Source organism: Streptococcus oriscaviae (assembly GCF_018137985.1).
Taxonomy (GTDB): Bacteria; Bacillota; Bacilli; order Lactobacillales; family Streptococcaceae; genus Streptococcus; species Streptococcus oriscaviae.
Genome location: NZ_CP073084.1, coordinates 1,038,089 through 1,095,759, shown reverse-complemented (window position 1 = coordinate 1,095,759; position 57,671 = coordinate 1,038,089). Strand labels below are relative to the sequence as shown.

At 44.5% G+C, this 57,671-nt stretch carries 51 protein-coding genes, 11 tRNA genes and 3 rRNA genes (1 of these 65 cut by a window edge); 52 read left to right on the top strand and 13 right to left on the bottom strand.

The genetic code is table 11. The features are described 5' to 3' along the window. The first annotated feature begins 523 nt into the window (after nucleotides 1-523). The 9 genes from INT76_RS05550 (at nucleotide 524) to INT76_RS05510 (ending at nucleotide 8,816) form a co-directional block, all read left to right on the top strand. The gene (locus INT76_RS05550) at nucleotides 524-712 is read left to right on the top strand and encodes a helix-turn-helix domain-containing protein (protein ID WP_024416724.1); all 189 of its coding nucleotides are present in this window, start codon (nucleotides 524-526) and stop codon (nucleotides 710-712) included. 11 nt (nucleotides 713-723) lie between these two features. Next, nucleotides 724-1,710 carry a YdcF family protein gene (locus INT76_RS05545; RefSeq protein ID WP_212572976.1) on the top strand — a complete coding sequence of 329 codons (987 nt, stop codon included), beginning with the start codon at nucleotides 724-726 and terminating at the stop codon, nucleotides 1,708-1,710. 19 nt (nucleotides 1,711-1,729) lie between these two features. Then, a complete protein-coding gene (locus INT76_RS05540; RefSeq protein WP_212572975.1) occupies nucleotides 1,730-2,428 on the top strand; it encodes a response regulator transcription factor in 699 nt (232 codons plus the stop codon). Continuing rightward, nucleotides 2,418-3,437 carry a sensor histidine kinase gene (locus INT76_RS05535; RefSeq protein ID WP_212572974.1) on the top strand — a complete coding sequence of 340 codons (1,020 nt, stop codon included), beginning with the start codon at nucleotides 2,418-2,420 and terminating at the stop codon, nucleotides 3,435-3,437. Before INT76_RS05540 ends, INT76_RS05535 begins: the two co-directional genes overlap by 11 nt. A gap of 113 nt (nucleotides 3,438-3,550) precedes the next feature. Next, nucleotides 3,551-4,303, top strand: a complete 753-nt coding sequence (locus INT76_RS05530) for an ABC transporter ATP-binding protein (protein WP_346267622.1) — start codon at nucleotides 3,551-3,553, stop codon at nucleotides 4,301-4,303. Continuing rightward, nucleotides 4,290-6,194, top strand: coding sequence for an FtsX-like permease family protein (locus INT76_RS05525; protein WP_212572972.1), 1,905 nt, complete (start codon nucleotides 4,290-4,292; stop codon nucleotides 6,192-6,194). Before INT76_RS05530 ends, INT76_RS05525 begins: the two co-directional genes overlap by 14 nt. Before the next feature lie 4 nt (nucleotides 6,195-6,198). Next, the gene (locus tag INT76_RS05520) at nucleotides 6,199-6,570 is read left to right on the top strand and encodes a hypothetical protein (RefSeq protein ID WP_024390393.1); all 372 of its coding nucleotides are present in this window, start codon (nucleotides 6,199-6,201) and stop codon (nucleotides 6,568-6,570) included. A 1,326-nt stretch (nucleotides 6,571-7,896) separates the two neighbouring features. After that, entirely contained in the window at nucleotides 7,897-8,352 is a 456-nt protein-coding gene (locus tag INT76_RS05515; RefSeq protein ID WP_212572971.1) for a pyridoxamine 5'-phosphate oxidase family protein, read from the top strand. Nucleotides 8,353-8,474: 122 nt separating this feature from the next. Further along, complete coding sequence (locus tag INT76_RS05510; protein ID WP_212572970.1) at nucleotides 8,475-8,816, top strand: metal-sulfur cluster assembly factor; 342 nt, start codon at nucleotides 8,475-8,477, stop codon at nucleotides 8,814-8,816. Between the two features lie 22 nt (nucleotides 8,817-8,838). Here INT76_RS05510 and INT76_RS05505 read toward each other — a convergent pair whose 3' ends face one another. From INT76_RS05505 to INT76_RS05480, 6 genes are all read right to left on the bottom strand, one after another. Continuing rightward, nucleotides 8,839-9,225, bottom strand: coding sequence for a DUF6176 family protein (locus INT76_RS05505; protein ID WP_212572969.1), 387 nt, complete (start codon nucleotides 9,223-9,225; stop codon nucleotides 8,839-8,841). 55 nt (nucleotides 9,226-9,280) lie between these two features. Next, on the bottom strand, nucleotides 9,281-10,996 hold the full coding sequence (ilvD, locus tag INT76_RS05500) for a dihydroxy-acid dehydratase (RefSeq protein ID WP_212572968.1): 1,716 nt from the start codon (nucleotides 10,994-10,996) through the stop codon (nucleotides 9,281-9,283). Between the two features lie 118 nt (nucleotides 10,997-11,114). Next, nucleotides 11,115-11,921 (bottom strand): PrsW family glutamic-type intramembrane protease, encoded by an 807-nt coding sequence (locus tag INT76_RS05495; RefSeq protein WP_212572967.1) that lies wholly within the window; start codon nucleotides 11,919-11,921, stop codon nucleotides 11,115-11,117. A 52-nt stretch (nucleotides 11,922-11,973) separates the two neighbouring features. Beyond that, a complete protein-coding gene (locus INT76_RS05490) occupies nucleotides 11,974-12,375 on the bottom strand; it encodes a hypothetical protein (RefSeq protein ID WP_212572966.1) in 402 nt (133 codons plus the stop codon). Next, the gene (locus INT76_RS05485) at nucleotides 12,356-13,288 is read right to left on the bottom strand and encodes a phosphodiester glycosidase family protein (protein WP_212572965.1); all 933 of its coding nucleotides are present in this window, start codon (nucleotides 13,286-13,288) and stop codon (nucleotides 12,356-12,358) included. Before INT76_RS05485 ends, INT76_RS05490 begins: the two co-directional genes overlap by 20 nt. Continuing rightward, the gene (locus tag INT76_RS05480) at nucleotides 13,275-14,327 is read right to left on the bottom strand and encodes a bifunctional glycosyltransferase family 2/GtrA family protein (RefSeq protein ID WP_212572964.1); all 1,053 of its coding nucleotides are present in this window, start codon (nucleotides 14,325-14,327) and stop codon (nucleotides 13,275-13,277) included. Before INT76_RS05480 ends, INT76_RS05485 begins: the two co-directional genes overlap by 14 nt. A gap of 266 nt (nucleotides 14,328-14,593) precedes the next feature. Between INT76_RS05480 and INT76_RS05475 the strand changes: the two genes are divergently transcribed. The 6 genes from INT76_RS05475 to INT76_RS05450 all read left to right on the top strand — a co-directional run bounded on the left by INT76_RS05475 (nucleotide 14,594) and on the right by INT76_RS05450 (nucleotide 20,603). After that, nucleotides 14,594-16,297: an acetolactate synthase large subunit gene (locus INT76_RS05475; RefSeq protein WP_212572963.1), complete on the top strand. Its 1,704-nt coding sequence runs from the start codon at nucleotides 14,594-14,596 to the stop codon at nucleotides 16,295-16,297. Then, the gene (gene ilvN / locus INT76_RS05470; RefSeq protein WP_212572962.1) at nucleotides 16,290-16,766 is read left to right on the top strand and encodes an acetolactate synthase small subunit; all 477 of its coding nucleotides are present in this window, start codon (nucleotides 16,290-16,292) and stop codon (nucleotides 16,764-16,766) included. Before INT76_RS05475 ends, ilvN begins: the two co-directional genes overlap by 8 nt. Nucleotides 16,767-16,900: 134 nt before the next feature. Beyond that, the gene (gene ilvC, locus INT76_RS05465) at nucleotides 16,901-17,923 is read left to right on the top strand and encodes a ketol-acid reductoisomerase (protein WP_249116189.1); all 1,023 of its coding nucleotides are present in this window, start codon (nucleotides 16,901-16,903) and stop codon (nucleotides 17,921-17,923) included. Between the two features lie 200 nt (nucleotides 17,924-18,123). Then, nucleotides 18,124-19,374: a threonine ammonia-lyase IlvA gene (gene ilvA / locus INT76_RS05460; RefSeq protein ID WP_212572961.1), complete on the top strand. Its 1,251-nt coding sequence runs from the start codon at nucleotides 18,124-18,126 to the stop codon at nucleotides 19,372-19,374. A gap of 34 nt (nucleotides 19,375-19,408) precedes the next feature. Next, nucleotides 19,409-20,308, top strand: coding sequence for an SPFH domain-containing protein (locus INT76_RS05455; RefSeq protein WP_212572960.1), 900 nt, complete (start codon nucleotides 19,409-19,411; stop codon nucleotides 20,306-20,308). Nucleotides 20,309-20,393: 85 nt separating this feature from the next. Beyond that, nucleotides 20,394-20,603 (top strand): capsule biosynthesis transcriptional regulator, encoded by a 210-nt coding sequence (locus INT76_RS05450; protein ID WP_075098784.1) that lies wholly within the window; start codon nucleotides 20,394-20,396, stop codon nucleotides 20,601-20,603. Nucleotides 20,604-20,766: 163 nt separating this feature from the next. On the opposite strand, the gene INT76_RS05445 is transcribed toward INT76_RS05450, so the two are convergent. Together INT76_RS05445 and INT76_RS05440 are read right to left on the bottom strand one after the other, a co-directional pair. Beyond that, nucleotides 20,767-21,507: an amino acid ABC transporter ATP-binding protein gene (locus tag INT76_RS05445; protein ID WP_212572959.1), complete on the bottom strand. Its 741-nt coding sequence runs from the start codon at nucleotides 21,505-21,507 to the stop codon at nucleotides 20,767-20,769. Further along, nucleotides 21,500-23,077: an ABC transporter substrate-binding protein/permease gene (locus INT76_RS05440; protein ID WP_212572958.1), complete on the bottom strand. Its 1,578-nt coding sequence runs from the start codon at nucleotides 23,075-23,077 to the stop codon at nucleotides 21,500-21,502. The genes INT76_RS05445 and INT76_RS05440 overlap by 8 nt, the downstream gene beginning before the upstream one ends. 124 nt (nucleotides 23,078-23,201) lie before the next feature. On the opposite strand from INT76_RS05440, the gene INT76_RS05435 reads away from it, so the two are divergent. The 8 genes from INT76_RS05435 (at nucleotide 23,202) to sufB (ending at nucleotide 31,366) form a co-directional block, all read left to right on the top strand. Continuing rightward, a complete protein-coding gene (locus INT76_RS05435) occupies nucleotides 23,202-24,041 on the top strand; it encodes an undecaprenyl-diphosphate phosphatase (protein ID WP_212572957.1) in 840 nt (279 codons plus the stop codon). Nucleotides 24,042-24,223: 182 nt separating this feature from the next. Further along, nucleotides 24,224-24,940, top strand: a complete 717-nt coding sequence (gene mecA, locus INT76_RS05430) for an adaptor protein MecA (protein WP_212572956.1) — start codon at nucleotides 24,224-24,226, stop codon at nucleotides 24,938-24,940. Then, nucleotides 24,937-26,115, top strand: coding sequence for a glycosyltransferase family 4 protein (locus INT76_RS05425; RefSeq protein ID WP_212572955.1), 1,179 nt, complete (start codon nucleotides 24,937-24,939; stop codon nucleotides 26,113-26,115). Before mecA ends, INT76_RS05425 begins: the two co-directional genes overlap by 4 nt. Before the next feature lie 85 nt (nucleotides 26,116-26,200). After that, on the top strand, nucleotides 26,201-26,977 hold the full coding sequence (gene sufC, locus INT76_RS05420) for a Fe-S cluster assembly ATPase SufC (protein WP_212572954.1): 777 nt from the start codon (nucleotides 26,201-26,203) through the stop codon (nucleotides 26,975-26,977). A gap of 17 nt (nucleotides 26,978-26,994) precedes the next feature. After that, entirely contained in the window at nucleotides 26,995-28,257 is a 1,263-nt protein-coding gene (gene sufD, locus INT76_RS05415) for a Fe-S cluster assembly protein SufD (RefSeq protein WP_212572953.1), read from the top strand. 1 nt (nucleotide 28,258) lies between these two features. Then, nucleotides 28,259-29,491, top strand: coding sequence for an aminotransferase class V-fold PLP-dependent enzyme (locus INT76_RS05410; protein WP_212572952.1), 1,233 nt, complete (start codon nucleotides 28,259-28,261; stop codon nucleotides 29,489-29,491). Then, the gene (sufU, locus tag INT76_RS05405; RefSeq protein ID WP_212572951.1) at nucleotides 29,478-29,921 is read left to right on the top strand and encodes a Fe-S cluster assembly sulfur transfer protein SufU; all 444 of its coding nucleotides are present in this window, start codon (nucleotides 29,478-29,480) and stop codon (nucleotides 29,919-29,921) included. The genes INT76_RS05410 and sufU overlap by 14 nt, the downstream gene beginning before the upstream one ends. 29 nt (nucleotides 29,922-29,950) lie before the next feature. After that, on the top strand, nucleotides 29,951-31,366 hold the full coding sequence (gene sufB / locus INT76_RS05400; RefSeq protein WP_212572950.1) for a Fe-S cluster assembly protein SufB: 1,416 nt from the start codon (nucleotides 29,951-29,953) through the stop codon (nucleotides 31,364-31,366). Between the two features lie 284 nt (nucleotides 31,367-31,650). Here sufB and INT76_RS05395 read toward each other — a convergent pair whose 3' ends face one another. After that, a complete protein-coding gene (locus tag INT76_RS05395; protein ID WP_212572949.1) occupies nucleotides 31,651-32,259 on the bottom strand; it encodes a hypothetical protein in 609 nt (202 codons plus the stop codon). An 18-nt stretch (nucleotides 32,260-32,277) separates the two neighbouring features. Then, nucleotides 32,278-33,522 carry a D-alanyl-D-alanine carboxypeptidase PBP3 gene (pbp3, locus tag INT76_RS05390; protein ID WP_212572948.1) on the bottom strand — a complete coding sequence of 415 codons (1,245 nt, stop codon included), beginning with the start codon at nucleotides 33,520-33,522 and terminating at the stop codon, nucleotides 32,278-32,280. Nucleotides 33,523-33,729: 207 nt separating this feature from the next. Here pbp3 and INT76_RS05385 point away from each other — a divergent pair, with 207 nt between their 5' ends. The 29 genes from INT76_RS05385 (at nucleotide 33,730) to INT76_RS05245 (ending at nucleotide 56,613) form a co-directional block, all read left to right on the top strand. Continuing rightward, a complete protein-coding gene (locus tag INT76_RS05385) occupies nucleotides 33,730-35,523 on the top strand; it encodes an oligopeptide ABC transporter substrate-binding protein (protein ID WP_212572947.1) in 1,794 nt (597 codons plus the stop codon). A gap of 262 nt (nucleotides 35,524-35,785) precedes the next feature. Continuing rightward, entirely contained in the window at nucleotides 35,786-36,784 is a 999-nt protein-coding gene (locus tag INT76_RS05380; RefSeq protein ID WP_212572946.1) for an ABC transporter ATP-binding protein, read from the top strand. A 2-nt stretch (nucleotides 36,785-36,786) separates the two neighbouring features. Continuing rightward, nucleotides 36,787-37,728 carry an ATP-binding cassette domain-containing protein gene (locus INT76_RS05375; protein ID WP_212572945.1) on the top strand — a complete coding sequence of 314 codons (942 nt, stop codon included), beginning with the start codon at nucleotides 36,787-36,789 and terminating at the stop codon, nucleotides 37,726-37,728. A 1-nt stretch (nucleotide 37,729) separates the two neighbouring features. Further along, nucleotides 37,730-38,686, top strand: a complete 957-nt coding sequence (gene opp4B / locus INT76_RS05370; protein ID WP_212572944.1) for an oligopeptide ABC transporter permease — start codon at nucleotides 37,730-37,732, stop codon at nucleotides 38,684-38,686. 13 nt (nucleotides 38,687-38,699) lie between these two features. Beyond that, nucleotides 38,700-39,602, top strand: a complete 903-nt coding sequence (locus tag INT76_RS05365; protein WP_212572943.1) for an ABC transporter permease — start codon at nucleotides 38,700-38,702, stop codon at nucleotides 39,600-39,602. 299 nt (nucleotides 39,603-39,901) lie between these two features. Continuing rightward, nucleotides 39,902-41,458, top strand: a 16S ribosomal RNA gene (locus INT76_RS05360). 196 nt (nucleotides 41,459-41,654) lie between these two features. After that, a tRNA-Ala gene (locus INT76_RS05355) sits at nucleotides 41,655-41,727 on the top strand. Nucleotides 41,728-42,246: 519 nt separating this feature from the next. Continuing rightward, nucleotides 42,247-45,150 (top strand): 23S ribosomal RNA (locus INT76_RS05350). A 91-nt stretch (nucleotides 45,151-45,241) separates the two neighbouring features. Further along, a 5S ribosomal RNA gene (gene rrf / locus INT76_RS05345) occupies nucleotides 45,242-45,357 on the top strand. Together the 16S, 23S and 5S rRNA genes with 11 tRNA genes alongside form the textbook arrangement of a ribosomal RNA operon. Before the next feature lie 42 nt (nucleotides 45,358-45,399). After that, nucleotides 45,400-45,472 (top strand) — tRNA-Val (locus tag INT76_RS05340). Nucleotides 45,473-45,554: 82 nt separating this feature from the next. Continuing rightward, a tRNA-Asp gene (locus INT76_RS05335) sits at nucleotides 45,555-45,627 on the top strand. Between the two features lie 52 nt (nucleotides 45,628-45,679). Further along, a tRNA-Lys gene (locus INT76_RS05330) sits at nucleotides 45,680-45,752 on the top strand. A gap of 4 nt (nucleotides 45,753-45,756) precedes the next feature. Then, nucleotides 45,757-45,838, top strand: a tRNA-Leu gene (locus INT76_RS05325). Between the two features lie 14 nt (nucleotides 45,839-45,852). Then, nucleotides 45,853-45,925, top strand: a tRNA-Thr gene (locus INT76_RS05320). Nucleotides 45,926-45,931: 6 nt separating this feature from the next. Continuing rightward, nucleotides 45,932-46,003: transfer RNA gene (locus tag INT76_RS05315), tRNA-Gly, on the top strand. Between the two features lie 8 nt (nucleotides 46,004-46,011). Further along, nucleotides 46,012-46,095: transfer RNA gene (locus INT76_RS05310), tRNA-Leu, on the top strand. A gap of 12 nt (nucleotides 46,096-46,107) precedes the next feature. Next, nucleotides 46,108-46,181, top strand: a tRNA-Arg gene (locus tag INT76_RS05305). Between the two features lie 47 nt (nucleotides 46,182-46,228). After that, nucleotides 46,229-46,302: transfer RNA gene (locus INT76_RS05300), tRNA-Pro, on the top strand. Between the two features lie 102 nt (nucleotides 46,303-46,404). Beyond that, nucleotides 46,405-46,478, top strand: a tRNA-Arg gene (locus tag INT76_RS05295). A 137-nt stretch (nucleotides 46,479-46,615) separates the two neighbouring features. Next, nucleotides 46,616-46,939 (top strand): PadR family transcriptional regulator, encoded by a 324-nt coding sequence (locus INT76_RS05290; RefSeq protein WP_212572942.1) that lies wholly within the window; start codon nucleotides 46,616-46,618, stop codon nucleotides 46,937-46,939. Then, entirely contained in the window at nucleotides 46,929-47,441 is a 513-nt protein-coding gene (locus tag INT76_RS05285; RefSeq protein ID WP_212572941.1) for a DUF2812 domain-containing protein, read from the top strand. The genes INT76_RS05290 and INT76_RS05285 overlap by 11 nt, the downstream gene beginning before the upstream one ends. Next, entirely contained in the window at nucleotides 47,441-47,599 is a 159-nt protein-coding gene (locus INT76_RS05280) for a hypothetical protein (protein ID WP_212572940.1), read from the top strand. Before INT76_RS05285 ends, INT76_RS05280 begins: the two co-directional genes overlap by 1 nt. Before the next feature lie 173 nt (nucleotides 47,600-47,772). Then, on the top strand, nucleotides 47,773-48,807 hold the full coding sequence (gene hrcA, locus INT76_RS05275; RefSeq protein ID WP_212572939.1) for a heat-inducible transcriptional repressor HrcA: 1,035 nt from the start codon (nucleotides 47,773-47,775) through the stop codon (nucleotides 48,805-48,807). A 149-nt stretch (nucleotides 48,808-48,956) separates the two neighbouring features. Next, nucleotides 48,957-49,469 carry a nucleotide exchange factor GrpE gene (grpE, locus tag INT76_RS05270; RefSeq protein ID WP_212572938.1) on the top strand — a complete coding sequence of 171 codons (513 nt, stop codon included), beginning with the start codon at nucleotides 48,957-48,959 and terminating at the stop codon, nucleotides 49,467-49,469. Between the two features lie 94 nt (nucleotides 49,470-49,563). After that, nucleotides 49,564-51,387, top strand: a complete 1,824-nt coding sequence (gene dnaK / locus INT76_RS05265) for a molecular chaperone DnaK (RefSeq protein ID WP_212572937.1) — start codon at nucleotides 49,564-49,566, stop codon at nucleotides 51,385-51,387. Between the two features lie 511 nt (nucleotides 51,388-51,898). Then, on the top strand, nucleotides 51,899-53,035 hold the full coding sequence (gene dnaJ, locus INT76_RS05260; protein ID WP_212572936.1) for a molecular chaperone DnaJ: 1,137 nt from the start codon (nucleotides 51,899-51,901) through the stop codon (nucleotides 53,033-53,035). Between the two features lie 70 nt (nucleotides 53,036-53,105). Next, a complete protein-coding gene (locus INT76_RS05255) occupies nucleotides 53,106-54,551 on the top strand; it encodes an amidase (protein WP_212572935.1) in 1,446 nt (481 codons plus the stop codon). A 123-nt stretch (nucleotides 54,552-54,674) separates the two neighbouring features. Beyond that, nucleotides 54,675-55,559 carry a transporter substrate-binding domain-containing protein gene (locus tag INT76_RS05250; RefSeq protein ID WP_212572934.1) on the top strand — a complete coding sequence of 295 codons (885 nt, stop codon included), beginning with the start codon at nucleotides 54,675-54,677 and terminating at the stop codon, nucleotides 55,557-55,559. A 382-nt stretch (nucleotides 55,560-55,941) separates the two neighbouring features. Then, on the top strand, nucleotides 55,942-56,613 hold the full coding sequence (locus INT76_RS05245; RefSeq protein ID WP_212572933.1) for an amino acid ABC transporter permease: 672 nt from the start codon (nucleotides 55,942-55,944) through the stop codon (nucleotides 56,611-56,613). Between the two features lie 42 nt (nucleotides 56,614-56,655). Here the strand turns inward: INT76_RS05245 and INT76_RS05240 are convergent, their stop codons facing one another. The 3 genes from INT76_RS05240 to INT76_RS05230 all read right to left on the bottom strand — a co-directional run. Further along, on the bottom strand, nucleotides 56,656-56,865 hold the full coding sequence (locus INT76_RS05240; RefSeq protein WP_212572932.1) for a helix-turn-helix domain-containing protein: 210 nt from the start codon (nucleotides 56,863-56,865) through the stop codon (nucleotides 56,656-56,658). Between the two features lies 1 nt (nucleotide 56,866). Continuing rightward, nucleotides 56,867-57,391: a hypothetical protein gene (locus INT76_RS05235; protein ID WP_212572931.1), complete on the bottom strand. Its 525-nt coding sequence runs from the start codon at nucleotides 57,389-57,391 to the stop codon at nucleotides 56,867-56,869. Between the two features lie 136 nt (nucleotides 57,392-57,527). Then, a protein-coding gene (locus INT76_RS05230) for a heavy metal translocating P-type ATPase (protein WP_212572924.1) crosses the window boundary here: on the bottom strand, nucleotides 57,528-57,671 show its 3' portion. It continues 1,728 nt past the right edge of the window; only the last 144 of its 1,872 coding nucleotides appear in the window; the start codon falls outside the window, past its right edge; it ends in the stop codon at nucleotides 57,528-57,530.

Genomic DNA, 57,671 nt, shown 5'->3' with positions numbered 1-57,671 from the left:
AAAACTTGACTTGTTGGTTCATAGAGAAATCCATTTTTCTATGAAAGATGAGCCAGTAAAGTAACCGATTCAGTCGTAAAAGATGGCTAACTTAAAACTGCCGCTTAGTTTATGTTTATGGACGAATATAACCATCCATTTTTTCTCAAAAAGTGGAATAGTAAAGAAGTCAGTGGAATAAGTAAAGGGCAGGAGATTTCGATATTTTCTGCCTATTTTTATTTATTCTACTGATGTTATTATTGAGATAATCTCATTTTTGATGAGATACGTGTTTAGCGTGAGTAAACTATCGTTACTCATCGCTAAACACGTAGGCTTGCAGCCCAAAAAGAAAGCTCGATGCTTTCTTTTTTCCTTGCAGTCGGTTCTAACGAACCGATGTTTTGCGAACCGCGCAAAACCTGCTCGCGAAGATTGCTCGCATAATAAAGTTGCCTGCCGGTATTGTATCTTACTAAAAAACTTGATATTATTCGGCTAACCGTCTATAATATAAGTAGATGGATTAAGGAGGACGGCAATGTTCGAGTATATGACTGTACAAGACGCAGCAAAACTATGGGGCTTGTCAGATCGACGAGTGCAGAAACTTTGTAAAGAAAACCGTATCAAAGGTGTAGTGCATTTAAATCGTATTTGGCTAATACCCAAACAAACACAGAAGCCCCTTGATCAGCGATATAAATGTAATTGGCATTCGGAGGAATAGAAAATGATATATTGGATTATATTTGGGGCTTTACGGCTATATTTATAGGTTCATTTTTGAGGGAAAAACGTGCTTTCAGAAATTCAATCTTTCTTGCATTGAGCTTAGCATCGCTATTTGTTGCAGTGGCTTATGCTACAAATGGGACAATAGTTAATACTTTACTTAATATAGTTCTGTATACAGTCATCCCGTTGATTTTACTGTTTATTTCCTTTGTCTTTATCTATGCAGGAGTGATTGCAATAAAAAGAGAACGTTTCAGTTTGGTACACAGTTTATCTATTGCGTTTGGAGTTGGAATTTGGGGCGCATTCGTTGCTGTGGCAGTAACGATTTCAGCTAAAAATTTATCGACTATTACGATGTCAATGGTTGTATTGATTGCCTTCATCGCGATGTATGTTATTTTTACTTTTTCAGCACTCTTCATTTACTCACAGCTCTACCACCTTTTGCCGAAAAACAAAAACTGTGATTTTATTATCGTACATGGTGCTGGGCTGCTTAACGGCGAAAGGGTCTCCCCTCTGCTGGCTGGAAGATTGAATAAGGGAATTGAGGTATTTGAGAGTTCCGGGAGAAAAGCAAAAATTATAGTTTCAGGCGGCCAGGGCAGTGATGAAAATATATCTGAAGCCGAAGCCATGAAAAATTATCTTCTGGAAAAAGGAATCTCTGAGCATAACATTATCATGGAAGATCAGTCCACCACAACTCTTGAGAACATGATGTTCTCAAAAAAAATTATGGATCAGATGATGTCCCAGTACCGTGTGATTTTTGTAACAAATGATTATCATGTTTTTCGAACTGGGACATATGCAAAACAGGTTGGATTAAAAGCGGATGGTGTTGGGTGCAAAACAGCTTTTTATTATTGGCCGAATGCGTTTATCAGAGAGTATATCGCAATTATTCTCAAATATAAAGCAGTGCCTATCGTGTTATTTCTTCTTTGGTTGGCGGGTACGGTTATTTCGTTGTTAAATTTTTAGACGGGAAAAGGAGATAAATATGGATTATAAAATTATGATTATAGAAGATGACCTTGATATTGCCGGACTTCTCTCAGACCATTTACAACGGTTCGGTTTTTTAGTCTATTGCTGTAAAGATTCAAAAAATGTAATTGAGGAATTCAAGCTGGAAAATCCCCATCTGGTTTTGCTGGACATCAATCTTCCTGTCTATAACGGTTTCTATTGGTGTAATAAGATCAGAAGTATCAGTCCTTGTCCGATTATATTTCTTTCTGCCAGAAATACAGACCCCGATCAAGTTCATGCCATTATGAACGGAGGGGATGATTATATTACAAAGCCATTTTCTTTTGAAGTGGTCACAGCAAAAATTTCCGCCGTCCTCCGCCGCACATATGGAGAGTATTCAAGTTTCAACGCAGATGAATTACAATGTGAAGATTGTATTTTTTCAAAAAGCAAATTAACATTGTCTTGTCATGGACATATGACGGAACTATCCAAAACAGAAGCAGGTGTGATCCGGGTGATGTTTCAGAATTATCCGAATATTGTAAGCCGTGAGGAACTGCTGAATGAAATTTGGGATGATGAGAGTTTTGTAGAAGAAAACACCTTGAATGTGACAATCAGCCGGATTCGCAAACGATTAGAGCGCATTGGCTCCACCCTTGCTGTTAAAACCGTCAGAGGCGTTGGTTATCGCATAGGAGATTCACGTCATGAAAAATAAAAAACTTGCAAAACATTTAAAATGTTTTGTTTTGGATCACCTATGGGTAATTCTTCTTTTTTTAGCAGCGCCGGTTTCCATTATGATTGTTTATTTGACTTTAATTAGTGGAAATCCCGTAGGAACATGGTGGTATTATGTATTTTTATCTCTGTTTATTTTATTGTGCTTCTTGCTTTACCGGCTATATTCCACATGGGATTTTTATGAAATCCTTTGTAATGAAAACAAGACCTTGGAGGATTTTCTAATCAGCGAACCCAAAGGCCGCGAGGAACAGCACTATCGGAAGTTAGTTGAGGAACAGCACAGGTTATATTTAAACCGGTTAGCTCGTATGGAGGACAAGCAAAAGCAGAGTAAGATCATGATTTATCGCTGGGTGCATCAATTAAAAATGCCTTTATCCGTGATCCGTCTGGTTTCAGAAAACAAAAAAGGCGATTCGGATTTTCGTAAAATAGCACAATCAGCGGCGCAAATACAATATGATTTGGATCAGGTTTTGAATATGTATAAACTTGATGCAATAAAAAATGATTTTCATTCCGAAAAAGTGAATTTGCACAGTATGTGTAAAGATTGTATCAACGAGTTAAAAAGCTCATTTATTACAAAAGGAATTTTTCCAAAACTTGAGATTGCAGATGATTTGGTGGTGTACAGCGATTCCAAATGGCTTCGTTTCGTGTTGTACCAACTCTTAACCAATGCTATCAAATATAGTGATGAAGGAAAGAAAATTACCGTCCGTGCTGACAGATCAGAAGAATGTACTTCATTGAGTATCCAAGATGAAGGATGTGGCATTGATCCTCGTGACTTCAATCGAATTTTTGATTTGTTTTTTACGGGACAGAATGGACGCCTGCGCGGAGAATCAAGCGGATTGGGCTTGTATATGGTAAAACAAAGCCTGGATTATCTGGGACATACCATAATGGTGCAGTCAGAATTAGGAAAAGGAAGTACATTTACTATTTATTTTCATGCAAAAAGTGAAATATAGCATTTCGAGAAAGATTACAAAACTGTCATGTTCCGTAATCTTTCTCGATTTTTATTTTTTGAGATATCAGCTATACTAAATGCAGAACAATGAAGGAGGTTGTAAAGATGTCAATTTTAACAACAAAACATCTTGGTAAAGTATATGAGGGAAAAGTTCCATATACCGCTTTGAATGATATTAACTTTAGTATTGAAAAAGGAGAATTTGTCGCCATTATGGGACCATCCGGTAGTGGTAAAAGCACTCTTTTAAATGTGATTTCTACCATCGATCACCCTACCAGCGGCAGTGTCTGCATTGATAGTGAAGATCCCCACGAAATGAATGACGACCAACTGGCACATTTTAGACGGAATACCTTGGGCTTTGTATTTCAGGACTTCAATTTGGTGCATACTTTGACAGTGGGCGAAAATATCATGCTGCCGTTGACATTGGAAGGTGTTCCTGTTCCTGAGATTAAAAAGCGCACCGCGGAGGTTGCTGCACTTTTAGGAATTGAGCCTCTCCTTTCCAAACGCACTTTTGAAATATCCGGAGGGCAGGCACAGCGTACCGCAGTTGCCCGTGCCGTTGCAACCAATCCGTCTTTGCTTCTGGCAGACGAACCTACCGGAAATCTCGATTCCAAGGCTACGAAAGATGTTATGGAATTATTCCGGATGCTCAACGAAACGAAAAATGCCACTATCCTGATGGTAACGCACGATTCTTTTGTGGCGAGCTATTGCAAGCGCGTCCTGATTATCAAAGACGGACAGTTATACCAGGAAATTGTCTCCGATGGAAATCGAAGGACTTTTCAACAGGAGATTGTGGATGCTATGAGTCTTTTGGGAGGTGAACCGCATGACCTTATTTGACTTTGCCCGCAACAATATCAGCCGTGACAGAAGAAACTATATTTATTACTTCGTGAACTGCGTGTTTTCTGTATTTGTATTTTTCCTGTTCACGGTGCTGTCGTTTCACCCGGCCATGAGTATCATTGACCGAGACAGCACCATGGGGTTGATCCTTATAGTAGGCGAGCTTATTTCCATTGGATTTTCCGTTTGCTTTATTTCATACTCTGTGGGATGTTTTCTGAAGGCTCGAAGTCGCCAGTTCGGTTTGATCACTATTTTGGGCGCATCAAAAAAGCAGGTTAACAAACTTGTGTTTCTGGAAAACATGATTGTTGGATTTGCATCTATCGTAACGGGGATTTTGCTGGGATTTGTGTTTTCAAAATTCTTTTTGGACATTGCAAATAAAGTTATCGGCGTATCCGACTTTACTTTCTATTTCCCTGTTCAGGCAATCATTACTACTGTTATTGTCTTGGGAATTGTCTTTTTAGCGATTGCTTTTTTTACGCCAAGGCTGATTCGCAAGAAAGAGGTGGTACGTTTATTAAAAACCGAAGTAACCGGTGAAAAGCCACAGAAACTGTTACCCCTTCTTATTGTATTTTTAGTTTTATTTGGTTTTATGGTTTGGCTTTTTACAAGCGGGACACAGATGGCTAAACAGATTCAGGACAACAGTGTGACTGCTTTGGTGTTGGTTTTTACCATTATCACTGGAACTTATTTGATGTTTGCCTATGGAATGTGTATGGCCCTTGCCCTTTCAAAAAAAAGTCATGCAAGAGGACGTTTGCTTTACAGCAGCGATAAAAAAGCAAAACTGAGAGCAAATGCGCAGACAATGACAATTTCCGCTGTATTGTATGCCATTTCATTCTTTTCCATCATCCTCTTGTTTTCCATGTCGACAAATGTGAAAACAGAAACGGAGAAGATCATGCCCTATGCTATAAGTTATAATGCCTGGACAGAAAATGCAGATGTTGCCGGCGACGTGGCTGTGATTGAAAAGGAACTGCAAGACTTGCCCGGTTATCAAAAAGCTGTATTTAACCTTTGGTACAATAAGGCTAACCCAACCCGTTCTGCGATGATGTCTGCAAGTGATTACAACATCATAATGAAGTTTCTCGGTAGAGAAACAGTGACAGTTTCAGAAGACGGCGTTTTTCTCGTTGCTGGAAATGCAGGAGAAACCGTCAAAAAGATTCCGTCAGATATTCAGTCCTTTATGGATGAAAATCGTTTTGATCTGTCTGTAGAAGGATATACAGAAGCAACCATTATGCTGTCCGGTTTCACAACCAATGTTTGCATTGTAAATGATTCAGTTTTTGATGCTTTGAAGCCACAGATGGACAGCAAGACTATCACAGCATTTGTTTATGATAACTGGGAAATGAATAGTCATAGTCCCGAAGCGGTTGAAAACTCATTGAAAACCAGTATTGAAAACAGAGATGCAAATGTGATAACTGCGTACAGCTACTATCGCACCAGCCAGCTGCAGAACAATCTGACGTTATATATCGGCAGTATGCTGTGCTTCACGTTTATTCTTGCAGTTGCAAGCTTTATATACTCCAGACTATATTCGGAGTTGGATGCAGAATGCAAAAAGTACAAAGGAATTGTAAAAATCGGGTTGTCCAAGAAAGAGTTATCTTCTGCATTGCGCAAGGTAACATCCTTGATTTTGTTGGTTCCTTTCCTTGTTGCTCTGATTTACCTTTGGATTGGAATTTTTATTAGCGAACGATTTGCGATTGTTTCAAATATTCCGGTAGCTTTCTGGTTTACAGTTGTGCTGCTTGTATTGCAGACGGGAATTTACTTTGGGATCGATGCTTCCTATCGAAAAGCTGTTTTCCGTAAAGTGTATCAGGATTATGAAAGGAGTTAAAAGAATGAAGAGAATATTTAGCGTATTGTTTGCCGCAGTTGTGGTCTTATGTATGCTATCAGGATGTTCAATGAAAAATGAAACTTATTCTGACGAGGAAAAGCAAGTGATTAAAGCAGCAAATCAAATTATTTCCAGCGAGTACGATGTAACGTTTGATGAAGGCGATTTTTCCTATAGTGTAGGTAAACAAATCAAGGAAAATGAATTTGTATCACTTGATTCCGAAGAAAAACAGCAGGAAACTTTTGAAAATATTGTAAGTGTTTCTGCACTTAAAACCAGTCTCCATGAAAAAGGCGAAGTATATGCCTATTCTGTGATTTTCAACTCTCAGACAAAGGAGATTGTGAGTATTAGCGTGAATGTTGAGTAACAGTGATAAGATATGGTGATTCATGATGCCATCCCTTTGGCCACGGAATCAGCAAACAACAACTGCTCGGAACTCAAAAGTGAGTTTAGCTTTTATAAATTGTAACGTATGGATACCTGACATGCAAATAAAATAAATTTAGAATCCGTAAAAAAGTGACTTTGTAAAAGAATACTTTTCTGATGTTAATAAACTTCTAGATGCTATAAAGAAAGTACATAGTATTAAAAAATCATCAATTCCAAATGATTTTCGAACACTTTATGATTTATTAAAAGATAAATTTAAACAATAGTTAACAACTCTAAATTGCTGGTGACTGGAAAAGCTGTTAATGAGAGTTTACCTATTCTATATATTAGAGGAAAGTTTGGTGATAGGCGTAACATGTTTTTATTGCAGGCGGGACATAAAATTTCTGATTTTTCCGAATTTGAGGATTCTTCAAATTATATGAGGCCTAGGTTAGTATTAGGCCAATCTCTAATCCAATATAAAGAAGATGACTACTTTTACAGAAGTTAGCATGATTAGAGTTAACTAGTATAAAAAGAAAGAGGTCAATCAAATTGAAAGTTGGTGACAATTTTGAATTAAAGATTTTGCATTTTCTTTTGTAAAATCAAAGTAAAAACCACCTCAAATGAAGTGGTTGACTAGTCTATTTTATGGTGTTAATTGGTGTCAATTTTATCCAAATCAGTGGATTTTAGTCCATTTTCATGGAAGTTTCATTTTTGTAAATGTTGATATAACGGGATTTGTAAGGGTTAAGAATTCTTTGTTTTCAATAGCGAAATTCTCAAAACGTTAATTATCAGCGATATATCAACGTTTCAAAGCACTTCATGGTTCACACCATGGGGTGTTTTTTTCGTGGTTTTTTGAAAAGGTCACCTCAAAATTTACCTTATTGCTTCAGAGAGTTTAAAGCAAATTCTCCAACGGCCATTGGAAGGATGTTGGAGGTTTTGACACTCATGTTTGTAGCTGGTAACTTTGTTATTGCTCTTGTGATGTTAGTCCTTAAATTGCTAAATGCGACAAAAAAATAGCCATCCTAACTTTGGCGAGTTGACGAGCTATTTTTTAGTTCCCAAGAATAAAGTAAACTTTTGTATTTTCTGGTTCGATTTTGCTTAATTTTACAAATTGGGATTTGAAAAAACTTGTCATTTTTGGCAAGTTTTGTCAAATACCGCACGAATGTCACCAGATGCATTCGTGAAAAGCTACTTCCCCCCCAGAAATCCGGCCCACTCGCTTTCCCTTTCTCTTCTTTTCTGTTATACTAGAGTTAAGAAAACGGTTTCAAGGAGGCTGGCTATGGAAGTCAAGTGCATTATGGACATTCTGGAGGAGATGAAGGTGGGAGTTTTTGCGACGGTGGACGCAGATGGGATGCCCCATGCTCGTCACGCCCACATTACTGCCGCCAATGAAGAAGGGATCTTTTTCATGACTAGTCCACAAACGCATTTTTACCGTCAGCTGCAGGAAAATGCTCATATCGCCCTGACAGCCATGTCAGAGGAAAAATACCTGATTCAGGTCATTCGGATTGAAGGCCGGGTTCGGCCGGTTGAAAATGAGGATTTGCGCAAGATTTTTGCGGACAATCCCTATTATCAGCATGTTTACAAGGATGAGGAAAATGCGGATTCCATGCAGGTCTTTCAAATCTACGAAGGTCAAGGTTTTTACCACAGCTTGACCCAGAGCCATAAATACGTCTTTCCAATCGGAGGCGGTGAAGGCTCTGTGACTCGGACGATTGTATAAGGAAGCGGGAAACGGGGGGACTCCCGAAAATTGGCGGTGCAAACCGCCTTTTTTAATTTCCTATTGAAAAATAGCCTCAAATATGAGAAAATAGGAAAAATCATTTTCCGAAGGGAGAGGACATGAGAGAGGATATAAAGGTCAATGAGCGGGCGCAAGCCTTGGCAAGTCAGTTGGTAGAAGTGCTTGAGTCAATCTATGACCCTGAGATTGAACTGGACATTTACAATCTCGGTCTGGTTTATGAGATTGACTTGGATGACAAAGGTTTTTGCAAGGTCGTCATGACCTTTACCGATTCGGGTTGTAGCTGTGCCGATACCTTGCCCGGAGATTTGATTGATGCACTGAAAACTATCGATGGAATCAATAATGCAGGAGTGGAAATAGTCTGGTCTCCCGCCTGGAAAATGACCCGAATTAGCCGACTGGGGCGCATCGCTCTGGGGATTAGTCCAAAATAAAAAATGAGTTGTGAAATGCAACTCATTTTTTGTAGGTTTCATCGTATTGTCTGTCCAATTCTTCCATGGTTTCATAAATTGGTTTTGGAATCATGACGACTTGAGGGTTCAAGTCAATCATGCCATAGCTAGGGTCAATACATTCTTCCCAGTATTCCAAGTGTTTCTTGTCAATGTAGGATTCAGAGTTTTCGACCTCGATACCGCCCTCAGCTTGGACGGAGTACCAGTAGAGGTATTCTTGCCCATCGAGAACTTCGCGAAAGATGGTTTCGACATACATCTTCTCCCCTTGGAGAGTCAAAAGAGTATCTTCCATATGCTCGTTTAGGAAATTCATCCACTGGTCAACGACGGATGATTTGCCTTCCTTGACCCGAAAGCGGGAGAGTTCGACATGTAATTTCATTTGATTTTCTCCTATGGGAAAACCCTGCCACAAAGACAGGGTAAGTTAAATAAGTCTATTTTTTACCAGTACGTTCTGGTCGCCAGAAGTCTGTGACAGCTCCTTTAGAGGCGGAGGATACGGTGTGAGCGTATTTGCCAAGGACACCACGAGAGTAGAGTGGTGGAATGACCGTCGTTTTCTTGCGGTCTTCGATTTCTTGGTCGGAAACGTGCATGGTGATTTCCTTAGTATCTTGGTCAACCGTCACCAAATCGCCAGTGCGGAGGTAGGCGATCGGGCCGCCGTCCTGAGCTTCAGGGGCGATGTGGCCGACTACCAGACCATAGGTTCCGCCAGAGAAGCGACCGTCTGTCAGAAGGGCCACCTTGTCGCCTTGGCCTTTTCCGACAATCATAGATGAGAGCGACAGCATTTCCGGCATACCAGGCCCACCTTTTGGCCCAACATAGCGGACAACGACTACATCACCGTCTACGATTTCGTCTGTCAAGACAGCTTCAATTGCTTCTTCTTCCGAATCAAAGACCTTGGCTGGTCCAGTATGGTTGCGGACTTTCACACCTGAAACCTTGGCAACAGCTCCTTCAGGAGCTAGGTTACCTTTCAAGATAATCAGAGGTCCATCCGCACGTTTTGGATTTTCAAGCGGCATGATGACATCTTGTCCAGGTGTCAAATCAGCAAAGTTTTCCAAGTTTTCAGCAACGGTTTTACCGGTACAGGTGATGCGGTCACCATGGAGGAAGCCGTTTTTGAGCAAGTATTTCATGACAGCTGGGACGCCGCCGACATTGTAGAGGTCTTGGAAAACGTATTTTCCTGATGGTTTCAGGTCTGCCAAGTGAGGCACGCGTTCTTGGAAATCATTGAAATCTTCCAAGGTCAAGTCAACGTTTGCAGCGTGAGCAATGGCTAGAAGGTGAAGAGTAGCGTTTGTGGAGCCACCGAGTGCCATGGTGACCGTAATGGCGTCCTCAAAGGCTTCACGGGTCATGATGTCGGATGGTTTGATACCCAGCTCCAACATCCGCACAACAGCACGGCCAGCTTCTTCAATATCTGCTTTTTTCTCAGGAGATTCGGCAGGGTGGGACGAAGAGCCTGGAATGGACATACCCATGACCTCAATGGCTGTCGCCATGGTATTAGCCGTGTACATACCGCCACAGCCGCCAGGACCAGGGCAGGCATTGCACTCAATTTGACGGACTTCTTCAGCCGTCAAATCGCCGTTGTTCCACTTACCAATACCTTCAAAGACTGAAACGAGGTCAATATCTTTACCATTCAGATTGCCTGGAGCAATGGTACCGCCATAGGCAAAGATAGCAGGAATGTCCATGTTGGCAATGGCAATCATGGAACCTGGCATGTTCTTGTCACAGCCTCCGATAGCCACAAAGGCATCCACATTGTGTCCACCCATAGCCGCTTCGATAGAGTCTGCGATGATGTCGCGCGATGTCAGCGAGAAGCGCATGCCGGGGGTTCCCATGGCGATACCGTCGGCCACAGTAATGGTTCCGTATTGGACTGGCCAGGCTCCGGCTGCCTTGACACCTTCTTTTGCTAATTTACCAAAATCATGGAGGTGGATATTACAAGGAGTGTTTTCTGCCCAGGTCGAGATGACTCCGACAATAGGAGCGTCAAAATGTTGATCCTGCATGCCAGTCGCACGAAGCATGGCACGGTTAGGGGATTTAACCATCGAATCGTAGACCGAGCTACGATGGCGGAGGTCTTTCAGAGTTTGCTGGTCTGTCATAGGACAATCCTCTCAATCATACTGTATTCCCCTACATTATAGCACAAAAATAGACGGAGTTGAGAAGATTTATTAAATAATAAGTAATTTCTGACAATTTACGTTTTTCTGTCTAAACCTAAATTGGTCTTTGTGAGTGAATGAGCTTGAAGGTATAAACAAACAGCAAGGCATACAGGCTGGCTAGGAGGACAACATGTATAGAAAAAGGCAGTTCTATGCTACTGAAAGGAGAATTCCAGAAAAAATGGAACAAAACGGAAGCGCCGATTAACAAGCATCCCAGCTTGCGGTGTTTTCTGTGAAAGACCAACAGGATAATACCGGTTGTGACCAAGGCTGTCATCATCCAATGAGAGGTGAGAGAGCCATAAATTCGAGAAAAAGTACCAGCCATTAGGTGATCCGGCTCTTTCAAGACAAAGTGCTGAATAAAGGAAATGTCCTCGGCCACCTGAAAACCCAGTCCAGCTCCGGCTCCAACCAGAAAGCTGGTAGATAGTTGGCTATTTTTTAGCGTATAGAGGGCAAAAAGAACCGCTCCTGCCTTCAGAGTTTCTTCGATAAAAGGCGCTGTCAAAGCCCCTTCCCAGGCCTCAAACGTAGCCTGATCTGGGAGAGTCTGTTGCAACAGTCCAGCCAGCCAGTCGTTCAAATTTGCAGACGACCAACCCGCCAAAAAAACACCGCAGAAAATGGCCCAGAAAAGGACATAGGGAGGCTTTCTCCAGGCTCTTTGCAAGTAAAGCAATGCGGCCATCAAAGGGATGATATACAAAAAGAGGAGCAGTACTCCGCTTGCAATTGCCTGAAGTTCTTTCGCAGAGAATGTTTCATCTAAAAAGGTGTGAAATTCATAATCCCAGCCAATGTGAAGGAGGATCAGACCGATAAAAAAGACTACATAATACAATTTCTGTTTCATGTAGTCTATTCTAGCATGTTTGCAGAAGGCCGAGCTGTTTTTCTTCTGTTTTTCATCGCCTCTTTCGCGGTTGTTGAACGAAGAAGAAAGAGAGAAGGGCGAGGGCTAGAAGGCTAGCTCCTATATACCAATAGGGTTGATCCAGCGTCGTTGAGCGGCCAGAAAGATTGATAATACCTCGCAGAAGAAAACCTGTTGTAATGGTTGCCACACCTGAATTCCAGAGATTGTAGGTCAGGCGAGAAAGGTTGTTTTTTGCCATGAGCATTCCCACTAAGATAGCTCCCCCAATCAAGGTTACAGCAAAGAGGTAGCGCATGAAGAAGGAAACTTCCCCATAGCTAAAACTCTCATAGACCCGACCGAAGATGAAGAGAAAGGCTGATAGACCAAAGTAGGTAATAAAGGTGCGCCCAAGGCGCTTGTTGGATGAATTAGTAACCGATGTAGACAATATCGCTCACCGCCCTTTCTGAAATAGTGTTTCCGTTTGTTGTTGGATTGTTAATGACTTGACCGTTGAAGTAGAGGGTTGAAGAGCCACCACCATCAAGGTTGTAGGCTGTTGTTGCCCCGTATTGCTTCATGACCTCGGCTAGTTGATAGAGGGTCAGGCCTTCGCTTTCATCTGTCCGGCCGTCTGATACGACGATGATGTAGTGGTTTTCGTCAATGATACCGATAGCAGTTCGAGGGTTGGAAGACATGGCTCGGCCGACCTCGGTGCTGGTATCGACCACGATTTCCCCATTTTCAACCAAAGTAGGGCCAAAGGCCAGCAGGTTGACAACGCCCTTGTCAATCAATTCTTGGGCAGTCACTTCATTTTCGTAGATGACTTCAAAGGCTCCATCTGCGTAGATGGCCAAGTCGCCGTAGGCTGCATTGTCACGCACAGTATCGCGGTAGAGAACTCCGTTTTTAATCACATAGCCGGTTGAGTTAGCTCCATAGTAGTCCCCGTTGACAGCCAGGATAGCATTGTTGGCTGCGGCAGTTTCAGATGTTTTGGCGGTGACATTGGTACCGTAGGTGTTTTGTGCCAAGGCTGTTTTCAGATATTCTGCTGAGCTGACCTGCACATCTGCCACATAGACAGTTGTATTGCTGGTAGTGATGGTTTCGATGGAGATTTGGATATTTTCATCGGAGTAGCTGTTTTCTGTTACAGTTGCGCTTGCGGCTGCCGTGGCAGCTATTTCGGAACTAGAGCTGCTAGTCGTTGTGGTAGTTGCTGTATTGTTAGCAGATACAGTGCTGATGGCTTCTGACAGAACAAAGGTCTTGAGCATTGAGTAGGTGAAGCCGCTGGTCAGCAGCATTCCGAAAATAGAGGCATAGGCGAAGGGTTTTCTAATAAATTTCATGGGAAAAAGTGTTCCTTTCTCGAAAGATAATTCTCTTCTGGATGAACCAAGAAACGAAGAAGAGCAGGGTGCCAACGACAATTTTAACTAGATAGAGGTTAATACCTAGCAACTGATGGAAGACAAAGAGCAAGGCTGTATCAAAGCTGAAAAGAGCAATGACGAGGATTAAGTACCCTGCCCCAGTCCGGCTAACGCTGTCAGTATTCTGGAAAACCAGTTTCTTATTGAGCGAGAAATTGCAGACAGAGCTAGTGATGCGGGCTACGGTATTGGCGATGATGAGCCGAAGACCCGTTGGCATACTGGCCATGGCTAGCAGGGCAAGGGCATAAACCAGATAATCAACGATAAAGCCACTGAAGGATGCCAGAGCAAATTTGAAGAGATTTTTGTAAATCATCAGGCCATCCCGAATAGGGCGGAAGTGGGAGCTGGCATTGTCGTCGATATAAATCGTCTGAATGGGAATTTCTGTCAGCTGGTAGCGTTGGCTCGCTTGGGTCAGCATGTTCATCTCGTATTCGTAACGATTGCCTTCTACACTAAGCATGAAGGGTAGGAGATTTGAGTGAAAGCCCCGCAGACCGGTCTGGGTATCGCTGACCGCAACCCCTGTTTGCAATCGAAAGAGCGTACGTGTCAGGATATTCCCAAAGCGGCTTCGCAGAGGAATGTCCTTGGTAAACTGACGGACACCTAAAATCAAGCGATTAGGAAGATTCATGGCAGCTCGAGCCACGCGGTCAATATCATTGACGGCATGCTGACCGTCTGCGTCGGCAGTGACAATTACTGCGTTTTCTTGCAAGTTTTGGATATACTGAAAGGCTGTTCGCAAGGCTTGGCCTTTTCCCTGATTGACCTCATGGCGGAGGACGGTTGCATAAGCCTTGGCCTCTTCGATAATGTCTTTGGATTGCCCAGTACTGCCGTCATCAACGACGATGGTCTGGCAGCTGAGGCGGTTTTTCATGACCTCCAAGAGTTGGATAAGTTTTTCGTCTGGTTGATAAGCTGGAATGACAACATAGTACATAGCGGACACCTCGTTTTTTTGATATGCTCTCACTATACGGGAGTTTTCTGAAAGGAACCTGAAACCGCGACAAAACTGAATTTTGGTTAAGAAGTTTTTAAGAAAACCGAACAAAAGTAGGAATTTTCAGAATATTTGATTGACATTGACCAACAATATGATATGATAGTAGATAACCAAAAAATAAACAGCATCATCGGTTTTGGTCTATTTTATAGTAGAAAATCACAAAACGATGGTGAAATTTTAAGGGTGGAGGCCTTAATTTGGAGCATATTCAGTTAGCAGAAGCGCGTTCTGGATCCTTTTTGATCTTAGATACCTTGAGTCAGTTAGGTGTTGACACGATTTTCGGTTATCCAGGTGGAGCTGTTTTACCACTTTATGATGCGATTTATCATTTTGACCGCATCCAGCATATTTTGGCCCGCCATGAACAGGGAGCTGTTCATGAAGCGGAAGGGTATGCCAAGTCTACGGGGAGGGTCGGTGTTGCTATTGTCACCAGTGGACCAGGTGCTACCAATGCCATTACAGGAATTGCTGATGCCATGGGCGATAGTGTTCCTTTATTGGTGTTCACAGGCCAAGTCGCAACCAGAGGGATCGGTAAAGATGCCTTTCAAGAAGCGGACATCATTGGTGTCACCATGCCCATTACCAAGTATAATTACCAAATTCGTGATACCGCTGATATTCCGCGCGTCGTGACCGAAGCCATGCACATTGCCAGTACAGGTCGGCCAGGGCCGGTTGTGATTGACGTTCCCAAGGATATTCAGGAAGCTCTCACCGATTTTTACTACGACCCAACTGTTCATATTCCAAGTTATCAGCCGACAGTTGCTCCTAATGGTCTTCAGGTGAAAAAGATTTTGAAGGCGCTAGAGCAGGCGAAAAAGCCGGTTATCCTCGCTGGAGGCGGCGTCAACTATGCAGAGGCTAATAAGGAATTGGTTGCCTTTGCAGAGCGTTACCGCATACCGGTAGTGTCTACTCTGTTGGGTTTGGGCTCTATTCCAATTGACCACGAATTGTCACTCGGCATGGGAGGGATGCACGGTTCTTACGCTGCCAATATGGCCATGAACGATGCTGATTACATCATCAACTTTGGTGCCCGTTTCGATGACCGTTTGACTGGTAATCCAAGCACCTATGCCCTCCATGCGACAGTGGCCCACGTTGATGTTGACCCAGCAGAGATTGGTAAAGTTGTCAAAACAGCCATCCCTGTTGTGGGAGATGCCAAGGCAACGCTAGAATCCTTGCTTCACCTAGATGTAGTTGAAACAGACCATGCAGACTGGACCAATCAAGTTCTGGACAATAAGCGTCGGACACCATTCTGGTACGACCAAGATCCAGACCATATCAAACCGCAGCAGACCATTGAATTGATTGGCAAGCTGACCAAGGGAGATGCCATTGTCGTGACGGACGTTGGCCAGCATCAAATGTGGACAGCCCAGTTCTATCCCTTCAAGCATGCCCGTCAGATGATTACCTCTGGTGGCATGGGAACCATGGGCTTTGGTATTCCTGCAGCTATCGGAGCAAAATTAGCCAACCCTGACCGTGAGGTTGTCCTCTTTGTGGGTGACGGTGGCTTCCAGATGACCAATCAGGAACTGGCTATCCTAAATGGTTACGGCGTACCAATCAAGGTGGTTCTGATTAACAACCACTCATTAGGCATGGTTCGTCAATGGCAAGAATCCTTCTACGACAAGCGCCGCAGTCAGTCAGTCTTTGATGATGAACCAAACTTCCAGCTCCTAGCAGAAGCCTATGGCATTAGCCATTATAGTCTGAAAAATCCGGCAACCTTGGAAGAAGATTTGAAGGTTATCTTAGAAGATAAACCGATGTTGATTGAAGTTCATGTTTCCAACCGTGAACACGTTCAGCCGATGGTACCAGCTGGTAAGAGCAATGCAGAAATGTTGGGGGTGAAGTTCAATGCGTAGAATGTTAACAGCCAAATTGAGAAATTCGTCCGGCGTCCTCAATCGCTTTACAGGTGTCATGTCCCGCCGCCAAATCAATATTGATTCCATTTCAGTAGGTCCGACCGAAGTACCCGGAATCTCGCGCGTGACGGTTATTGTCGATGTGGCGACCATGGACGAGGTAGAACAAATCATCAAACAGCTCAACCGCCTAATTGATGTGGTTCGTGTTCGAGACATCACGGATATTCCTCACTTGGAAAGAGAAGTGCTCCTGGTTAAAATCACAGCGCCACCGGCTAAACGGGCTGAGATCCTAGCGATTATTCAACCCTTCCGTGCCAGCGTCGTTGATGTGGCGCCGCACTCCATCACCATCCAGATGACCGGGGATGCCAATAAAATCGAAGCCCTGCTTCGGGTTGTCCAACCGTATGGCATCAAAAATTTGGCCAGGACTGGGGCAACTGGTTTCAGTCGCGACTGATGCTCTTCGAAAATGAACCCTAACCTTCGTTGACTTGACTCCTTAAACACTAGTTTTAACGAGTCATCGTCGCCCGGTCGAGTGTCCATTTTCTTTGGGCATCTACAAAAATAAAAAATAGAAAAGAGAATACTATGGCAGTAAAAATGCAATATGAAGCAGACGTAAAAGTTCCAGCCCTTGATGGCAAAAAAATCGCCGTGATTGGTTACGGCTCACAAGGACATGCTCATGCCCAAAACCTGCGTGACACAGGTCACGACGTCATCATTGGCGTGCGTGCTGGTAAATCATTTGACAAGGCTAAGGAAGATGGTTTTGATACCTATGAAGTAGCAGAAGCAGCGAAATTGGCGGATGTTATCATGGTCTTGGCTCCAGACGAAATCCAAGCGGACCTTTACAATGAAGAAATTGCACCAAACTTGGAAGCGGGAAATGCCCTTGGTTTTGCCCACGGTTTCAATGTGCACTTTGAATTTATCAAGGTACCGGCAGATGTGGATGTCTTCATGTGCGCTCCAAAAGGACCTGGTCACTTGGTGCGTCGTACCTTCGAAGAAGGCTTTGGCGTTCCAGCCCTCTATGCTGTATACCAAGATGCGACTGGTCATGCCAAGGATATTGCCATGGACTGGGCTAAAGGTGTTGGTTCTGCCCGTGTCGGTCTCTTGGAAACAACCTTTAAAGAAGAAACGGAAGAAGACTTGTTCGGTGAACAGGCTGTTCTCTGCGGTGGCTTGACAGCTCTTATGCAGGCAGGTTTTGAAGTTTTGACCGAGGCTGGTTATGCACCAGAATTGGCTTACTTTGAAGTCCTTCACGAAATGAAACTGATTGTTGACCTGGTTTACGAGGGCGGTTTCAAGAAGATGCGCCAATCTATCTCAAACACAGCGGAGTTTGGTGATTATGTATCTGGTCCTCGTGTCATCACTGATCAAGTGAAGGAAAACATGAAAGCCGTTCTTGCGGACATCCAATCTGGTAAATTCGCCAACGATTTTGTCAATGACTACAAGGCTGGTCGTCCGAAAATGCAAGCCTACCGTGAGGCTGCGGCTGGCCTTGAAATTGAAAAAGTCGGTGCAGAATTGCGTAAGGCCATGCCATTTGTTGGCCGCAATGACGATGACGCCTTCAAAATCTATAACTAAGCTGACTTTCTAAAGAGAGTTGAACTTACTTGCAAGGCCCAGTAAGAGTTGGAAGATTCCAACTCTTTTTGCCATCTTGGTCTACTCAATAAGAAAAAAATGCTATAAAATTAAATAAAATCATAAAAATGAATATAAAAACTATTATTTTTAGTGTAATATTGGTATAATAGAAAACAGAAAGAAATAAGAGGAGATTCATGGTTTCAGCCAGAAATGTAGAACAAGCATACGCTGTCCTAAAAGATGTCGTCGTACGCACCTCGCTTGATTACGATCCCTACTTGTCTGAAAAGTACGATGCGGAGATCTATATCAAGAGAGAAAATGAGCAACGAGTTCGCTCTTTCAAAATTCGCGGTGCTTACTATGCCATCTCGCAGCTCAGCAAGGAAGAAAAGGAGCGCGGTGTTGTCTGTGCCTCGGCAGGAAATCATGCTCAAGGGGTAGCCTATACCTGCAAGGAGATGCGCATTCCAGCTACGATCTTTATGCCCATCACAACGCCCCAGCAAAAGATTGGTCAGGTCAAGTTTTTTGGTGGTGACTATGTGACGATACGCTTGGTTGGAGATACTTTTGACGAGTCTGCCAAGGCTGCTATGGCCTATACCGCTGAAAGCGGAAAGACCTTTATTGATCCCTTTGATGATCCTAACGTACAGGCTGGTCAAGGGACAGTGGCTTACGAGATTTTGGACGAAGCAGATCGACAATCCATTAGCTTTGATAAGATTTTAGTGCCAGTTGGTGGTGGCGGCCTCATCGCAGGTGTCTCCGTCTATCTGAAGGATCAGGCACCTGAAATCGAAATCATTGGTGTTGAAGCGAGTGGAGCCCGTTCGATGAAGGCGGCCTTTGACAAGGGGCGGCCAGTCAAACTTCCGACAATTGATAAGTTTGCGGACGGGATTGCAGTTCAAAAAGTAGGAGCGACCACCTACGATGTCGCTAGAAAGTATGTCGATAAACTTGTTGGTGTGGATGAAGGTTGGATTTCAGAAACCATCCTTGACCTCTACTCCAAGCAGGGAATCGTAGCAGAACCAGCCGGGGCTGCCACAATTGCAGCACTGGATGTCATGAAAGACCAAATCAAGGGGCAGCGGATCTGCTGTATTATCTCAGGCGGCAACAACGACATCAACCGCATGCCGGAGATGGAAGAGCGGGCTTTGATTTATGAAGGAATCAAACATTACTTCGTTGTGAATTTTCCGCAGCGGCCGGGAGCTCTCCGTGAGTTCGTGAACAATATCCTTGGGCCGGACGATGACATCACGCGTTTCGAGTATATCAAGCGGGCCAACAAAGGAACGGGTCCTGTTCTAATTGGAATTGCCTTGGGCAATCGCGACGATTTCTCAGCCTTTATCTCTCGCTTGGAAGAGTTTGACCCTCACTACATCAATTTGCATGAAAATGATTCCCTCTACAAGATGCTGGTCTAATTGACCTACTCAGTGCATAGAAAAGGAGTTTACTATGTTGTTTCAGTTCGCACCTATCATCATTATTGTAGTGCTACTTATCATCGCACTAGCCCTATTTATTTCCGGTTTATATGTTGTCAAGCAGCAGACGGTGGCAATTATTGAGCGGTTTGGGAAATACCAGAAGACCTCAACCTCAGGCATCAACTTCAAAATTCCTTTTGGAATTGATATGATTGCAGCACGCATCCAACTGCGTATGCTTCAAAGCGAGATTGTTGTGGAAACAAAGACCCAAGACAACGTTTTTGTAACCATGAACGTCGCAACCCAATACCGTGTTAATGAGCAAAACGTAACAGATGCTTATTACAAACTCATGCACCCAGAAGCTCAGATAAAATCCTATATTGAAGATGCGCTGCGCTCTTCTGTTCCAAAACTGACTCTGGATGAGCTCTTTGAGAAAAAAGATGAGATTGCCCTTGAGGTACAAAAGCAGGTGGCTGAAGAGATGTCAACCTACGGGTATGTCATCGTGAAAACCTTGATTACCAAGGTTGAGCCAGATGCGGAAGTGAAGCAATCCATGAATGAGATCAACGCAGCTCAGCGGAAACGTGTGGCGGCTCAGGAATTGGCAGAAGCCGACAAGATTAAGATTGTGACAGCTGCAGAAGCAGAAGCTGAAAAAGACCGTCTGCACGGGGTGGGGATTGCCCAACAACGGAAGGCAATCGTAGATGGTTTGGCGGATTCAATCAGAGAATTGAAAGAGTCCAATGTCAGCCTCTCTGAAGAGCAAATCATGTCTATCTTGTTGACAAACCAATATCTGGATACATTAAACAATTTTGCACAAGGAGGTAATAATACAATTTTCCTTCCAGCTAATCCGGAAGGTGTCGAAGACATCCGCACTCAAATATTGTCGGCTCTACAAGCAAAATAGACGGCAAAAACCGAACATTTTACTTGACAAGCCTGAATATTTATAATATACTTAAATGCACGAATAAAAAAGAAAGGGGTTTCTCATGACTAGTTATGAAAAGGTTGCCGCAGTAGTTGGTTGGGTTCGTGATAAAAAAATCACGGGTTACCGCATTAGTAAAGAAACAAATGCGCGTGAAATGTCAGTTATCGCCCTTGCTCAAGGACGCGCGAAGATTGACAACATCTCATTTGCAACTGCTTTGGGATTGATCGACTTTTATGATAAAAATCATAAGAAGTTTGAAAACTAATTTTTGAAAACAATGCACTGTTGGCATTGAACAGTAAAAGACAGACCGTGTGAACGAGCCTGTCTTTTTTATGCAGGATTTGTGAATAAAAACACAAGTACGTCTTTGATGGAGGGCTTCTAGCGACATAAAAAATCAGTCAACTGGTGACTGATTTTATGGATTAGCCTAGGAAGCGTTGAAGGAATTCGCGTGTCCGTTCTTCCTGTGGGTTTTCAAAGATTTGTTGCGGTGTACCTTCTTCTGCGATGACGCCTTTGTCCATGAAGATAACCCGATCAGAAACGTCGCGTGCAAACTCCATTTCATGAGTCACAATAACCATAGTCAAGCCTGATTTGGCCAAGTCCTGCATGGTTTTTAGCACCTCGCCGACCATTTCCGGGTCAAGGGCTGAGGTTGGCTCATCAAAGAGGATAAGCTCTGGATTGACCGATAGCGCGCGTGCGATGGCCACACGCTGTTTTTGTCCGCCGGAAAGCTGGCTCGGTTTGGCTTGCCAATACTGCTCAGTCATGCCGACCTTGTTCAGATTTTCTTTAGCGATACGTTCAGCTTCGGAACGGTCACGTTTGAGAACGGTTGTCTGAGCGACAACAGCATTCTCTAGGACATTCAGGTTGTTAAAGAGGTTGAAAGACTGGAAAACCATACCCAGTTTTTCCCGATAGGCTGTCAGATTGTAGCCTTTTTCAAGAACATTTTCACCGTGATAGAGGATTTCTCCATCCGTAGGAATTTCCAAAAGGTTGATAGACCGTAAGAGGGTGGATTTTCCAGAGCCGGAAGAGCCGATGATGGAGATGACCTCTCCCTTTTTAACGGTCAGGGAAATATCCTTGAGGACCTCGTTTTGCCCGAAGGATTTTTTCAAGTGTTTGATTTCTAAAATGGTATTAGTCATGAAGGACCTCCGTTTGCATTTGGTTGGCACCTGTTGTGTAAGTGTCCGTGTCGAAACGTCTTTCAATAGCACGCAAGATACGAGTCACAGTGAAGGTCAAGATAAAGTAGATGATGGCAATCACAGTGAAGGTTTGGAAGTACTGATAGGTCTGGGTTGCAACCGTATTTCCAGAGAAGTAGAGTTCGACAACAGAGATAACGTTGAGAACAGAGGTATCCTTGATGTTAATGACAAATTCGTTACCAGTGGCAGGTAGAATATTGCGGATAACCTGTGGAAGAACAATCTTACGCATGGTTTGACCATGGCTAAAACCTAAAGCAGTTGCGGCCTCAAACTGTCCTTTGTCTACTGCAAAAATACCACCGCGGACAATCTCGCTCATGTAGGCACCGGTATTGATGGAAACGATGAAGATAGCTGCTAGGGTGCGGTCGATGTTAATTCCGAAGGCCTGAGCTGTTCCGTAGTAGATAACCATGGACTGAACAATCATCGGTGTGCCACGGAAGACTTCAATGTAGATATTGATCAGCCAGCCCAGAGCTTTTTGGCCAATAGCAAGCAATTTGTTGGCAGCTTTTGGGGCAGTCCGAAAGACTCCGATGAGCAGACCGATTAAAGTACCGGCAATGGTTCCGATAATGGAAATCAGCAAGGTCATGCCGGTGCCGCGCAGGAGCTGCTGCCAGTTGTTGACGACGATAGCCCAGACCTGCGAGAAGAAGCTAGGGTTTTCTTCAGCTGCATCTGTTTCAACAGGCTGGTTCTCAATCATCGTGTCCATGAGTTCAATCTGTTCTTCCTCGCTGAAGGTGTCAAGAAAGGCGTTGACTTCTTCAATACGAGGGTCATCCTTCCGCATACCGACGGCAATGGCAGCGTCTGATGGTGATACTTCAAAACCGGGGTCTAAGGTTAACATCTTAAACTTGCTATTAGCAGCTTCGGCTGTCAGCGCTTCTGGCCGCTCTGAAATGTAGGCGTCAATGACGCCTGATGCAAGGGCTTGGCGCATTTGTGAGAAATCCCCCATAGGGGTTTGAATATCAGCGCCTTCTAGCTGCGTCAGGAGATTAACATGCCAAACTCCTTGTTGTGCAGTCACTTGTGCACCAGCAAAGTCAGAAATGCTCTTGGCCGCAGCGTAGTCGCCATCTGCAGCAACCACCATTACGGGCTCGCTGGTATAGTAGCTACTCGAAAAGGCAATTTCTTTTTTGCGTTCTTCGGTTGGGCTCATCCCGGCGATAATCATGTCAATCTTGCCGGAGGTCAGAGCTGGCACCAGTCCTTCCCACTTGGTTTTGACAACAAGGACTTCCTTGCCCATGGATTGGGCAATTTTCTTTGCGACTTGGACATCGTAGCCGTTGGCATACTGGTTGGTTCCTTCAATAGGAACGGCCCCGTTCTCATCCGTATCTTGGGTCCAGTTGAAGGGGGCATAGGCTGCCTCCATGCCGACCAAGAGATAATCAACATCGCTGTTCTCAGCCTTCACTCCGATACTGAGTGAAAGGAGGCTGATGACGGTCAGCAGAAAAATGGCTAATTTATTTTTCATTACGATCTCCTTTTTGTGTGTATTCTTATATTGTATAAAAAATTCTGACAAATTTCAATCCTGATGAATGCAGATAGTTTTTGAATTTTGTGATATAATGAATAAAAATCCAAAAGGAGCGTTTATGTTTGTTGAGTTTTTAAAGGCCCTTCTCTATGGTATTGTAGAAGGGGTTACAGAATGGCTGCCTATTTCCAGTACGGGGCATTTGATTTTGGTGCAGGAATTCCTCCCCTTTAAGGATGTTAGTGCAGATTTCACTTCCATGTTTAACGTGGTCATCCAACTGGGGGCGATTTTGGCAGTTATGGTCATCTATTTTGACCGCCTCAATCCTTTTCAAGCAGGAAAAACTGCTCGTGACGTTCAACTAACGTGGCAATTGTGGGCTAAGGTGGTGATTGCAGCCTTGCCTGCAGCTGTCCTGGGCCTGCTTTTTGATGACTGGTTAGATGCGCATTTTTATAATTTTGTGGTCGTGGCCTTGATGCTGATTGTCTATGGTATTGCCTTCATCTATGTTGAAAAGCGCAATCAGACCATAGAACCAAAGGTGACCAGCCTAGCAAAACTACCCTATAAAACCGCTCTATACATCGGTCTTTTTCAAGTTTTATCGCTCATTCCTGGGACCAGCCGCTCCGGTGCGACCATCCTAGGAGGAATTTTGCTGGGGACCAGCCGTCAGGTGGCGACTGAGTTTACCTTCTTCCTGGGAATTCCCATCATGTTTGGTGCTAGCTTCTTGAAACTCTTCAAGCTCCTGAAGGATGGGGCTGCTGTTACAGGTGGCCAATGGTTCCTTCTCTTGGTATCCATGCTGACCGCCTTTGGAGTATCTATTCTAGCCATTCGTTTCTTGACGGATTATGTGAAAAAACATGATTTTACAATTTTCGGTAAGTATCGTATCGGCTTGGGTTTCCTGCTGCTGATTTACTACCTCATCACCTTGATTTTTTAGAACCTGCCAAAAGGGGCGTCGAAAGAGAAGAGTTTTGGATAAAAATCTTCCTCCTCAGACGCTCCCTTTCTTTTGTAAAAAACCTAGCTTTCTTGTATAATGAATGAAATAGGATTGTATGAGAAAGAAGAGGATTCCGCCTTTTGAAGGTCTGGCGGAAGAAGAGAGCACGAGGTGTGAACATGAAAATGAAACAAATCAGTGATTCAACATTGAAAATCACAATAAAATTAGAAGATCTAGAAGAAAGAGGGATGGAAATCGCAGATTTTCTGGTTCCTCAAGAAAAGACGGAGGAGTTTTTCTACACAGTCTTAGATGAGCTAGAACTTCCCTTAACCTTTCGAGAAAGCGGAATGCTTAGTTTTCGGGTGACTCCAAAGCCAGACAAGGTGGATATTTTTGTTACCAAATCAGACATTGACAAAAACTTGAATTTTGAAGATTTTGCTGACTTGGCTAACTTAGAAGACCTGTCGCAAATGACACCTGATGAATTTTTAAAGACCTTGGAGAAAACCGTCCGAGAAAAAAGTGCGGGCGATGACGCGGCTGTTCGTTATTTGGAAAAGGTCGAGGCAGAAGAAGAGGAAGAGATTGACGACCGCTATATCTACTATATCTTGGATTTCGCTAGTTTGAGAGAAGTCGTGGCTTTTGTTGATACGGTTGACTACGATGTGGAGGAATCTGAACTTTACAAGATGAACGGCCGCTACTATATGACCGTTCTTATCAACATCGAAAACCGCACAAAGAACTATCTGGAATATGTCCTATCTCGCATGTTGGAATACACCAACGACACAACGATTTCAAGACCTGTCTTGCAGGAACATGGTCATATCCTTTTGCCACTTGCGGCTATTCAAGAATTGGGAAAGGTTAGTCTTTCATGATTCCTTTTGCACTAAAATACATCATCGTAGTTATCTCTACCCTGATTATTGCGGCGCTTGCAACTCCACTGGTTCGCTTCCTATCCTTTAGGATTGGCGCGGTAGACAATCCCAACGCTCGGCGGATTAACAAGGTTCCTATGCCGACAGCGGGTGGTTTGGCTATCTTTATCGCCTTTTCTCTTGCAGCCCTTTGGTTTTTGCCTGGTATCGTAACCCATATCAATTACCACGGCACCTACTTTGATTACGCCCTACCCTTGGTGCTTGCGGGCGGAATTATCATTGTGACGGGTTTGATTGATGATATTAAGGAGTTGCGTCCTCTTCCCAAATTGCTTGGGATGCTGGTGGCAGCGTCGATTATCTGGGTCTTTACTGAATTTCGCTTTGATGATTTCAAGATTCCTTTTGGTGGGCCGATGATTCATTTTCCGCCCTGGCTATCCTTTGTTCTAACCATCCTCTGGATTGTGACGATTACCAATGCGGTCAATCTCATAGATGGTTTGGATGGTCTAGTGTCAGGTGTTTCGGTTATCTCCTTGACCACCATGGGGATTGTGTCTTACTTTTTCCTGCACGATAGCAATCTCTTTTTGACGCTGACTATCTTTATATTAGTGGCTGCTATTGCAGGTTTTCTACCCTATAACTATCACCCGGCCATTATTTATCTGGGGGATACAGGAGCCCTCTTTATCGGCTTTATGATTGGTGTCCTCTCTCTGCAAGGCTTGAAAAATTCAACGGCTGTTGCTGTGGTGACTCCTATGATTATTCTGGGAGTGCCGCTGACAGATACGGTTGTGGCGATTATCCGAAGGACGCTATCTGGACAAAAATTCTACGAAGCAGACCGGATGCACCTGCATCACCGCCTGCTCTCACTGGGCTTGACCCACAGGGGAACAGTGCTGGTTATCTACGCCATCTCCTTTGTCTTTTCGCTAATTTCCCTTCTGCTCAATGTTTCCAGTCGTCTGGGGGGCGTCCTGCTCATGATTGCCTTGGTGCTGGGAGTTCTGATCCTGTCTGAACTGATTGGAATTTTTGGTGAAAATCGCACCCCTGTCCTCAACTTGCTCCGCTTTATTGGAAATAGCAGTTACCGTCAGGAAAGCATTGCTAACTGGAAGGAAAAACGGATTCTCAAACGGAATTCAAAAAAATGAAATAAGAATGTTTCTAAACACAGAAAGAGCCAGCAGGGCTCTTTTTTGATATAATGGGAACAGTTAAAAAGAAAAGGAGACAGTCATGTCAGTATTAGAAATCAAGGATCTTCATGTTGAGATTGAAGGCAAAGAAATCTTAAAAGGGGTCAACCTAACCCTCAAAACAGGAGAGATTGCAGCCATCATGGGCCCAAACGGGACAGGGAAGTCGACTCTTTCTGCAGCCATCATGGGGCATCCTCACTATGAAGTGACCAAGGGACAGGTACTCTTTGACGGAGTGGACATTCTGGAGTTGGAAGTTGACGAGCGGGCACGCATGGGCCTCTTTTTGGCTATGCAATACCCTTCTGAAATCCCAGGGATTACCAATGCGGAGTTCCTTCGTGCAGCGATGAATGCTGGCAAGGAGGACGAGGATAAGATTTCGGTTCGCGACTTCATCACCAAGTTGGATGAAAAAATGGCTCTCCTGAATATGAAAGAAGAAATGGCGGAGCGCTACCTTAACGAAGGTTTCTCGGGCGGTGAGAAAAAGCGCAATGAAATTCTGCAATTGTTGATGTTGGAGCCGACTTTTGCTCTCTTGGACGAAATTGACTCTGGTTTGGATATTGATGCCCTTAAAGTTGTTTCAAAGGGGATCAATGCGATGCGCGGTGAGGGCTTTGGCGCTATGATTATCACCCACTACCAACGCCTCCTCAACTATATTACCCCAGATGTGGTGCATGTTATGATGGAAGGCCGTGTGGTCTTGTCAGGTGGCCCAGAATTAGCAGTCCGTCTTGAAAAAGAAGGCTATGTCAATGTAGCAGCTGAGCTAGGAATTGACTACGAAGAAAAAGAAGAAGCCTAGTCTTTGGAGGATAGAAGATGACCAAAGAACAGATTCAAACATTTTCGCAGCTCCAAGCAGAGCCTGCTTGGCTGACTGAACGACGCCTCAACGCTTTTGAGCAAATAGACCAACTGGAGTTGCCTGTTATTGAGCGGGTCAAGTTTCATCGCTGGAATTTAGGAGATGGCACCATCTCAGAAAATGGAGCCGTATCAACTGTTCCAGATTTTACAGCTCTGGGAGATAATCCCAAGTTGGTTCAGGTTGGCAGCCAAACGCTTTTGGAGCAGCTGCCGGCAAACTTGGCAGAACAAGGTGTTGTCTTTACTGATTTTGCCTCAGCGCTTGAAGTGATTCCGCATATCCTAGAGCAGTATTTGGGAGCGGCCATCGCATTTGATGAGCATAAACTTGCGGCATACAACGCAGCGTATTTTAATGCTTCTGCCGTTTTGTATGTGCCTGATAATGTTGAGATTGATCAACCTGTGGAAGGGATTTTTTATCAGGATAGCACAAGCTCTGTACCTTTTAACAAGCGCGTCCTGATCATCGCTGGAAAAAACAGTAAGCTCAACTACCTGGAACGCTTTGAAAGTTTGGGAGATGGCGCAGTAGAAACCTCTGCCAACATTGCCGTAGAAGTGATTGCTCTTGCAGGCAGTCAGATTAAGTTTGCAGCTATTGACCGTCTAGGCAAACACCTGTCAACCTATATGAGCCGCCGTGGCAACTTGGGGCAAGATGCAACTATTGATTGGGCGCTCGGTTTGATGAATGAAGGCAACCTTGTTGCCGATTTTGACAGTGACCTCAAGGGAAATGGCAGTCACGCCAATCTCAAGGTGGTAGCCTTATCCTCTGGCCGTCAGGTGCAAGGTGTTGACACCCGTGTGACCAACTACGGTCACAACTCTGTGGGGCACATTTTGCAACACGGTGTTATTTTGGAGCGCGGCACTCTGACCTTCAATGGGATCGGCCACATTATTCGCGGAGCCAAGGGGGCAGATGCCCAGCAGGAAAGTCGCGTTCTCATGCTATCGGATAAAGCCCGCTCAGATGCCAACCCCATTCTCCTCATTGATGAAAACGAAGTGACGGCAGGACACGCCGCCTCCATCGGTCAAGTGGATCCTGAGGATATGTACTACCTCATGAGCCGAGGACTGGACTTGGCAACCGCAGAACGCTTGGTTATCCGCGGCTTCCTTGGTTCGGTTATCACAGAGATTCCTGTCAAGGAAGTTCGCGAAGAACTCATCGCCGTTATTGAAGAAAAATTAGCAAAGAGATAATATGACATCAGTTGATTTTGCAAGTATTCGTCAGGATTTTCCTGTTTTACATCAGGTGGTTAACGATGAGCCGCTTGTCTACTTGGACAATGCCGCTACCACCCAAAAACCCAAGCAGGTCTTGGAAGTCTTGGCGGACTATTATCAAAAGGATAATGCCAATGTTCACCGTGGCGTTCATACGCTGTCAGAACGAGCAACCGCTCGCTACGAAGCGGCCCGCCAAACGGTTGCGGACTTTATCCATGCAAAGACCGCCAGAGAAGTTATTTTTACTCGTGGGACAACAACCAGCCTGAACTGGGTAGCCCAGTTTGCCCAAGACCTGTTGCAACCTGGGGATGAAGTTGTTTTATCAATCATGGAACACCATTCCAATATCATCCCTTGGCAAGAAGCGTGCCGAAAGACCGGCGCTCAGCTCCGCTATGTCTATCTCAAAGACGGACAATTGGATGTGGCTGGATTGAAGGAGTTGCTCAACCATAAGACAAAGTTTGTTTCGCTAGCCCATGTTTCCAATGTTTTAGGCAGTGTTGCTCCGGTTAAGGAAATTGCGGAGCTGGTTCATCAAGTCGGAGCCTATTTGGTAGTGGACGGTGCTCAGTCAACACCTCATATGGCCATCAATGTACAAGACTTAGACGTTGATTTCTTTGCCTTTTCGGGTCATAAAATGCTCGGCCCAACAGGTATAGGAGTTCTCTATGGCAAGGAAGAATTGCTCCAGAAAATGAATCCAGTGGAGTTTGGTGGAGAAATGATTGAGTTTGTTTCGAAGCAGACCGCCAGCTGGAAGGACTTGCCGTGGAAATTTGAGGCCGGCACACCCAATATTGCAGGTGCCATCGGACTTGCGGCAGCCATTGATTATCTGACAGATTTAGGAATGGATGCAATAGAAGCCCATATGGTTGAATTGATGAACTACATTTTTCCAAAACTTCAAGCCATTCCAAGTCTCAGTATTGTCGGCAGTCACGATGTGGCCAAACGCACAGGTCTAATCGCCTTCAACCTCGATGGCTTGCACCCACATGATGTAGCAACTGCATTGGATTACGAAGGGGTTGCTGTTCGAGCCGGTCACCACTGTGCCCAACCCTTGCTTGCCCATCTCCAGCTTCCATCGACTGTCCGCGCCAGCTTTTACATTTACAACAGCAAGGCGGACTGCGACAAACTGGTAGAGGCTATCCTTAAAACAAAGGAGTACTTCCATGGCACTCTCTAAACTTGATTCGCTCTACATGGCGGTTGTGACGGAGCATTCCAAATCCCCCCGCCACAAAGGAAAACTAGATGGAGTGGAAGCTCTTCAGCTCCACAACCCCACCTGCGGTGATGTGATTGAGCTTTCTCTTAAATTAGAAAAGGGAATTATCACGGATATCGCTTTTGATGGCATTGGCTGCACGATTTCAACAGCTTCAGCCTCTATGATGACCGAAGCCGTCTTGGGAAAAAGTATCCATCAGGCTAGGGAGTTGGCGGATACATTCTCAAGCCTCGTTCAAGGACAAGAGGTGAATGAACAAGAACAGCTGGGAGATGCCTTCCTTCTTGCAGGAGTTGCCAAATTTCCTCAACGAATCAAATGCGCAACCCTTTCTTGGAATGCCCTAAAAAAAGCCCTAGACAGACAAGCAGAGCAGGGTGAATAAGCTCAGCAAACAGTAATGAAAGGATTATTATGTCAGAAGAAAGAATTGAACCGACCCCTATTGATTTAGGGGAATACAAATTTGGTTTTCATGATGATGGTATTGAATTGGTTGCTTCGACTGGAAAAGGTTTAAGTGAAGAGGTCATTCGTGAGATTTCTCGTATCAAAGGAGAACCTGAATGGATGTTAGAATACCGCCTCAAATCCTATGAAACCTTCCGAAAAATGCCCATGCAGACCTGGGGTGCAGATTTGTCAGAATTAGATTTTGACGACATTGTTTATTACCAAAAACCGTCCGACAAACCGGCCCGTAGCTGGGAAGATGTTCCTGATAAGATCAAAGAAACCTTTGAACGGATTGGGATTCCAGAAGCTGAACGTGCCTACTTAGCCGGAGCGTCAGCTCAATACGAGTCGGAAGTGGTCTACCACAATATGAAAGAAGAATACGATAAGCATGGTATTATCTTTACCGATACCGACTCTGCTCTCAAAGAGCATCCGGAGCTATTTAAAAAGTACTTTGGAAAGTTAGTGCCACCAAGCGATAACAAATTGGCGGCTCTCAACTCTGCTGTTTGGTCAGGCGGCACCTTTATCTATGTTCCTAAAGGAGTTAAATTAGACATTCCATTGCAAACCTACTTCCGAATTAACAATGAAGGAACCGGCCAATTTGAGCGGACCTTGATTATTGTTGATGAGGGGGCAAGTGTGCACTATGTAGAAGGTTGTACAGCCCCAACCTACTCAACAGCCAGTCTGCACGCGGCGATTGTTGAGATTATTGCCCACGAAGGGGCTTATATGCGCTATACCACCATCCAGAACTGGTCTGACAATGTGTATAACTTGGTAACCAAGCGGGCCCGAGCAGAGAAAAACGCTACGGTCGAGTGGATTGACGGCAACCTTGGTGCTAAGACAACGATGAAATACCCTGCGGTCTACTTGGAAGGAGAAGGGGCGCGTGGAACCATGCTTTCTATCGCCTTCGCCAACAAAGGACAAGTGCAAGACACCGGTGCCAAGATGATTCATAACGCTCCGCGTACCTCATCTTCCATCGTGTCCAAGTCCATCGCACGCGGAGGCGGAGAAGTGAACTACCGTGGACAAGTCACCTTCAACAAAGATTCAAAGAAATCTGTCAGCCACATCGAATGTGATACCATTATCATGGATGGGATTTCCAAGTCGGACACGATTCCTTTCAACGAAATCCATAACTCCCAAGTGGCCCTAGAACACGAAGCCAAGGTGTCTAAAATTTCAGAAGAACAGCTCTACTACCTCATGAGCCGCGGCTTATCAGAAGGAGAAGCCACAGAAATGATTGTCATGGGCTTTGTAGAACCCTTCACCAAAGAACTCCCAATGGAATACGCCGTCGAACTCAACAGACTGATTGCTTATGAGATGGAGGGGAGCGTTGGCTAATTTGTGTAGCTTCAAATAGCTAAGAAGCTATTTGAAACACACAAATGCCAACGCTCGTTGGAGATAAGGGGCGACGGCAGTCGCTCTACGTTGTAATTCATACCTTCTTGTGACTCAAACAGCCCCTAAAGCTGTTCAAGTCCATCAAACTCCCCACTGAAGTTAGCGATAAGAAATTGCGACAGTAATTTTTTAGCGAGACGACTTGATAAACGGTCAATAATAAAACCACCTCAGCTACACAAAAGGAAGAACTTCCAAAGTAGCTGAGGTGGTTTTTAGTGTTAATGTTTGTTTGAAAAAATAGGCATTTCATGTTCCGTGAGGCTGACAGTCACATCGAAATTTGTGACGAAGCAGGACAGCAACCATTTTTTGAAAAATAGGTAGAAAAGATAAGACAGGATGCAGAGCCCGAAGAATGCCAATCTTGCCCAAATCCCTCCCAACATAGCTGGAAAAGAAAAGGTAAACCAGTGCCAAAGAAAATGAACAACAGCTCCCGCTACACCAGCGATCAGAGCTAACAAGGCCTTGAAAAGGAAAGTGATGGAACGATTGCGTTCTCGGTAAAGGGCCAGATAGGAAGGAGTATGCTTTTGAAACAAGGGCAAGCGTGTTGTACCTTTTAGGCCAAAGTGTTGCAACTCTGGTAAGGCATGATAGCCAGCCAGACGAAAGAACCAATAGAGGCTTTCCCTCACAAAAAAGTAAAGAAGAATGGCGCAGATAATCGTTAGTTCAGGTACCAGTGAAATAAGAGGGAAAGAATCGTTTGTTTTCGTGCTTGCAAGAGCAATCAAACCAACCATGAAGAATAGGTTGGAGCCGTTTAAGAGGGCAAAAACAATCGTACAGATTTTACTTAGAAAATTAGAAAATAACTGATTCACATTCATATCTTTTAAAAATTAGAGGTTTTCATTGACGTAGCGGACAAACTGGTTCCACCAAGAGGTCGGCCAAGAAGCCTCCTTGACATCCTTACCGATGACCATTTCAACGCTAGGTTGTTTTTCCAGATAGCCTTTTCCAATCAGGTCGGTATCGCTGACGTACAGTGTTCCGGCTGCGGTTCCAGCAGTAAGCGGGGCATCCAATTCGTCAGTTGCCGCTTCAAAACGAGCGGTTATTTCTTTGTCACTGTTTTTACGCTGAATGACCAGAAGTTGTTCAGCTGCCACAGCAGGTGCCTTGCTTGTTTGACCATTGAAAACAGCCACCGAACTCTTTTTGTATTGCTTGCCTTTTTCAACGAGGGGAACAGCTGAGAAGTTCTCGTAGACATAGTTGATGAGGTTGTTGGTTGCTACAAAGCGATTATCAGGGTCGATATTTCCATCGGTTGCTTGAATAACGACGGTGATGATGCGCATATCATTTTGAGTAGTTGTTGCGACAAATGAAGCACCAGTTGCGTCTGAAAAACCTGTTTTTAGACCATCCACACCCCCTCTGGCATGGGTGCCTCCTTCTAGCATCTGGTTGGTATTATAGTAGGTTTCACCTTCCAAATCAAAAGCTAGTTTTGAGGTGATGTCCAAGACTTGAGGGAAGTCCAAGATGAGCTTGCGAGTGATGATAGCAACATCCAGTGCGGACAGGGTGTTAAAGTCTTCGGTCTTAGAACCAGGGTAAATATGTTCTCCCGAATCCTCATTGTCCAAGCCAGAAACATTATAAATCTTTGCTTCTGTGATACCCCACTCTTTCAATTTTTCCCTCATGCGATCAACGAAAGCTGTTTCGCTTCCGGCGATTTTTTCTGCCAGCGCAATAGCGGCACTATTAGATGAAGAAATCAGTGAAGCATGGAGCAGCTCCTCTACTGTATAATTCCGAGAATCTAGGATAACATTGGTTAACAAGGGATTGCTGGTTAAACTAAATGGATAATCAGAAATATCCACAGGAGTTGTCAATTGGAGTTCTCCCTTTTCAATCGCTTCGTAAACCAAATAGACAGTTAGCAATTTTGTGATAGAGGCAACACCTGCTTGTGTTTGGGAATCCTGTTCGTATAGAATTTTTCCAGTGCTGACCTCAACAGCAATCGCATGCTTGGCAGCAACAGAAAAATCCTCAGCAGCAAGCTTGGGGCCGCCCAAAAACAGAGACAGAGCCAGTCCGACCAAGAGGGCAATATATTTACGCATAATACATCCTTTCAGAACTCAATTGCCCTATTATACCACAAAAAGAGGAAGCAAGAAATGAAAGTGGTTTTGCAAATTATTAGAAAAAAATGAAAATTTAAGCTTTTACAAAATTTTCTGACAAAACGCTTTCTTTAAGAAATTTTTATGGTATAATAATATGCATAGACATGAAATGGTCTGCAAAAAAATACATAGAGGTGTTTTATGAAAAAGAAACGTAACTGGCTTGCTCTTGCAGGTGTAACGCTTTTGTCTGCATCTGTACTTGTGGCTTGTGGTTCTAAATCTTCAACAAGTTCAAAAGCTCCGGAAACAACTTTCCCTGCTGAAGTGACTCACGATGGGGACGCGATTTCAGGCGGTCAATTGAACTATGCTATTGTTGCTGCATCAACTTCTACCGGTCTTTTGATTGACGAGTTGACAGACAATAACGTTGACTCTACTTTTGGTGGGATGGTCGATAGTTCTATGTTTGGCTATGACGGCAACCGTAAGTTGGACGACTCAGGTCTTGCTAAGGTGGACTTTGACATCGAAGGCAAGAAGCTGACCGTTACTTTGACTGGTAAAGACTACAAGTGGTCAGACGGCGAAGCCTTCACTATTGATGACTACATCTTCACCATCAAGGCGATGGCAGATAAGGGTTATACTGGTGTACGTTTCGACGACCGCTTTACCAACATCGTCGGTATGGATGAGTTCGTTGCAGGAACAGCAACTGACATCTCAGGTCTTGAGAAGGTGGATGACTACACAGTTGTCTTGAACGTGAAAGAAATGACTCCTTCTATGATGTATGCTGGTGGTAATGTCCCTGCATTCGTTATGCCAGAGCACATCTACAAAGACATTCCAGTAGCAGACTGGGAAGCAAGCGAGTACTCTCGTACAGCTAAGCATGTAGGTATGGGACCATTCAAGGTAAAAGACATCGTTAGCGGTGAGTCTGTTACCTTTGTAGCCAACGAGAACTACTTCAAAGGCAAACCAAAATTGGACAGCGTGAAGATGGACATTGTTTCACCAGACACCATCGTATCTGAGATGAAAGCTGGTAACTACGACATCGCTGACATGCCAACAGACCAGTTGGACTCTTACAAAGACCTGTCAAACATCACAGTTACAGGAAGTCTGGCTTCAGTTTATGAGTACATCTCATTCAACCTTGGAACCTACGATGAAACTGCTAAGAAGAATGTGATGAATGAAAGTGCGAAGATGAACAACGTTAATCTTCGTCAAGCGATTGCCTACGCTATCGATACAAAACAAGCAGGCGAAGCGCTTTACAATGGTCTGTATCGTCCGGCAAACTCATTGATTATCTCCTTCTTCGGCGATGTACACGATTCTGAGTTGCCAGGATACACCTACGACCCAGAAAAAGCAAAAGAGCTCTTGGATGAAGCAGGCTACAAGGATGTAGATGGTGATGGCCTTCGCGAAGATCCAAATGGTGAAAAACTCACTATCAACTTTGCTGCTCGTAAGCGTACAGAAGCAAACGAAACCCTTATCCAACAATACTTGACATGGTGGAAAGAAGTTGGTTTGGATGTTCAGCTTTACACAGGTCGTACGATTGAAATCAACTCATTCTACGATATGTTGCAAGCCAACGATGCCAACATCGACATGTACGCTGGTGGCTGGTCAACAGGTTATGATCCAGACCCAACAGGTCTTTGGGGACCAAGCGCAATGTTCAACTTCTCACGTTTCGTATCAGATGAGAACACTGCCTTGCTCAAAGCTATTGCTTCTGTAGAATCATTTGATGAAAAGACAAATGTTGAAAACTTCAAGAAATGGCAACAATATGCTTACGAACAAGCCTTTGCTATTCCAACATTTGAAAACGAAGAGTTGACTGCGGTAAACAAACGCGTGAAATACTTTGACAACTACTATGGTTCAGCATCTAAAGGTTCAGTTCAGGCTTGGGAAAAGGTTGAATTGACAGCTGACAAAGGTGTCGTTTCAGAATAAACATACCATAAGACGGAAGGTCTAATCTGAAAAAGCCAACTTGGTTGGCTTTTTTCAGGTTGGTATGTATAAAATATCATTCAAATATGTTATATTAGTTAGGTATACTCTAGCCAGCCTGCGATTCATTTTTATTAAAATAGCTAGCGCAAAGAGGCCATTTGTGGTAGACTAATAGAAATATTCTATTTTAATAAGAATAAGGATAGAATCGACTAGCACGACCTAGGGTGGTCTGGCTGATGACAAAAGGAGGAAAAGCGTGAGTAAGGAAAAACCGCTTTTAGAAATTAAAGATTTACACGTCGGATTCCGAATTGGCGACGATTTTTTTGACGCAGTAGATGGTGTTTCCATCAATCTTCAAAAGAATGAAATTCTTGCGATAGTGGGAGAATCCGGTTGTGGTAAGTCAACCCTGGCAACCACTATCATGGGCTTGCACAATCCGCTAAACACAAAGATTCAAGGCAGCATTCAGTACAACAACCAAGAATTGGTTGGTATGGATGAAGCCAAGTACAATACCATTCGTGGAAATGACATTGGTATGATTTTCCAAGATCCATTGGCTTCCCTCAACCCTCTGATGACCATCGGTTCTCAGATTGATGAAGCTCTTGTTTACCACACGGATTTGAATGCAGCAGAACGCAAAGAGCGCGTCTTGGAATTATTGGCACAAGTAGGTATTCCAAATCCGCAACGTACTTTCAAGCAATACCCGCATGAACTCTCAGGAGGGATGCGTCAGCGGATTATCATTGCCATTGCCTTGTCATGTAAACCACCAATTATTATCGCTGATGAACCAACCACTGCCCTAGACGTGACCATTCAGGCACAAATCTTGGATTTGCTTAACGACATTCAGGCAGAAACAGGCTCAGGTATCATTTTGATTACTCACGACCTCGGTGTTGTTGCAGAAACAGCAGATCGAGTAGCCGTTATGTACGGCGGACAATTTGTAGAAGTGGCTCCAGTAGAGGAACTCTTCACCAATCCAAAACACCCATATACCCGCTCGCTGCTCAAATCAAACCCACAATCAGGTAGCGAGGGTGGCGATTTGCACGTTATCGAAGGAATCGTGCCGCCAATCACCAAGATGATTCGTACAGGTTGCCGTTTTGCACCGCGGATTCCATGGCTTAAGCAGGAAGCCCACGAAGCAAACCCTGGCATGCACGAAGTTTCACCAAACCACTTTGTGCGTTGTACTTGTTATGAAACATTCTACTTTAAGGAGGAAGCCTAAAAATGGGATTTATTGAAGTTAAAGATTTAAAAGTTCATTATCCGATTCGTAGTGGCTTCTTTAACCGTGTCACCGACCATGTGTATGCCGTTGACGGTGTGAACATCAACTTTGAAGAAGGAAAGACCTACGGACTTGTTGGAGAGTCCGGTTCAGGAAAATCAACCATCGGTAAAGCCATCATTGGTTTGGAACGCTCAACAGCAGGACAAATCATTTACGAAGGACAAGACATCACCAACAAATCCCGTAGAAAAAAAGGTGCCTTCAATCGTGATGTGCAAATGATCTTCCAGGATTCCTTGTCTAGTTTCAACCCTAAAAAGCGTATTTTAGACATTATTGCTGAGCCAATCCGTAACTTTGAACGCCTCTCTCCAGATGAAGAAAAGAAGAAAGTCCTCCAGTTGCTTGATACCATCGGACTCAACGAAGAAGCTTTAATCAAGTACCCACACGAATTTTCTGGTGGTCAGCGCCAACGTATCGGTGTTGCTCGTGCCTTGGCAAGCAACCCACGGTTGATTATTGCCGATGAGCCCGTTTCTGCCTTGGACCTATCTGTTCAGGCGCAGGTGTTGAACTACATGAAACGTATTCAAGATGAGTTCAAATTAAGCTATCTCTTCATTTCCCACGACCTTGGTGTGGTTCAGCACATGTGTGACGAACTCTTCATCATGTATCGCGGTCGCTTCGTTGAAACAGGAAGCAAGGGAGATATTTACAACAACCCGCAACACATCTACACCAAACGCTTGTTGTCTGCTATCCCGGTTATCGACCCAGTCAACCGCCAGAAAAACAAGGAAAATCGTTTGGCAGCAGAAAAAGAATATCAAGAAAAACAAGGTCTTTACTACGATGAGAACGGTCGCGTCTACGACCTGCAGTCGTTCTCAGCGACCCATCAGGTAGCCTTGCCGGAAGGAGGAAAAATCTAAGATGTGGAAAACAATATTACGTCGTTTATTGATGATGATTCCTCAGGTGATTATTCTTAGTATCATCGCCTTCTTCGTGGCCAAGATGATGCCGGGGGATCCATTTACAGGGATGATTGACCCGTCTATTGACCCAGCCATTATTGAAAAGATGCGAATTGAAGCAGGCTACTATGACCCAATTCATATTCAATATTTCAGATGGATTGGTAACATCTTGCAAGGTGATTTCGGTCAAAGTTTCCTCTTCAAACAACCAGTTATCAACATTGTTATGGAACGTCTGAACAACACGATTTGGTTGTCGCTTTTGACGATGATTCTGACCTACCTTATCGCCTTGCCACTTGGTATGATTGCAGGTCGCTACCAGAACTCTCTTGCTGATCGTGCGATTGTCCTCTATAACTTTTTGACCTTCTCAACTCCTATCTTCATCTTTGCCATCCTCCTTCTATGGTTGTTTGGCTTCACCTTGGGATGGTTCCCAACCCGTGGTTCGGTAGATTCTGGTGTTGAAGGGTTTGCACTCTTGGCTAGCCGTTTGCATCACATGATCCTTCCTGCTCTGACCATGGCCATTCTCTCCACGACAGGTACGATTCAATACCTGAGAACAGGAGTAATCGACGCTAAAGGACAGGACTACGTTCGGACTGCTCGTGCGAAGGGTGTTCCAGAGAAGGTTGTTTACAACCGTCATATCTTCCGCAATTCTATTTTGCCGATTGCATCCTTCTTGGGGTATGAATTGACTGGTTTGATTGGTGGGGCGATTTTCGTAGAATCTATCTTCACTTACCCAGGTATGGGGCAACTCTTCATTAGTTCATTAACAACCCGTGATTACAGTGTTGTCTTGGCTCTTATCTTGTTATTTGGTTTTGCAACACTCTTGGGTACCCTTTTGTCAGATATTATTATGAGTATTGTTGATCCGCGTATCCGCGTGAAGTAAAGGAGAAGTCAAAGTGAGTAAAGAAACAAAGAAACAACAACAAACGGCTTCTACTCCTCCAGGTGGATTCCGTATTATCGCTCGGGAGTTTATGAAAGATAAGGTAGCCCTAGGTTCCCTTATCCTCCTCGTAACCATTTTGTTAACGGTCTTTATCGGAGCGGCCTTGCTGAATCAAGAAGAGGTTATGAAAGTAAACTTGATGGGCCGTTATCTAGAGCCGGGAGTCGATGGCTTCATTCTTGGAACAGATGAAGGTGGTAAAGACATCTTCGGTCAGCTGATTATCGGTGCTCGTAATTCCATTCTTATCGGATTTTCGATTACCATTATTACAAGTTTTATCGGTGTATCGCTCGGTATTATTTCTGGATACTACGGCGGACGCATTGATGGCTTCCTCATGCGGGTCGTTGACTTTATCATGATTCTGCCGATGACAATGATGATTATTGTGTTTGTAACAGTTATCAAAAACTATACTATCTATCATTTCATCCTCATCATGAGTGCCTTTTATTGGACTTTCAAAGCCCGTTTGTTCCGGACAAGAACACTATCAGAATCTCGTTTAGACTACGTTAGTGCTTCAAAAACTCTGGGTTCAAGTGACTTCATGATTATGTTCAGAGAAATCTTGCCGAACTTGAGCTCCCTCATCATCGTTAACCTAACCTTGAACTTTGCAGGGAATATTGGTATTGAAACTTCTTTGACCTACCTTGGTTTTGGTCTACCATCAACCGTACCAAGTTTAGGAACCCTGATTTCAAACGCCCGCAATGCTGACATCTTGGAAAACAAAACCTGGATTTGGCTACCTGCGGCTCTGTTTATCCTTGTAATGATGCTCTGCATCAACTATATCGGCCAAGCCTTCCAACGTGCTGCCGATGCAAAACAACGTTTGGGATAATAACAAACCGACCTAGCCGGGTCGGTTTTTGCTATTCTGATATAATCTGGCAAAAACAACCATCGGCGACGGCCACGAAAAAAATCACGAAAAAATTCAAAAAAAGGAGAAAAAGTAGTTGACAGGGTCGTAGGTATCTGATATACTGATATAGTTGTCGCCTGATGAGGGCGAGCACAAGACCTTTGAAAATTAAAGAAGACGAACCAAACGTGCAGGGTGATTTATCTAAGAGATAAATCGTCAATGACAAAACAATAAACGGATAAGCCAGAGTGCTTAGCCGGACAAACGATTATTTAAATGAGAGTTTGATCCTGGCTCAGGACGAACGCTGGCGGCGTGCCTAATACATGCAAGTGGAACGCATGGTGGATACCGGAGCTTGCTCCACCATTCATCATGAGTCGCGAACGGGTGAGTAACGCGTAGGTAACCTGCCTCATAGCGGGGGATAACTATTGGAAACGATAGCTAATACCGCATAACAGTATTTATCGCATGGTAAATACTTGAAAGGAGCAAATGCTTCACTATGAGATGGACCTGCGTTGTATTAGCTAGTTGGTGGGGTAACGGCTCACCAAGGCGACGATACATAGCCGACCTGAGAGGGTGATCGGCCACACTGGGACTGAGACACGGCCCAGACTCCTACGGGAGGCAGCAGTAGGGAATCTTCGGCAATGGGGGGAACCCTGACCGAGCAACGCCGCGTGAGTGAAGAAGGTTTTCGGATCGTAAAGCTCTGTTGTAAGAGAAGAACGAGTGTGAGAGTGGAAAGTTCACACAGTGACGGTAACTTACCAGAAAGGGACGGCTAACTACGTGCCAGCAGCCGCGGTAATACGTAGGTCCCGAGCGTTGTCCGGATTTATTGGGCGTAAAGCGAGCGCAGGCGGTTTGATAAGTCTGAAGTAAAAGGCTGTGGCTTAACCATAGTACGCTTTGGAAACTGTCAAACTTGAGTGCAGAAGGGGAGAGTGGAATTCCATGTGTAGCGGTGAAATGCGTAGATATATGGAGGAACACCGGTGGCGAAAGCGGCTCTCTGGTCTGTAACTGACGCTGAGGCTCGAAAGCGTGGGTAGCGAACAGGATTAGATACCCTGGTAGTCCACGCCGTAAACGATGAGTGCTAGGTGTTGGGTCCTTTCCGGGACTCAGTGCCGCAGCTAACGCATTAAGCACTCCGCCTGGGGAGTACGGCCGCAAGGCTGAAACTCAAAGGAATTGACGGGGGCCCGCACAAGCGGTGGAGCATGTGGTTTAATTCGAAGCAACGCGAAGAACCTTACCAGGTCTTGACATCCCGATGCCCGCTCTAGAGATAGAGTTTTACTTCGGTACATCGGTGACAGGTGGTGCATGGTTGTCGTCAGCTCGTGTCGTGAGATGTTGGGTTAAGTCCCGCAACGAGCGCAACCCCTATTGTTAGTTGCCATCATTAAGTTGGGCACTCTAGCGAGACTGCCGGTAATAAACCGGAGGAAGGTGGGGATGACGTCAAATCATCATGCCCCTTATGACCTGGGCTACACACGTGCTACAATGGCTGGTACAACGAGTCGCAAGTCGGTGACGGCAAGCTAATCTCTTAAAGCCAGTCTCAGTTCGGATTGTAGGCTGCAACTCGCCTACATGAAGTCGGAATCGCTAGTAATCGCGGATCAGCACGCCGCGGTGAATACGTTCCCGGGCCTTGTACACACCGCCCGTCACACCACGAGAGTTTGTAACACCCGAAGTCGGTGAGGTAACCTATTAGGAGCCAGCCGCCTAAGGTGGGATAGATGATTGGGGTGAAGTCGTAACAAGGTAGCCGTATCGGAAGGTGCGGCTGGATCACCTCCTTTCTAAGGAAATGGAAACCTGTACGTTAGTCTTCTTTAATTTTGAGAGGTCTTGTGGGGCCTTAGCTCAGCTAAGCGAAACCGTTAGGTTGAAGCTTTGTCGAAACTAGCGGAGCTAGTGCACGACAGGGACCAGCGTCTCAAGAAATGATATTATATCGAAACAATTAAATACGTTAACAGGTACATTAACATGTACGGGGCCTTAGCTCAGCTGGGAGAGCGCCTGCTTTGCACGCAGGAGGTCAGCGGTTCGATCCCGCTAGGCTCCATTATCTAGGATACAAAGAGATGTTCGGCTTGCCGACATTTCTGTAGAAAAATAGGGAACTGACGCAGTGTGCTTGACACACAAGGCAGTTCATCATTTTTCCTAAGAAATGAATCTCGTGTTCAACTAGATAAGATGATATTTGAATACGAACCTAAACTTTCTAGGAATAAGTCGAAACCATCTAGTGTCTTATGGACACGTCGCTGGTTCACTCCTTATTCTACGCAAGTTTTGCGCAAGTCGCACCGGTTCTTAATATCATGTATTTGTCCATTGAAAATTGAATATCTATCAAACAATCCTGATATATCTGAGAAGATATATTAAGAATAGTAACAAGAAAATAAACCGAAAACGCTGTGACTATTTAATGAGTTTAAACAAGTTACGAAGACGTTAAGAAATCCGTATGAAAATAGGAAACTAACGCAGTGTGTCTTGCACACAAGTCAGTTTATCATTTTCACTAGGATTTTAGTCTGAGTACAATTTCTAGTTTAGAAAAAACTAGTAATAAGGTTAAGTTAATAAGGGCGCACGGTGGATGCCTTGGCACTAGGAGCCGATGAAGGACGTGACAAACGACGAAATGCTTTGGGGAGCTGTAAGTGAGCATTGATCCAGAGATGTCCGAATGGGGGAACCCACTAGCTACTGGCTAGTATCCCTACCTGTTAAGGGTAGCGGAGGGAAGACGCAGTGAACTGAAACATCTAAGTAGCTGCAGGAAGAGAAAGCAAAAGCGATTGCCTTAGTAGCGGCGAGCGAAAAGGCAGGAGGGCAAACCGAGAAGTTTACTTCTCGGGGTTGTAGGACTGTAACGTGGACGGATAGAGTATAGAAGAATGGCATGGGAAGGTCAGCCAAAGAGAGTGAGAGCCTCGTATTCGAAATAGTCTATCTACCTAACAGTATCCTGAGTACGGCGAGACACGCGAAATCTCGTCGGAATCTGGGAGGACCATCTCCCAACCCTAAATACTCCCTAGTGACCGATAGTGAACCAGTACCGTGAGGGAAAGGTGAAAAGCACCCCGGAAGGGGAGTGAAATAGAACCTGAAACCGTGTGCCTACAAGAAGTTCGAGCCCGTTAATGGGTGAGAGCGTGCCTTTTGTAGAATGAACCGGCGAGTTACGATATGATGCGAGGTTAAGTTGAAGAGACGGAGCCGTAGGGAAACCGAGTCTGAAAAGGGCGGATTAGTATTATGTCGTAGACCCGAAACCATGTGACCTACCCATGAGCAGGTTGAAGGTGCGGTAAGACGCACTGGAGGACCGAACCAGGGCACGTTGAAAAGTGCTTGGATGACTTGTGGGTAGCGGAGAAATTCCAAACGAACTTGGAGATAGCTGGTTCTCTCCGAAATAGCTTTAGGGCTAGCGTCGATATGTAAGAATCTTGGAGGTAGAGCACTGTTTGGATGAGGGGGCCATCTCGGTTTACTGATTTCAGATAAACTCCGAATGCCAACGATTCATGATCGGCAGTCAGACTGCGAGTGCTAAGATCCGTAGTCGAAAGGGAAACAGCCCAGACCACCAGCTAAGGTCCCAAAATAATTGTTAAGTGGAAAAGGATGTGGGGTTGCACAGACAACTAGGATGTTAGCTTAGAAGCAGCTATTCATTCAAAGAGTGCGTAATAGCTCACTAGTCGAGTGACCCTGCGCCGAAAATGTACCGGGGCTAAAACAATTTACCGAAGCTGTGGATAACACTTAGGTGTTATGGTAGGAGAGCGTTCTATGTGTGGAGAAGGTATACCGTGAGGAGTGCTGGAACGCATAGAAGTGAGAATGCCGGTATGAGTAGCGCAAGATGGGTGAGAATCCCATCCACCGTAAGACTAAGGTTTCCAGGGGAAGGCTCGTCCGCCCTGGGTTAGTCGGGACCTAAGGAGAGACCGAAGGGTGTATCCGATGGACAACAGGTTGATATTCCTGTACTAGAGTATGAAGTGATGGAGGGACGCAGTAGGCTAACTAAACCCAGCGAATGGAAGTGCTGGGCTAAGCAGTGAGGTGTGAAATGAGTCAAATGCTTATTTCTGTAACATTGAGCTGTGATGGGGAGCGAAGATTAGTAGCGAAGTTAGTGACGTCACACTGCCGAGAAAAGCTTCTAGCGTTGTATCATACTCTACCCGTACCGCAAACCGACACAGGTAGTCGAGGCGAGTAGCCTCAGGTGATCGAGAGAACTCTCGTTAAGGAACTCGGCAAAATGACCCCGTAACTTCGGGAGAAGGGGTGCTCAGCTAAGCTGAGCCGCAGTGAATAGGCCCAAGCAACTGTTTATCAAAAACACAGCTCTCTGCTAAATCGTAAGATGATGTATAGGGGGTGACGCCTGCCCGGTGCTGGAAGGTTAAGAGGAGGGTTTAGCGTAAGCGAAGATCTGAATTGAAGCCCCAGTAAACGGCGGCCGTAACTATAACGGTCCTAAGGTAGCGAAATTCCTTGTCGGGTAAGTTCCGACCCGCACGAAAGGCGTAATGATTTGGGCACTGTCTCAACGAGAGACTCGGTGAAATTTTAGTACCTGTGAAGATGCAGGTTACCCGCGACAGGACGGAAAGACCCCATGGAGCTTTACTGCAGTTTGATATTGAGTATCTGTACCACATGTACAGGATAGGTAGGAGCCAATGAAGTCGGGACGCCAGTTTCGACAGAGGCGCTGTTGGGATACTACCCTTGTGTTATGGCTACTCTAACCCGGTAGGTTTATCATCTACGGAGACAGTGTCTGACGGGCAGTTTGACTGGGGCGGTCGCCTCCTAAAAGGTAACGGAGGCGCCCAAAGGTTCCCTCAGATTGGTTGGAAATCAATCGCAGAGTGTAAAGGTATAAGGGAGCTTGACTGCGAGAGCTACAACTCGAGCAGGGACGAAAGTCGGGCTTAGTGATCCGGTGGTTCCGTATGGAAGGGCCATCGCTCAACGGATAAAAGCTACCCTGGGGATAACAGGCTTATCTCCCCCAAGAGTTCACATCGACGGGGAGGTTTGGCACCTCGATGTCGGCTCGTCGCATCCTGGGGCTGTAGTCGGTCCCAAGGGTTGGGCTGTTCGCCCATTAAAGCGGCACGCGAGCTGGGTTCAGAACGTCGTGAGACAGTTCGGTCCCTATCCGTCGCGGGCGTAGGAAATTTGAGAGGATCTGCTCCTAGTACGAGAGGACCAGAGTGGACTTACCGCTGGTGTACCAGTTGTCTCGCCAGAGGCATCGCTGGGTAGCTATGTAGGGAAGGGATAAACGCTGAAAGCATCTAAGTGTGAAACCCACCTCAAGATGAGATTTCCCATAACTTTATGTTAGTAAGAGCCCTGAGAGAAGATCAGGTAGATAGGTTGGGAGTGGAAGCGTGGCGACATGTGAAGCGGACCAATACTAATCGCTCGAGGACTTATCCGAAGAAAAGTCCAGCATCGGTTATCTTGTAGGTAGATATTCAATTTTGAGTTGACAAATATGGAAGAATATTTTATACTCAGACAGTAACGAGTTAAGTGACGATAGCCTAGGAGATACACCTGTACCCATGCCGAACACAGCAGTTAAGCCCTAGAACGCCTGAAGTAGTTGGGGGTTGCCCCCTGTGAGATACGGTAGTCGCTTAGCACATAGGGAGTTTAGCTCAGTTGAGTTAGGCTCTTTACCCTTGGGAGTTTAGCTCAGCTGGGAGAGCATCTGCCTTACAAGCAGAGGGTCAGCGGTTCGATCCCGTTAACTCCCATAAGTTATGAAGACATTAAGAAATCCGTACAAGAAAAGGAAGTTTATCTTTTACTAGGATTTTAGTCTGAATACAATTAATAGGTCCCGTAGTGTAGCGGTTATCACGTCGCCCTGTCACGGCGAAGATCGCGGGTTCGATTCCCGTCGGGACCGTTCAAAATGTCTGGGAGACATTTTGAAGAAGTAAGAAGAATAGATTGATTCAGACTCGTTAGCTCAGTTGGTAGAGCAATTGACTTTTAATCAATGGGTCGCTGGTTCGAGCCCAGCACGAGTCATTATGCGGGTTTGGCGGAATTGGCAGACGCACCAGATTTAGGATCTGGCGCTTTCGGGCGTGGGGGTTCAAGTCCCTTAACCCGCATAGGAAAGAAATAAGCCGGCTTAGCTCAGTTGGTAGAGCATCTGATTTGTAATCAGAGGGTCGCGTGTTCAAGTCATGTAGCCGGCATTCAATGCGAACGTAGTTCAGTGGTAGAACACCACCTTGCCAAGGTGGGGGTCGCGGGTTCGAATCCCGTCGTTCGCTTAGGCGAGGCCGGGGTGGCGGAACAGGCAGACGCACAGGACTTAAAATCCTGCGATGGCAACATCGTACCGGTTCGATCCCGGTCCTCGGCATAGTAATAGAGCGCACCCTTAGCTCAACTGGATAGAGTACCTGACTACGAATCAGGCGGTTAGAGGTTCGACTCCTCTAGGGTGCATGACTCGCTTAATGGCAACATTAGGGGAGATTTATTTTTAATGGCATCGGGAAGTAGCTCAGCTTGGTAGAGTACTTGGTTTGGGACCAAGGTGTCGCAGGTTCGAATCCTGTCTTCCCGATTATCGATTATGAGTTAAGCAACAAGAAAGTGGGTTGCTTTTTTTCTTTTTCTTGACAATTTTAAAATAATTCTATATAGTAAAGATATAAAATTGAAATGCGCACCCTTAGCTCAACTGGATAGAGTACCTGACTACGAATCAGGCGGTTAGAGGTTCAACTCCTCTAGGGTGCATGACGAATCACCGAGAGTGTTTTTCAGAATATTATTTGACGAGAAGATGAGTTCTTCTCTTTTTTCTTGACGGATATATCGAAGTGCGATATAATATATACATCGAAGTTCGATACATTGTGGTACAAGGGGAAACTATGAACGATAAGTTAAAGCGAGTCTATGTCCCTATGACAGAAACTGCCTTCTATATCCTTTTTCATTTGCAGGAAGAGCGGCATGGGTATGAGATTACACAAAAGACAAAGGAGATGACCGCTGGTCAAGTTGTTATCAGTCCTGGAACCATGTACGGAACCTTGTCCAAGATGGAAAAGGATGGCCTGATTGTATTTGTCAGAGAAGAAGATAAAAGGAAATTCTATCATATAACGGATGTGGGACAGGAAATCTTAGAGATAGAACTAGCCAGGATTGAACGCCTCTATTGGAATAGCAAGGGGGAAAGTTATGGAAACTAAGACAGAAATGCGTTTCTTTTTCCTACCGGATTTTGAAAAGGAAGAAGAATACTTGGCTAAGCAGCACCGTCAAGGGTGGAAGTTTGTGCAAAATCACCTTGGTTCTCTATTTGTTTTTGAAAAATGCCAGCCAGAAGAGGTAGTATATCAGTTGGATTTCAAGCCCGGAGGACAGGATAAGTCCGAGTATATCCAGATGTTCGCAGACTATGGTTGGGACTATATTGGTGACTGCAATCACTTTTCCTATTTTAGGAAAAATCGAACCTTAGGTGAAGTTGAAATTTACAGCGACCTTCAGAGTAAACTGGAAATGATTGGCCGTATAATCAGTAGACAATTCTTGCTTGGATTGTTCTTGCTTATCTTGTTTATATTGCTGTTTTATTTTTTAAAGATGCCTACAGCTATTGTTAGTATGGCAACCATGACCGTTCCAATCTTGCTTTATTGCTTGGTAGGTTTGTTACGTTTGCGTCGGAAGTATAAGGAGGTAGGATAATGAATACACAGAAACAAATCGCAGTTATCATCAATGTGCTTGCTATTTTTGCAGTGATTTTTCTAAATCGAAATAGCTTTATTAGTTTGATTGCTATAACCTTGATTATGATCTTGAATTTTTGGAATTTATTACGATTAAAAGAGAAAAAGGGTTGATGTTCTCAGACTTTAGACCGATTTTTAGCACTCTAGGTAAAAGAGTGCTAATTTTTTGGTTTTTTTCTCTTGACAATCCATTTTTTCGGCGTATAATGGGAGTATATAGTTTAGCACTCGACATGCCAGAGTGCTAACGTTAAAAATCAATCGTGTTCATGAAAGGAGCGAAGATGATCACCCAACGTCAAAATGATATTTTGAACCTGATTGTTGAATTGTTTACGCGCCATCATGAGCCAGTTGGTTCTAAGGCCTTGCAGGAGATGATTGCTTCTAGTTCTGCCACTATTCGCAATGATATGGCCAAGCTGGAACAATTGGGTTTGCTAGAAAAAGCCCATACATCAAGTGGGCGGATGCCCAGTCGGGCTGGTTTTCAGTACTTTGTCAATCACTCGCTCAACTTGGAACACATCAATGAAGAAGATGTTTATCAGGTAGTCAAAGCCTTTGACTTTGAAGCCTTCAAACTAGAGGACATTTTGGAACGTGCAAGTGCAGTCTTGGCAGATTTGACAGGCTATACATCAGTCATCTTAGATGTGGAGCCGACTAATCAACAGTTAACATCCTTTGATGTCGTGCGTTTGAGCAATCACGATGCCCTAGCAGTTTTGACTTTGGATCAATCCAAGCCTGTCACGGTTCAGTTTGCGATTCCAAAGAACTTTTTGATTAAGGACTTGGAAGTGCTTAAGCGTCTGGTTGATGAACGCTTCGTTGGACAGACAGTCTTGTCTATCCACTACAAGCTGCGGACAGAGATTCCTCAGGTGGTGCAGCGCTACTTTACCACAACAGATAATGTCTTGGATTTGATGGACTACATTTTTTCCAATCTCTTCCGAGAATTGGTCTTTATCAGCGGAAAAGTCGCCTCGCTTACTTATGGCAATCTCGCCACCTATCAGCTCTTGGATAGTCCGCAAGTTTTGGCAACAGAGCTACGGGCAGGTTTGGGACAAGACCAGCAGACCAGTATCACAGTGGCAGAACACAGCGATCCGGCTCTTGCAGATGTAACGGTCATCCATCATCGTTTTCCAATCCCCTATCGGGATATGGCCCAGATGAGTTTACTTGGCCCTGTTGATATGGACTACCGTAGGCAGATGAGTTTGATCAACATTATCAGCCGCGTCTTATTTATGAAATTAACCGATTACTATCGTTATCTGAGCAGTAATCATTATGAGGTCAATTAAGATGTGAGGGCGTGAAGGAAACGATTGAAAAATAGGAGATTGACGCGGTGTCATCAGACACAAGGAAATCTATCTTTTTTCTGAGTTTCTAGCCCGAACTCAATTTATTAGTTGTCAAAGTAATAATAGAAAATGAAGAGGTGAACAACTTGTCAGAAGAAATCAAAAATGAAGAAATCGTAGAAGAGGTTGAGGCAACAGAAGAAGTTGTTGAAACTCCTGAAAAATCAGAACTGGATTTGGCAAAGGAGCGAGCAGAGGAATTTGAAAACAAGTACCTTCGTGCCCACGCTGAAATGCAAAATATCCAACGCCGAGCCAACGAGGAACGCCAGACCATTCAGCGTTACCGTTCGCAAGACTTGGCCAAGAAAATCTTGCCGAGCTTGGATAACTTGGAGCGTGCCCTTCAAGTCGAAGGTTTGACAGAAGATGTCAAAAAGGGCATTGAGATGGTACAGGAAAGCTTGATTCAAGCCCTTAAAGAAGAAGGAGTGGAAGAAGTCGCAACAGACATCTTTGATCCAAATCTCCACATGGCTGTCCAAACGGTTCCAGCAGATGATGAACACCCAGCAGATAGCATTGCACAGGTTTTCCAAAAAGGCTACACCTTGCATGAACGCTTGCTGAGACCAGCTATGGTGGTGGTTTACAACTAAGATTAGCAAAGCAGCTCTGCCATTTTCAAAAAAACTTGACCGAAATGTCGTTAAACTAGACAAAAATGAAAGTAAATAAAAAGAGGTAAAAACAATGTCTAAAATCATCGGTATTGACTTAGGTACAACTAACTCAGCAGTTGCAGTTCTTGAAGGAACTGAATCAAAAATCATCGCAAACCCAGAAGGGAACCGCACAACTCCATCTGTTGTTTCTTTCAAAAATGGTGAAATCATCGTTGGTGATGCGGCAAAACGCCAAGCAGTGACTAACCCAGATACCATCATCTCTATCAAATCAAAAATGGGAACTTCTGAAAAAGTTTCAGCAAATGGTAAAGAGTACACACCACAAGAAATTTCAGCTATGATCCTTCAATACTTGAAAGGTTATGCAGAAGATTATCTTGGTGAAAAAGTAACCAAAGCCGTTATCACAGTTCCAGCTTACTTCAACGACGCCCAACGTCAAGCAACAAAAGACGCTGGTAAAATCGCTGGTCTTGAAGTAGAACGTATCGTCAACGAGCCAACTGCAGCAGCTCTTGCTTATGGTTTGGATAAGACTGACAAAGACGAGAAAATCTTGGTATTCGACCTTGGTGGTGGTACCTTCGACGTATCTATCCTTGAACTTGGTGACGGCGTCTTCGATGTACTTGCAACTGCAGGTGACAACAAGCTCGGTGGTGATGACTTTGACCAAAAGATTATCGACCACATGGTAGCAGAGTTCAAGAAAGAAAACGGCATCGACTTGTCAGCTGACAAGATGGCCCTTCAACGTTTGAAAGATGCGGCTGAAAAAGCCAAGAAAGATTTGTCAGGTGTAACCTCAACTCAAATCAGCCTGCCGTTCATCACTGCTGGTGCAGCAGGTCCACTTCACTTGGAAATGACCTTGACGCGTGCGAAATTCGACGAATTGACTTACGACCTTGTTGAACGTACAAAAATTCCTGTTCGCCAAGCCCTTTCAGATGCAGGCCTTAGCTTGTCAGAAATTGACGAAGTTATCCTCGTCGGTGGTTCAACTCGTATTCCAGCCGTTGTAGAAGCAGTCAAGGCTGAAACTGGTAAAGAGCCAAACAAATCTGTAAACCCTGACGAAGTGGTTGCTATGGGTGCGGCAATCCAAGGTGGTGTCATCACTGGTGATGTCAAAGACGTTGTTCTTCTTGATGTAACGCCATTGTCACTTGGTATCGAAACAATGGGTGGTGTATTTACAAAACTCATCGACCGCAACACTACCATCCCAACTTCTAAATCACAAGTCTTCTCAACTGCAGCAGACAACCAGCCAGCTGTTGATATCCACGTTCTTCAAGGTGAGCGTCCAATGGCAGCGGACAACAAGACTCTTGGTCGTTTCCAATTGACTGACATCCCTGCAGCACCTCGTGGTATTCCACAAATCGAAGTAACATTTGACATTGACAAGAACGGTATCGTTTCTGTAAAAGCCAAAGACCTTGGTACGCAAAAAGAACAAACCATCGTTATCCAATCTAACTCAGGTTTGACAGATGAAGAAATCGACCGCATGATGAAAGATGCAGAAGCAAACGCTGAAGCAGATAAGAAACGTAAGGAAGAAGTGGATCTTCGTAACGATGTGGACCAAGCAATCTTTGCGACTGAGAAAACTCTTAAAGAAACTGAAGGCAAAGGCTTCGACGCAGAACGCGACCAAGCCCAGGCAGCTCTTGACGAGTTGAAAGCAGCTCAAGAAGCAAACAACTTGGACGACATGAAGGCTAAACTTGAAAACCTCAACGAAAAAGCCCAAGCCCTTGCAGTGAAACTCTACGAGCAAGCCGCAGCAGCACAACAAGCAGCCGCAGACCAAGAAGGTGCCCAAACAGCTGGCAACGCAGGTGATGATGTGGTAGACGGCGAGTTTACTGAAAAGTAAGTCAAGATGTGAGAGCGTTAAAAGAACGACAGAAAAATAGAAACTTGACGCTGAATGCTTGCATTCAAGGAAAGTTATCTTTTTTCCGATGTTCCTAGCTAGAACTCAGTTCTCATCTTCTCGAGAATCAAACATTAGTCAATCAAGATTCCAATCACAGAGGTTGCTACTCAGCCTCTGTTTTTGGGTAAATACCCACCCAACTCTTACAGAAAGGAAAGTGTTCGTAATCGAACACGGGCTACTTTCAACATTCTAAAGAAAGGAATACAAGTTCGGTTATTCGAACACAGGCTAAAAACCTAGTGAAAAAGATAAACTTCCTAGTGTGTTAGACACACTGCGTCAGTTTCCTGTTTTTACTTTTCCTAAATTAATATAGAAAGGAACGAGTTCTTAATTGAACACGGGCTACGGACTGTGCCAAAAAGATAGTTTTTCCTAGGACAGTGAGGTCCTGCGTCAAAACTCCTATTTTGGCTGTGTCCGCTTTACGCCCTTAGTATCTTATATGAACAATACAGAATATTACGATCGTCTGGGCGTTTCTAAGAGCGCTTCGCAAGACGAGATTAAAAAAGCTTATCGTAAGCTTTCAAAAAAATACCATCCAGACATCAACAAGGAACCGGGTGCGGAAGATAAGTACAAGGAAGTTCAAGAGGCCTATGAAACTCTGAGTGATCCACAAAAACGTTCTGCCTATGATCAATACGGTCCAGCTGGAGCTAACGGTGGCTTCGGTGGCGGAGCAGGTGGTTTTGGTGGTTTTGACGGAGCTGGTTTTGGTGGCTTTGAGGACATCTTCTCTAGTTTCTTCGGTGGAGGCGGTGCTAGTCGCAATCCAAATGCTCCGCGTCAGGGTGATGACCTTCAATATCGTGTTAATCTCAAGTTTGAAGAGGCTATTTTTGGAGTGGATAAAGAGGTTAGCTACCATCGTGAGGCAACCTGTCGGACTTGTACGGGAACAGGAGCGAAACAAGGAACCAGTCCAGTCACCTGTGGTCGTTGCCATGGTTCAGGGGTTATCAATGTAGACACCCAAACACCGTTGGGAACTATGCGTCGCCAGATGACATGTGATGTCTGTCATGGTCGAGGCAAACAAATTAAGGATCCTTGTCAAACCTGCCACGGAACAGGTCATGAAAAACAAGCCCATACGGTAACGGTTAAAGTACCAGCTGGTGTTGAAACCGGTCAAAAAATCCGTCTTGCTGGTCAAGGAGAAGCGGGCTTTAATGGAGGCCCATATGGTGATCTCTATGTGGTCATCCAAGTTCAAGCTTCGGATAAATTTGAGCGTGAAGGTACAACGATTCACTACAAGCTCAACCTGAACTTTGTCCAAGCAGCCTTAGGAGACACTGTTCATGTGCCAACTGTTCACGGGGATGTAGACTTGGTTATCCCTGAAGGGACACAGACAGGGAAGAAATTCCGTCTGAAAGGGAAAGGGGCACCTAGCCTACGCGGTGGCAGTGTCGGCGACCAATACGTTACCATCAATGTTGTCACCCCAACCAACCTCAATGAACGTCAAAAAGCAGCCTTGAAAGATTTTGCTGCTGCAGGAAACATTCACGTTCAACCTCATAAAAAAGGATTCTTTGACAAGGTAAAGGATGCTTTTGAAGATTTGTAAGAAAGAGTCAGTAAGCCTAGCTTGCTGATTTTTTTCATTCGTGGTAAGCTTAACAGGCGGAGGTGGAGGAATGTGGAAAGATGCAAGTAGCATGGCAGCGGCAGTCAATGCTAAACAGGTTTCTGCCAAGGAATTGGTAGAAGATGCCATTGATAAAATTGAAAGATTGAACCCTCGGCTCAACGCTGTGGTCAGCAAGCAATATGACAAGGCTTTGGCAGAAGCAAGTCGAAAAGACCATCTGAGGAAGCCGTTTGCAGGAGTTCCATTCTTGCTAAAAGATTTAGGGCAAAATGAAGCAGGAGAAGTATCAACAGCAGGGTCACGCTTATTCGCTCGTCACCGTGCTAGAGAAACCGATTGCTACGTCAAGGCCTTAAAGGACCTGGGCTTTATTATCTTGGGGCGAACCAATACCCCAGAGTTTGGTTTTAAGAACATTTCAGATTCGAGTCTTCATGGAAGGGTGCAGTTACCTAGAGATCTAAGTCGAAATGCAGGAGGCTCAAGCGGTGGTGCTGCGGCAGCCCTTTCTTCTGGTATGGTTCCAATTGCAGCTGCCTCTGATGGTGGTGGCTCTATTCGGATTCCGGCTAGTTTTAATGGACTGATAGGATTAAAACCTACTCGGGGAAGAATTCCGGTTGGTCCGCACTCTTATCGCGGTTGGCAAGGAGCTTCCGTCCATTTTGCTCTTACGCAGTCGGTTCGAGATACGAAACGCCTGCTCTGGTATGTGCAAGATTATCAGGTAGAAGCTCCGTTTCCCTTAGCTCCCTTATCGAGAGAGGATCTGTTTGAGGCGAAAAAGAAGCCGCTGACCATTGCTTACTCGACGGTTTCCCCTATTGGCAGTCAGGTTTCAAAAGAAGCTCAGCAAGCTGTGTACCAGTTAGTGCCTATCCTAGAAGTATTGGGGCATAGGGTGGTTGAATTAAAAAAACCTGTACTGGATGGGATAGAGGCGATGCAATCTTACTACCTAATGAACAGTGTAGAAACAGCCCAGATGTTTGATGGGATAGAGTCTATGTTAGGACGAGCCCTTACTCTAGATGATATGGAAGTGATGACCTGGGCGATTTACCAGAGCGGGCAAACAATTCTGGCTAAAGATTATTCAAAAATTTTGCAGGACTGGGATAATTACAGTGCCCAAATGGCACGATTTCATGAGAGCTATGATTTACTCTTGACCCCTACGGTAGCAGATGTTGCTCCAAAACATGGTCAATTTGATTTGAGCGATGATATGAAAAATCGTTTAATCCATATAGGAGAGTACTCAACGGTGGAGCAGCAGGAACTCATTTGGAAGATGTTTGAAGACAGTTTATCTTGGACTCCTTTTACCCAACAGGCCAATCTGACAGGTCAGCCAGCCCTTAGTTTACCGGTCTATGAAACACCAGAGGGTCTGCCGATTGGTGTGCAACTGCTTGCTGCCAAGGGGCGTGAGGATCTTCTTTTACATGTGGCAGAAGAGTTAGAGGGGAATGGCTGCTTTAAAATTTAGCGGAATACATTTTTCGGTTCAAATAATTGCGTATCAGATGTGAATATGTTACCCTATAAAAGTTGGTGATGTAACACCAAGAGAAAATGATAGGGAGCAAGAAGCTCCTAAAGGAGATTGATTATGTTGAAAAAGTTTTTCGCTTCAGCCTTGCTAGTTTCTTCTCTGGCTTTGGCAGCTTGTGCCAATACAGGTACTAGCACCTCTAGTTCATCTGCGGAACAAACTGAGTGGGAGCGTGTTGAAGCAGCAGGCGTTTTAAAAGTTGCTACTCCAGGCACTCTTTATCCGACTTCTTATTACAATGATAAGAATGAGTTGGTTGGTTATGAGATTGAGATGATGAACGAAATTGGGAAACGTTTAGGCGTCGAGATTGAATACCAAGAAATCGGTGTAGCAGAGGCCTTTACTGCGGTTGATAGTGGTAAGGTAGATGTGGCAGTTAATAACTTTGATACTACGCCAGAACGGTTGGAGAAGTACAACATTTCAACCCCGTATAAATACTCTGTGGGCGGTTACATTGTCCGTGAAGATGGTTCTTCGGGAATGGAAGCAGCTGATTTGAGCGACTGGGAAGGTAAGAAAGCTGGTGGCGGTGCTGGTACTCAGTATATGAAAATTGCTAAGAAATTAGGTGCTGAGCCGGTTATCTATGACAATGTGACCAACGATGTCTACTTGCGTGATGTATCAACAGGTCGTACAGATTTTATTCCAAATGATTACTATACTCAAGTAATGGCTATCAAATGGGTAAATGCTAATTTCCCAGATATCAAGGTGAAAATGGGAACTGCCAAATACAATCCAACTGAACAAGGGATTGTAATGAGCAAGACAGATACTAGCTTAAAGGAAAAATTAGACCAAGTAATCAATGACATGAAAGAAGACGGAACTCTTCTTGCGATTTCTGAAAAATACTATGCTGGCCAAGATTTGACCAAGGCTATCGAAGGTGCAGAAAATCTTCCGGTGATTGATACTTCAGATGTAGAATAAACAAAAGGGAGTGGAAAGAACTCTGAGAAGTGATGAGTCTGGGTTCAAGCCCAGCGCCACTTCTCAGAGTTCGTGTCAACATCTCGGCGCAGTGGTTGATTGGCTTTAACAGTACAGGTTGGAGATAAGATTTGCAAAGCAAATCTCCGTAATTTGTATTTACACTCCAAATCGGACCTCTACGACTGACGCGAACAGAGTTCGCTTCATTTCCAAGCTCAAAAGGGGCATTGAATCTTTTGAGCTGTGCGGGGTGGGAGTAAAATAGTCCAGTGGACTATTTTAGCCCGAACCTGTCATTTTGGAAGTGAGGGGAACTCTTTTTTATCTGTCGCGTTCTTTCCCGTTTCCTCTTTTTAAACGACAAAGAAAAGGAGAGCCTATGAACCTCAATTGGCAGGCCATTTTTAATATTGATATTGCGAGGGAGGCCATTCCTAAAATCTTGGAGGGCTTGCCTTACACCCTTTCTCTCTCTTTGGTTGGGTTTGCTTTGGGAACCTTTTGTGGTTTCTTTGTTGCCTTGATGCGGATGTCCAAATTTGCTCCCTTGCGCTGGTTGGCTATGGCCCATATCTCCCTTATGCGGGGAATCCCATTGATGGTACTCCTGTTCTTTATCTACTTCGGCTTACCTTTCATGGGCCTGCAATTGGATGCTATTACGGCTTCTATTATCGCCTTTACCTCCATGTCCAGCGCCTATATTTCGGAGATTATCCGCTCGTCCTTATCGGCGATTGATAGGGGTCAGTGGGAGGCGGCTTGCTCGCTAGGACTCAAAAAACCTGTTATTTACCGCAAGATTATCATTCCACAGGCCTTTCGGATTGCTCTTCCGCCCCTCAGTAATGTCCTACTGGATATGGTCAAGAGCACCTCGCTGACAGCCATGATTACCGTACCAGAGATTTTCAACAAGGCAAAGATTGTTGGTGGGGCCAAGTCAGACTACATGACAGTGTACATCTGTGTAGCTCTTATTTATTGGGGGATTTGCACCCTCTATGCACTGGGGCAACTGCATTTGGAAAAGCGCTTGGCGACCTATTAAAAAGCAAAAGTCATCAGGGATGGCTTTTGCTTTTTAGGTTTCTTATTCTTTCACATATTCTAAAATATCTCCCGGTTGACACTCTAAAATCCGACAAATGCTCATCAGGGTATTGAAGCGAATGCCTTTGGCTTTTCCTGTTTTGAGAATGGAGAGATTGGCCTCTGTGATGCCGATTTGTTCTGCCAAGTCCTTGGAGGTCACCTGCCGATCTTTCAGTACCTTGTCTAGGTTGATTCGAATCATTTCCATATCAAATAAACTCGCTATTCTCGGTTTCTAGTTTTTGTCCTTTTTGGACAAGATGCCAGACAAAGTAGGTTAGGAAGATAAAGAGGGCATTAAGGATAAAATCAGACCAACGAAGATTGAGGAAGTTGTAAGGGCCTGTGGCCTTTGTCAGGAAAATCAAAGCTGTTAAGCCAAGCTGACTAGCAGTCAGAGTGAGTAGGCTGAAAAAGAGTTTCCGATACAGTTCGAGACTAGATGATGCGAAATAATCTTCTTCAAGAAGTAGTTTGCATACTTTTTGAACTAGACGGGCGATATGGCTAATGCTGAATAAAATCAGTACAATCAGCCCTGTTGTTAAAAGAATGAGCCAACTACCAATCTGGTCAATGGGCTTGTTAAAGGTGTATTCCCAAGATTGGACCACAAATGAATCTCCCCTCAGACCGGCTAATGTGAAGGAAACATAGAGAGTAATTAAAAAGTAGAAGAAGAAACGAACCCCGGTGGCCAACCAGCCTGCCGCTTTAATCAAACTTGTTTTCATAGCTAACCTCCAAATTATTATTGTTTTATAATAATTTTATTCTTAAGATTATTATAAAACAATAATTTCAAGAAGGCAAGTCTTTTTATGAAAATAGATTAAATGAAAGCCACCAAAATGTAACTGGTGGCTAAGTTTATTTAAAATACAAGAGTCTCAGTCCGTTCAAAATGACTAGAATGGTAGAGCCTTCATGTCCGACAACACCGAGGGGGAGGTTGATGGATTGGAAAAGGTTAGAGAGGATGAGGATAGCGATGACAGAGAGAGCGAAAACGAT

Excerpts from the sequence above, each read along its gene's own strand:
- INT76_RS05240 (WP_212572932.1), bottom strand. The coding sequence starts at position 56,865 with ATGGAAATGATTCGAATCAACCTAGACAAGGTACTGAAAGATCGGCAG.
- INT76_RS05435 (WP_212572957.1), top strand. The coding sequence starts at position 23,202 with ATGTTTGTTGAGTTTTTAAAGGCCCTTCTCTATGGTATTGTAGAAGGG.
- INT76_RS05455 (WP_212572960.1), top strand. The coding sequence starts at position 19,409 with ATGTTGTTTCAGTTCGCACCTATCATCATTATTGTAGTGCTACTTATC.
- INT76_RS05505 (WP_212572969.1), bottom strand. The coding sequence starts at position 9,225 with ATGAAATTACATGTCGAACTCTCCCGCTTTCGGGTCAAGGAAGGCAAA.
- ilvA (WP_212572961.1), top strand. The coding sequence starts at position 18,124 with ATGGTTTCAGCCAGAAATGTAGAACAAGCATACGCTGTCCTAAAAGAT.
- INT76_RS05450 (WP_075098784.1), top strand. The coding sequence starts at position 20,394 with ATGACTAGTTATGAAAAGGTTGCCGCAGTAGTTGGTTGGGTTCGTGAT.
- INT76_RS05235 (WP_212572931.1), bottom strand. The coding sequence starts at position 57,391 with ATGAAAACAAGTTTGATTAAAGCGGCAGGCTGGTTGGCCACCGGGGTT.
- INT76_RS05425 (WP_212572955.1), top strand. The coding sequence starts at position 24,937 with ATGATTCCTTTTGCACTAAAATACATCATCGTAGTTATCTCTACCCTG.
- opp4B (WP_212572944.1), top strand. The coding sequence starts at position 37,730 with ATGTGGAAAACAATATTACGTCGTTTATTGATGATGATTCCTCAGGTG.
- INT76_RS05535 (WP_212572974.1), top strand. The coding sequence starts at position 2,418 with ATGAAAAATAAAAAACTTGCAAAACATTTAAAATGTTTTGTTTTGGAT.
- hrcA (WP_212572939.1), top strand. The coding sequence starts at position 47,773 with ATGATCACCCAACGTCAAAATGATATTTTGAACCTGATTGTTGAATTG.
- INT76_RS05285 (WP_212572941.1), top strand. The coding sequence starts at position 46,929 with ATGGAAACTAAGACAGAAATGCGTTTCTTTTTCCTACCGGATTTTGAA.
- ilvN (WP_212572962.1), top strand. The coding sequence starts at position 16,290 with ATGCGTAGAATGTTAACAGCCAAATTGAGAAATTCGTCCGGCGTCCTC.
- INT76_RS05290 (WP_212572942.1), top strand. The coding sequence starts at position 46,616 with ATGAACGATAAGTTAAAGCGAGTCTATGTCCCTATGACAGAAACTGCC.
- INT76_RS05375 (WP_212572945.1), top strand. The coding sequence starts at position 36,787 with ATGGGATTTATTGAAGTTAAAGATTTAAAAGTTCATTATCCGATTCGT.
- INT76_RS05280 (WP_212572940.1), top strand. The coding sequence starts at position 47,441 with ATGAATACACAGAAACAAATCGCAGTTATCATCAATGTGCTTGCTATT.
- INT76_RS05515 (WP_212572971.1), top strand. The coding sequence starts at position 7,897 with ATGGAAGTCAAGTGCATTATGGACATTCTGGAGGAGATGAAGGTGGGA.
- pbp3 (WP_212572948.1), bottom strand. The coding sequence starts at position 33,522 with ATGCGTAAATATATTGCCCTCTTGGTCGGACTGGCTCTGTCTCTGTTT.
- INT76_RS05525 (WP_212572972.1), top strand. The coding sequence starts at position 4,290 with ATGACCTTATTTGACTTTGCCCGCAACAATATCAGCCGTGACAGAAGA.
- INT76_RS05250 (WP_212572934.1), top strand. The coding sequence starts at position 54,675 with ATGTTGAAAAAGTTTTTCGCTTCAGCCTTGCTAGTTTCTTCTCTGGCT.
- sufD (WP_212572953.1), top strand. The coding sequence starts at position 26,995 with ATGACCAAAGAACAGATTCAAACATTTTCGCAGCTCCAAGCAGAGCCT.
- INT76_RS05520 (WP_024390393.1), top strand. The coding sequence starts at position 6,199 with ATGAAGAGAATATTTAGCGTATTGTTTGCCGCAGTTGTGGTCTTATGT.
- sufC (WP_212572954.1), top strand. The coding sequence starts at position 26,201 with ATGTCAGTATTAGAAATCAAGGATCTTCATGTTGAGATTGAAGGCAAA.
- INT76_RS05540 (WP_212572975.1), top strand. The coding sequence starts at position 1,730 with ATGGATTATAAAATTATGATTATAGAAGATGACCTTGATATTGCCGGA.
- INT76_RS05495 (WP_212572967.1), bottom strand. The coding sequence starts at position 11,921 with ATGAAACAGAAATTGTATTATGTAGTCTTTTTTATCGGTCTGATCCTC.
- INT76_RS05550 (WP_024416724.1), top strand. The coding sequence starts at position 524 with ATGTTCGAGTATATGACTGTACAAGACGCAGCAAAACTATGGGGCTTG.
- ilvD (WP_212572968.1), bottom strand. The coding sequence starts at position 10,996 with ATGACAGACCAGCAAACTCTGAAAGACCTCCGCCATCGTAGCTCGGTC.
- INT76_RS05410 (WP_212572952.1), top strand. The coding sequence starts at position 28,259 with ATGACATCAGTTGATTTTGCAAGTATTCGTCAGGATTTTCCTGTTTTA.
- INT76_RS05245 (WP_212572933.1), top strand. The coding sequence starts at position 55,942 with ATGAACCTCAATTGGCAGGCCATTTTTAATATTGATATTGCGAGGGAG.
- mecA (WP_212572956.1), top strand. The coding sequence starts at position 24,224 with ATGAAAATGAAACAAATCAGTGATTCAACATTGAAAATCACAATAAAA.
- sufU (WP_212572951.1), top strand. The coding sequence starts at position 29,478 with ATGGCACTCTCTAAACTTGATTCGCTCTACATGGCGGTTGTGACGGAG.
- INT76_RS05485 (WP_212572965.1), bottom strand. The coding sequence starts at position 13,288 with ATGAAATTTATTAGAAAACCCTTCGCCTATGCCTCTATTTTCGGAATG.
- INT76_RS05445 (WP_212572959.1), bottom strand. The coding sequence starts at position 21,507 with ATGACTAATACCATTTTAGAAATCAAACACTTGAAAAAATCCTTCGGG.
- INT76_RS05385 (WP_212572947.1), top strand. The coding sequence starts at position 33,730 with ATGAAAAAGAAACGTAACTGGCTTGCTCTTGCAGGTGTAACGCTTTTG.
- INT76_RS05440 (WP_212572958.1), bottom strand. The coding sequence starts at position 23,077 with ATGAAAAATAAATTAGCCATTTTTCTGCTGACCGTCATCAGCCTCCTT.
- INT76_RS05480 (WP_212572964.1), bottom strand. The coding sequence starts at position 14,327 with ATGTACTATGTTGTCATTCCAGCTTATCAACCAGACGAAAAACTTATC.
- dnaK (WP_212572937.1), top strand. The coding sequence starts at position 49,564 with ATGTCTAAAATCATCGGTATTGACTTAGGTACAACTAACTCAGCAGTT.
- sufB (WP_212572950.1), top strand. The coding sequence starts at position 29,951 with ATGTCAGAAGAAAGAATTGAACCGACCCCTATTGATTTAGGGGAATAC.
- INT76_RS05255 (WP_212572935.1), top strand. The coding sequence starts at position 53,106 with ATGTGGAAAGATGCAAGTAGCATGGCAGCGGCAGTCAATGCTAAACAG.
- ilvC (WP_249116189.1), top strand. The coding sequence starts at position 16,901 with ATGGCAGTAAAAATGCAATATGAAGCAGACGTAAAAGTTCCAGCCCTT.
- INT76_RS05510 (WP_212572970.1), top strand. The coding sequence starts at position 8,475 with ATGAGAGAGGATATAAAGGTCAATGAGCGGGCGCAAGCCTTGGCAAGT.
- dnaJ (WP_212572936.1), top strand. The coding sequence starts at position 51,899 with ATGAACAATACAGAATATTACGATCGTCTGGGCGTTTCTAAGAGCGCT.